Origin of the sequence: Xanthomonas euvesicatoria pv. euvesicatoria (assembly GCF_020880415.1) — a bacterium.
Lineage (GTDB): Bacteria > Pseudomonadota > Gammaproteobacteria > Xanthomonadales > Xanthomonadaceae > Xanthomonas > Xanthomonas euvesicatoria.
In genome coordinates, this window is record NZ_JAJIUJ010000017.1 from 1 (window position 1) to 43,352 (window position 43,352).

Below are 43,352 nucleotides of genomic sequence, written 5' to 3' on the forward strand. Positions count from 1 at the left end.
AGGCGCACCGGCACCCATTGCCGCTGTTCCAGCAGCGCACGTGCGCCGTGCACGCTGTCGGCACTGATGACGCCGTGCCGGTTGCGCCCATGCAGATCGAGCACGGTGTAATCAAATTGCGGCATGCGCGTCGTCCTGTTGGCGGGTCACACGCAGCGCTTCTTCCAGCGTAGTCAGGCCTTGCAGCACGGCAGCGCGTGCGGCATCGCCCAGCCGCGGCGCGCGTGCGAAGGCGACTGCAGCCAGCGCGTCTTCGTCGGCGTTGTCGCCGATCAAACGGCGCATCGCATCGTCTACCGCAATCGCTTCGTAGATGCCCACGCGGCCGGCGTAGCCGCTGTGGTGGCAAGCGTTGCAGCCCACGGCGGTGTAGATCACTGCATCGGCCGGCGCATCCAGCAGTTGACGCGTGCCGGTATCGATCGAACGCTCGCTACGGCATTGCGGGCACAAGCGCCGCACCAGCCGCTGCGCCAGGATCAGTCGCAGACTGGAAGCCAGCAAGAACGGCTCGATCCCCATATCGCGCAACCGCGTGACCGCGCCCACCGCATCGTTGGTGTGCACGGTGGAGAGCACTAGATGGCCGGTGAGGCTGGCCTGTACCGCAATCTGCGCGGTCTCGGTATCGCGGATCTCGCCGATCATCACCACGTCCGGGTCCTGGCGCAGGATCGCGCGCAGGCCGGCGGCGAAGGTCATGCCGACACGTGCGTTGACCTGGGTCTGGCCGACGCCATCGATGGCGTATTCCACCGGATCTTCCACGGTGAGGATGTTGCGCGAGCCATCGTTGAGCAGGCGCAGCGCCGCGTACAAGGTCGTGGTCTTGCCCGAACCGGTGGGCCCGGTGACCAGCACGATGCCATTGGGCACCTGCAATGCGCGCTGCACGGTGTGCATCACCGCAGGTGGCATGCCCAGCTGCGCCAGCGACAGCGTGCCCTGCTCCTTATCCAGGATACGCAACACCACACGCTCGCTGCCGCGCGTGGGCAACGTGGACACACGCACGTCCAGTGCCTTGGCCCCCATCACCAGCGACACGCGCCCATCCTGTGGGATGCGTTTTTCGGCGATATCCAGCCGCGCCATCACCTTGACGCGCGACACCAGCAGCGGTGCGATGCGTCCGGGCAGCGTGGCTGCCTCGCGCATCACGCCATCCACGCGCAGGCGCACGCGCAGGCGCGACTCGTAGGATTCCAGATGCACGTCGGATGCACCCAGCCGCGCGGCCTCGGCGATGATGCCGTTGATCAAACGAATGATCGGCGCATCGTCCTGGCTGTCGAGCAGATCGGCGGTGGGAATGTCGTCGATCAACGAATCCAGGCTGCCATGCAGATCCAGCGCTTCCACCTGCACACCTTGCTCCAGCCCGGCATCGGCGTAGATCTCCGATACATGCCGGTCGAACACCGACGGCGCCAGCGTGCGCACCTGCAGTGGCATGCCCAACGCGCGGCGCAACTCGATCAGGGCCTGCACATCGCCACCTTCGCGCAAACCGATCTGCGCGGTGGTGTCGCTGCCAAGCAGCACTACGCCGTGACGCTTGGCGAATGCATAGGAAATGCTGGCGCGGGCGCTGCTCATGGCATCAACGCTGCACGGGACGTGCGCCGGGCGCAGGTATTGTTGCCGGTGCCGGCGCAACCGACGATGGACCGGCCGGCAGCTGCGGCGGCTGCGCACGCAAGTAGTCGCGCACCAGCGCATCCAGCGCCGCTTCCGGATCGCCATCGGCCAGCTGACGCTCGCGCAGGTAGTTGTAGCGTGGCGCGGTCATGCGCTGGGCATCGGCTGCATCGCGAATGATGGTAGGGCGAATGAACACCATCAGATTGGTCTTGTCGCGGTTGCGCGACTTGTGCCGGAACAACGCGCCCAGGCCGGGTACATCGCCAAGTAGCGGCACTTTCTCCACGGTCTGGCGGTCGTTCTGATCGAGCAGGCCGCCAAGCGCCACGATGGCACCGTTCTCCACCACCACGCGCGTTTCGATCTGGCGCTTGTTGAACACCAGCTCCGAGGATTGCGCGCTGACCGGCCCGGCAATGGCCGAGACTTCCTGCTTGATCGCCAGCGTGATGCCGCCGGCCGTGTTGATCTGCGGGCGCACTTCCAGCTCCACGCCCACGTCCTGGCGCTGGATGGTGCGGAATGGGTTGTCGTTGGCCGCACCGAGCACTTCGCCGGTGGTGATCGGCACTTCCTGGCCTACCAGGATGCGCGCCTGCTCGTTGTCCAGGGTCATGATCGACGGCGTGGACAACAGGTTGGAGCCGGTGTCGCTCTTGACTGCGTCGATGATCATGCCGAACACCGCATCGTTGCTTTGCCCGGCCAGGCCGATCAGGCCACCGCTCAGGCCCAGCAGCGATTGCGCAGCCACGTTGCGTGCCTGTTCCAGCACCGAATCGTCGTCGGCATTGCCGCTGCGCGTGCCAGCCGCCGCCGCAGCCAGCGGCACGATGCCTGGCGAGGCGCCGCTGTATTGCGTGGCGATCAGCGGCACCGTGCCGTTGCGGCCAGCCAGCAGCAGCTGCACGCCCAGGCGCTTGGCGGCGGTGTCTGAGATCTCCACCACGATCGCTTCGACCAATACCTGCTCGCGATGCACATCCAGCTGCCGGATCACATCCATCAAGGCGCGCTGGGTTTCCGGGTCGGCATTGATGATCAACGCATTGGAGCCCGGGTAGCGCACGATCACCGGGCGCTTGCCTGCCGCCGGCGCGATCACCTGCGTCTGCGCCGCGCCGCTCGCCGCAGCCACGTCCATCGCAGTGGAACGTGTGTCCTGCCCGGCCTGCGCCTCGTTGCCGGGCGTCTGCCCGACCAGCTGCTGCAGCACCGGCAGCAATTGCTCGGCACTGGCGTGCTGCAGGCGCACCACGCTCACGTCGCCGCGGCGCTCGGCGCGCCCGTCCAGATCGACTGCGGTGCGTACCACGCGCTGCACCAGTGCCGGGTCGCCACGCACGATCAAGGAATTGCTGCTTTCCACCGGTAACACCGACAACACATTGCTGCGCTCGCCGCCTTGCCCGAACAGCGAGGACAGGGTGCGCGCCAGTTCCTGCGCCGAGCTGTTGCGCAGCGTCACCGTATCGATGGCCGCACGGTCGGTGTCGATCTGCGCCACCAACATACGAATGCGTCGCAAGTTGTCGGCGTAGTCGGCAATCAACAGGCTGTTGCCTTGCGGCATCGCCATGATCACGCCACCGCGCCCGATCAGCGGCTTGAGGATTTCTGCCGCGCTGCGTGCGTCCACGCGCTGCAGGGTGAAGACCTGCGTTGCAAATCCCAGGTTGCCGTTGGCAGCGCTACCCGGCTGCTGCGCGGCGGTGTCGTCGGGAATGATGCGATAGGTCGATGGCCCGCTGGACACCGCAATCAATCCATTGGCGCGCAACACGGCCAGCAGCATGCCCAGCAGATCGGCTTCGGACATCGCCTGCGCGCGCGCCACGTTGACCGAGCCCTGCACGCGCGTGTCCACGATGAAGGTAATGCCGGTGGCACGCGACACGTCCTGGATGAAGGCGCGCAGGTCCACGTCCTGCAGGCGCACGGCCGGCGCATCGGCAGCGTGCAGCACGGTCATCGGCAGCGCGAGCAACAACGTGGCCGAGAGCAACCAGAGCGGGCGAACAGCAGTCATTGCGGGCGCTTCAAGGTCATGGTGTGGGTCTGGCCGTCGCGGCGGTAGGTCAGCGTGGCGCTCTGGCCATCGCGCAATTCGTCCTGCAGCTCGCGTAGATGTTCTGCATCGAGCGTGCGGCCGTTGATCTGGGTCAGCACATCGCCCGGCGCCAGACCGGCCTGACGCAGCAGTGCGCCATCGCCGCGCGGCATGATGGTGAAACCGCCACCATCGGCGCTGGCGCGCAAGCCGGCACTGGCGAGCAGCTGCTGCGCATCGACGGCGGTGGCTGCGCTCGCGGCTGCTGCCGTGGTGACATTCGATTGCACGGCTGCCGGAGCAACGGTCGGTGGGGTCGCGCTCGTTGCTGCAGGCCGGAGCGATGCACCCGCAGCAGATGCCTCGCCCAATGCAATGCGACGCACACTGCCGCCAGCGCGCAGCAGCACATGATCGGCCGCGATCGCCTGCACCACCACGCCGGGCGCAACCGTGTCGCCTACGCGGTAGACGCCTTGCCGGCCATCGCTACCGCTGAGATAGGCCGCCGCCTGGGTGCCGCCAGCACGCACGCCGTGCAGCACCGTGCCATCGCGATTGATGTCGGAGGCGCTGCGATAGAACACATCGCGACGCAATGCGGACACGTCGAGAGTAGTGACGCGACCGCGCTGCGCAGTGCCCAACGGCCCGATCGGCGTGAGCACCAGCCATAGCAGACGCACACCTTGCAGCACCAGCAACGCAACCACGCCGCACGTCACCGCCATGCGAACGCCCGGCGCCAGCAACAAGGAATTCAACGAGGGCCAGGCGCGCTGCAAAGCGGACATCCGTCTCAGGATTTCGATTGGATGACAGAATGCGGCGGCAATGTGTCAGTTCGAAGAAATCGATGACACAGACCGACACACGGCGCCACACGACTAAACGTAAACGCCCGCCATGCAACGCATAGCGGGCGCTTGCGAGACTGGCACTGCACCTCAGATCAGAAGCGCGCTGTCACACTGATGTCATAGCTGATGCCAGGCTGGTAGGTGTACAGGTCCACCCGGTTGCTCCCCACCCTCTGGTACTCCTGGTACTTGGTCTTGAGCAGGTTACGCGCGGCAAAATTCACCGACACCGTCTCGCCGGACCACGTCAGGCCCTGCTTGATCACCAGATCCAGCGAGGTGCCCGGCTTGTCGATGTAATCCGGCTGCCCGGGGCGACCACGCGCGGACACCCGCTCGCCCACGTAGTTGGCGATCAACGTCGCCTGGCTGTGCGTGCGCTCGCTTTCCACCCCGATCTGCAGGTTGGCAATGTCGTCGGACTGGCCCTGTAATGCCGAACCATCGCGAATGAACAAGGTCGCCTGCACCGGTGCGCTGAAGCCGAACGGCTGCACCGTATCGCCATCGCTGGCACTTACCTCGGACGTGGTGCGGGTGTAATTGCCGGACACGAACATGCGCTTGTCGCCCCACCAATCGGCAGCGATCGGCAACTCCAGATATTTCTTGGCTTCCAGCTCCACGCCGTACAGGGTGGCCTTGGGCGCATTGATGAAGCTCTGCACGATGCCGCCGCCGGGGGCGTCGTTGACGATGGCTTCGATCGGCTTGTCGATGTTCTTGTAGAACGCGCCGACGGTGACGTACTGGCCCGGTTCGAAGAACCATTCGTAGCGTGCGTCCAGATTGACCAGCTCGCTGTCGACCAAAAACGGGTTGCCGAAGAACTGGCGGTCGATGTCCGGGTCCAGATACTGCTGTGGCGCCATTTCGCGAAACTGCGGGCGTGCGATGGTCTTGGAAGCGCCAAAGCGCAGCTGCTGGTTCTCGGCAAAATTCCAGGTGACCGTGGCCGACGGCAGCGCATAGCTGTTGTGCAACGGTGCCACGCCGTCCTGGCGCGTGCCGCTGAAGATGTCGTATGGGTGCACCGCCTGGGTGGCGTCTTCGTAACGCACGCCCGCCGTGGCGCGCAGCGTCGGCACGATCTCGCCCTCTGCCTGCAGATACGCCGCCTTGACCTTCAAGGTCGCGTCGTAGGCAGCCGCACCGAAACTGCCGGTGGTTTCGCGCAGACGCAGCAGATCGTTGCTGAGGTTGTAATCGGAGAACAGATAATCCACGCGCTGGTACTGGTTCAGGAACGGCAGCGGCCCGTCCAGCGCCAGGAAACGGAATTCGCGGCTCCACGCGCTGCGGTCGTTGTCCAGATAGGCCAGCCCGCCCTTGACGGTGAGGTCGTGCTCCATCGGCAAGCGCCAGGTGACATCCACGCCACCGCTGGCCACCTTGTCGTCGACCTTGCTGAAACGCGTGTAGTTCTGCACGCGTGAGGCATCGTGCGCCCAGTAGCCGTCCAGCCGCTCGTAACGAATCCCGGTTTCGTAAGGCACATCGCGGCTGGCGTTGGCCACTGCAGCGCGCCATTCGATCTTCAGATCGTCGTATTCGCCGAAGGCGTGCGTGCCGCGCAGTTGGTTGTTGATCAACTGCCGCGCGTACCACTCGGTGTTGTCGTCGCGCACGTCGAAACCTGCCAGTTCGTCGCGACCGGCACGGCTGCGCGCCACCTTCAAGGTGTCGTGCACGTAGAGCGTGGTCCAGCCGATGGTATGCCGGCCATATTCCCACCCCAGCCCCAGCATGCCGTTGCTGCGCACGTTGTTGCGGGTGGTGGCGAAGTCGTAGTTGGAATTGAACTCGACGCTGTCGCCGACGAAGATGCCGTCCTGCTGCTTGCCGGTGCGGGTGCGCCATTCGTTGTCGTAGCTGGCCACCGCGATGATGCCCAGCCTGGCCTCGCCCACATCCATGCTGTAGCCGGCGCTGCCGCCGACATTGACGTCCGGAGCGATGCTGTCCTTTTCCTGCAGCACATACAGGTTGGCATCGTTCAAGCTGCGCCCGATGCGACGGATGTCCTCGCGCGAAAAGCTGCCCAGATCGACCCGACGACCGGTCCTGATCGCGTCGCGCAAGGCGGCAGGCTGCTTGCGGGTGCCATCATCAACGCCCCACTCGTCATCGTCTGAGCCGTAATAGGTCAGGCCTTTTTCGCCGGTGCTGACGCTGTTGGCGCCGCCACCCACGGTCAACGACAGGAACGGCGTGTCGGGGATCTCCATCGATTGCAGATCGATCACGCCGCCGCCGAATTCGCCCGGATAATCGGCCGAATAGGTCTTTTGCACGGTCACGCTGGCCAGCACATCGCTGGGGAACAGGTCCAGCGGCACCACGCGCTGCGTCGGCTCGGGGCTGGGCAGTGGCGAACCGTTGAACAACGCAGACGAATAGCGCTCGCCCAGGCCGCGCACATACACGTACTTGCCGCGCGACAAGCTCAGCCCGGTGACACGCGTCAGTGCCACCGCGGCGCTGCTGTCGCCGGTGCGCTCCATGTCTTCGCGCGTCACGAACGAGGCCACTTCGGAGGTTTGCAGCATCGGCTCGGGAATGTAGTCGCCACGCACCACGACCTGGTCGAGTTGCTTGGGCACACTGGTACTGGCCGCGCTGGACGTACTGCTGCCGGCGTCGGCGTCGCTGGTGGTCGACTGCGCCATGGCGGCGCCGGACATCAGCAAGGTGGAAATGGAAAGAGACAGGCCCGTCCACGAGAGACGGGCAACAGCAGAGGTTCGCATCGTGGGAGCCCTGGCAACAGAAAGATGAAGCTGGACGCATCGCACGGCGACCGATGCCGCCGTGCGATGCCATGCCTCAGCAGGGACGGTCGGCGGTCAGCCCGCAGGTCCAGCCCTGCCACCACGTATCGTTGGCATCGCGCACGCCACCGATGTAGTTCACCTGCTGGAAGAAGCTGCTCACCCCGTTCAGGCCCTGGAACGCCGGTACTGCCGATTCATTGGCGCCATTGACGAAGGTGTTCTGCAAGGTGGACACGCCGTTGGCGACATTGTTGGTGCCGGCTGCGAACTGGCTGGCCGCACGCGCGTCGCTGCCGAAGGCCGTCGGGCAGGCGAAGAACACCGAGTTGAAGGTGCCGAGCGTGTCGGTATCGGCCAAGTTGAAGCACACCAGGCCATCACCGGTGCCGCCGGCTGGGCGCGTGACCACCGAGTTGTAGAACGCGGCCTGGGTGCCCTGGTTGAGCATGATCGCCGCACCGGCGCGCGCGTTGCCCACGTAGGTGAAGTTGGCCACTTTCGGGCGCGAATACGGCTGGCGGCGCAGGCTGCTCCACTCGTTCATGCGGTCGCCGCCGCCGGCGCGCTGCACCACGATGCCGAACTGCAGTGCACCGCTCCAGCCAGCATCGGTATCCAGCGAATCGTCGTCGGCACCGGTGATGACCAGGTGGCTGCCGTTGACCGTCCCGCCGAACCATTCGATGCCGTCGTCGGAGCTGTTGTGGATCTGCACATAATCCAGCTTGGTGCCGCTTCCCACGCCCGCCAGGGTGATGCCCTGCAATTCGTTGTTGGGCGAAATTTCGAAGCCCGAATACATCACGCGCAGGTAGCGCATCGACCCGCTGTTGTCGGTAGCGTTGTTGCCGCCATAGAACGCGTTGGTCCCCTCGACCTGCGCCTGACATTCCGGCGTCCCCGACACCGTGGTGCCCGGGCAGTTGTTGATCGCCGCGCGCCCCAGCACCACGATACCGCCCCACAGGCCGATGGTATTGGCACTGACCGTGCTCTCCAGCGCCTGACGTGCGGTGAAGACGATCGGCGCAGTCGCACTGCCTTCGGCAAAGATCTGCGAACCGCGATTGACCACGATGTAGTCGCTACCGGCCGACCCGAACAGGGTCACGCCCGGCTCGATGGTCAAGACACCCTGCGTGCTGCCGGCGGCCGGTGCGGTGGCGTTGCCGCCGCGGTCGGTGCCGACATTGACGCGGCCGCTGATCGAGTAAACGGTGCCCGCGCGCGCCGGCACCACCAGGTTGCCATTGATGGTTTCCGGCAACTGGCAGGCGCGTAGCGTGTTGTTGGCGATGGTGCCGACGTTGGAAAAACCGCTCGGGCAATCGGCGGCCGGGCCGCTCGGTGCGGGTGCCGGCGTTGGTGCAGGCGTGGGCGCCGGCGTCGGTGTGGGGGCCGGTGCCGGCGGGAATGCGCCTTCACCTGGCGAGGCGACACGGTCGGCTCCGCCACCACAGGCCGACAGCGCCAGTGCGGTACCAAAGGTCATGAGAAGTGTCTTGCTGCTGTTGCGAACGGCCATGCGGCTGATCTCCAGGTCAAAGGTCGGTATGAAGAGGAGTCGTCAAGAATTGGTGGCGTTCCGCGCACTGCAGTGGCGAGCACGTTCAAGATCCCCGTCACTTTTATAGAGGGCATCTGTTTCATTTGTCTTACCACGACACAATTGACATACCAATGCCACATGCCGACATGCACTGTAGAGCGATGACACACACCGATATCCCGACCCCGCTGGCCGACTGGATCGTGGCGCAAGCCGTGGCCGGCCATCCGCCCGAGCAAGCGCTACAGCCGCTACTGGATCAGGGCTGGAACGAACAGGACGCCATCGATGCGGTCGAGGCACTGGTCCGTGCGCACATCCAGCAACACGCGCAAGCGAACGGCTTGCCGATGCCGGTGCGCGTGCCCGCGTTGCAACAAGACGCCGATGCCTCGCTGCTTGCGTTGGGCGACCGCGATGTGCGCGTGTTGGTCAGCCTGTTGCTGCCGCGCGTGGTGGTACTCGGCGGTTTTCTTTCCGACGAGGAATGCGATGCATTGATCGCCTTGGCCCGGCCGCGCCTGGCGCGCTCGCGCACCGTGGACAATGCAAACGGAGAGCATGTGGTGCATGCAGCGCGCACCAGCGACAGCATGTGTCTGCGCCTTGGCCAGGATGCGCTGTGCCAACGTATCGAAGCGCGCATCGCGCGCCTGCTCGACTGGCCGGTCGATCACGGCGAAGGGTTGCAGGTGCTGCGCTACGCCACCGGTGCGGAATACCGGCCGCATTACGATTACTTCGATCCGGACGCAGCCGGCACCCCGGTGTTGGTGCAGGCCGGCGGGCAACGCGTCGCCTCGCTGGTGATGTACCTCAACACGCCAGAACGCGGCGGTGCGACGCGTTTTCCTGATGCGCATCTGGATGTCGCTGCGGTCAAGGGCAATGCAGTGTTTTTCAGCTACGACCGCCCGCACCCGATGACACGCAGCCTGCACGCCGGTGCGCCGGTATTGGCCGGCGACAAGTGGGTAGCCACCAAGTGGCTGCGCGAGCGCGCAGTGCGCATGCCCGGATAAGCACCGCAACACCGCGCCGGCGGGATCGACCTCGTCCGCCGCCAGCGCGGAGCGACACGGCACCTGCATCGCCTGCATGCTGTGGCTGTTGGATGCAGCGCTATTGGCTGTTGGCTGTTGGCTGTTGGCTGTTGGCTGTTGGCTGTTGGCTGTTGGCTGTTCCCCACGCCGCGAGCGGCACATCGCCAACACGCAAGCGGCCATCAGGCGTTGCAACACGATCACTTGCTGACCGTCCCCAAAGGCGGCAGCAGCGCGACGCGAATTGAATTTGTCAGAACATGTTATAACATGTCATTATTGACACGATTCCATTGGCCCGCAGGTATTGCCCGCTTCATGAAGACCCATCCCCTCGTGGCGACTGTCGCCGCTCTGCTGTTTGCTGCCGACGCACGCGCGCAGTCCTCCGATTCGGCGCTGACGCTCGGCAAGGTCGACGTCCATCAGCATCACGAAGGCCAGCTCAGTGCGCATCAGGTGCTGACGTCGGTGGATGTCCTGGGCGCCGACCAGATCGAGGACAAGAACGTGTCCTACAGCTGGGAATTGCTGGGGCAGATGCCAGGCATGCAGTTGACCGAAACCCGACAGGGCGCCGAATCGGGCAAGGTCAGCTTCCGCGCCTTCAACGGCGAGGGCTATCTCAATGCCATCAAGACCCTGATCGACGGCATTCCCAGCAACGTCAACAGCGGCAACCAGCGCTTCGTCGACATGCTGTTTCCGCTGGAAATCAGCTACATCGAGGTGGTGCGTGGCACCAACGATCCGCGCTATGGGCTGCACAACATCGGCGGCAACATCAACTTCGGCACCCGCCAGGGCGGCAGCTACACCGATGCCCGCGTGGCCTACGGCAGTTACGCCAGCCGCGATGCGCAGATCGCGATAGGGCGCGAACGCGACGGATTCGCGCAGAACTACTTCATCGGCGCACAGGCATCGAATGGCTATCGTGCGCACGATCGCTCCAGCAAGCATGTGCTGGGCGGCAAATGGTTCTACGGCAGTCTCGACGACGGCATGCGCATCGGCCTGACGGCACGCGCGTACCGCACCCAGGCCGACGAGCCGGGCTTCATGACCGCAGCAGAGTTGCAGGCGGATCGTCGCAACTCGGACCGCCGCAACCGCAACGATGGCGACGACCGCGACATGCAGCAGCTCGGCGTGCATCTGGACCTGAAACTGACCGACACCCTGTTCCTGGGCAGCAAGCTTTACTACAACCGCTACGAGGACGACCGCCGGGTGACCTTCAGCGACCTGCCCACCGGCAATGCCCCGCGCCAGCGTCGGCGCTGGAACGAAACGCAGGTGGGCATGCTCAACACCCTGACCTGGCGCGCCAACGACCTGCTGACCTTGGAAGGCGGCATCAACTACGAACATCAGGACAATGCGTACCGGCGCGAACGCTTCAACTATGCCGAGCCCACCGACTTTGCCGCAGTGCCAGCGCGCATCCAGAACGACGACCGCTATACCTTCGACAATTGGGGCGCCTACGTACAGGCCATCTATCAGCCGGTCGAGGCCCTGAAGCTGGTGCCGGCCTATCGCGTGGACCGCTTCGACGGCGACACACAGCTACCGGGTGCGGTGCGCGCACCGCTGCAGCGTTACGGCAGCATCGGGCAACCCAAACTCAGCGTGATCTACGCCCTGACGCCCAGCACCAACGTGTACGCCAACTGGGGCCGTACCTTCCAGGTGTTGACCGGCTCCACCGCCCCGGCCTATCTCACCCCAGGGCAAGCCGGCATCCGCCCTTCCACCAACACCGGCGTCGAGCTGGGCATGAAATTCAGCCCATTTGCAGGCAGCCAGGCGCGTATCGCCGTCTGGCAACAGGATGCGGAAAACGAGGTGTCGAACATGCCGGCCACCGGCACCACCGTCACCTTGGGCAAGACGCGTCGCCGCGGCGTGGATGCGCAGATCAGCGCACAGCTGGGCGATCGATGGACGCTCTGGGCATCGCATGCCTACCAGGAAGCCAGGATCACGCGCGACGACCGTGCCGCCGCGCTTTCGCTGCAAGGCAACGAAGTCATCGCCACGCCCCGCTACATCAGCAACATCGGCGTGGACTACCGCGCGACCGAGGCGCTGCAACTGGGCCTGCAGGGACGCGCCCAGGGCAACTACTACCTCGAAGAGCGCAACGTGGCGGGCAAGTACGGCGGCTTTGCAACGCTCGACCTCACCGCGCGCTATACGATCAACCCGAACTGGAGCGTGGACGTGCAGGTCCGCAATGCCACCGGTCGCGAGTATGCCTACGTGTGGTACGACAGCTTCTTCTGGGCACAGGCACAGCCCATGTTCTCGCCAGCGGCCGGACGGCAGCTGTATCTCGGGCTGAGAATGAAGCTGTAACGGCCGCGGCAGCGGTGGCGAGGTGCGAACCACGGGTCCGCGATGCAGCGTAGCGGCTGCACAAGCCGTCATCGCCAAGCCGGCACCTGGCGCCCCGCCGCGGCTTCGGCACGCTGCTTGGCGCAAGCGGTCCTGGCGTACGATGCTTCAGATCGCTGCGGATATACGCTGCCAGGTTGATCAGGATCGCGTCGCCGCCTGGCTCCGTTTACGGCAGCGGGCAGGCGCCTGGCCTGCCGAGCATCGTTCAGTCACCGTCGCCGCTGTCCAAACAGGCGCCGATCGATCCGCAACATCACACATCGCAACGGCGTCCATGCCAGACAGAGCCCGGCGAGAATGCCCAAGGTATCGGCCAATGCATCGTACAAGTCGGCGCTGCGATTGGTGGTCAGCGCGCCTTGCGCGATTTCGATGCCGATGCCCAGCAACACCAATCCGAACGCAGCGAACGCCAGCGCGCGCCAGGTCGCAAACAACTGCACCGCTCCCCAGCACAACAACGCGAACGTGATGAAGTGCTCGGCCTTGTCGCTGTTGGACGGCAACTCCGGAAACTCCGGCGGCGGCCCCAGGCACACGGCAATGACCACGACGATTGCGGCGATCCACACGCCCACCCACAACCGCGGCCGGTGAAACGGCCGGAGTGCCGAACTCACAACCGCCATGTGAGATCGCCGGACAGGAATGCCGGGGCAAAATCGACATCGCGCGAGAAGCCCATCACCTGGAAGCGCTCGCCCATCTCGCTGGGCAGCGTCAGCCGCTTGATCTGTTCGCGCAGACGCATGCGCCCCACTTCATCCGTGCGCGTATCGGCCTGCGCCAACAATGCGTCCAGCCCATTGCCGAGCAGGAAGCTTGCTTGCGTGCAATACCCGGCCAGCTCGAAACCTGCGCCGGTGCCTGCCTCGGCCAACGCGGTGAAGTCCACCGATGCGGTCAGATCCTGCAGGCCCGGCCAACGGTAGAGATCTTCGTGCATGCGATGCCGGTAAAACGCACGCAACGTGCCGTCCTCGCGCTGCGCACGATAGAACTCGCCGCGCGGGTAACCGTAGTCGACGAACAACATCGCGCCACGCTTCAAACCGCCGGCTACCGCCTGGATCCAGTACGGCAACTGCGGCAGCAACTCGGAGCGATAGCCATCGGCGAACGGCTGCTCCAGATAACGCTCCAGGTGACGCACGGCCGCGCTCAGCAACGCATCGGCCGGTTGCTCGCCGCGCGCGAAGTGCTGCTGGGCATCCAGCACCACGGTTTCTTCATACACCTGCCCATCGCGCAGTGCGAAACGCGGCGTGGGCAAGGCGTCGATGACTTCGTTGGCAAACAGCACGCCATCCCAATCGTCCTGGAACGGCGCATCCAGCCATTCCACCAGATCGAACACCGGCGGAATCAGGCTGCGCCCCAACCGCTCGCGCTGACGTTCGCGCAGGTCGGCGCTGGGCTCCAGGATCGCGTAGCGCTCGGGCAACGCGTCCAGTTCCAGCAGCCGCTTGAGCGTGACTTCGGCAAACGCGCCGCTGCCGCCGCCCACTTCCAGCACCCGCGCTTGCGGCCCGAGCTGTTGCAATACCGGCGCCAACGCGCCGGAGACGGTGGCCGCAAACAACGGCCCCAATTCCGGGGCGGTGACGAAATCGCCGGCCTCGCCGAACTTGCTGGCGCCGGCGCTGTAGTAGCCCAGGCCAGGCGCATACAGCGCCAGCTCCATGAAGCGCGAGAACGGGATCGCACCGCCGGCGGCCTGGATTTCGGCGCGCACATGCGCAGCCAGCCGGTCACTGTGGGCCAGCGCGTCCGGATCGGGTGTGGGAAGGTCGGCGTGCATGCGGGCACCGGTTGCGGGGACAATGCACAGGATAGCCGAGCCCTCCGCAACGCCGAGCGAGTACGCCATGACAGACAGTTCCAAGGTGGTGTTGATCACCGGTGCCGCCCGCCGCATCGGCGCGCAGATCGCCACCACGCTGCACGCTGCCGGCTACCGCGTTGCACTGCACGCACACCGTTCCGCCGAGGTGCTCGACGCACGCGTGGCCGAACTGTGCGCCCAGCGTGCCGGCAGCGCACATGCCTTGCACGCCGATCTGCGGTTGCCCGACGCACCTGCGCAGTTGGTGGCCGACTGCGTCGCCGCCTTCGGTCGCCTGGATGGGGTGGTCAACAACGCCTCGGCGTTCTACTCCACCGCCATTGGCGAGGCCACTGCAGCGCAATGGGACGAGTTGTTTGCGGTCAATGCACGCGCGCCGTTCTTCATCGCGCAAGCGGCCGCCGCACAGTTGCGCCAGCGCCGCGGGGCCATCGTCAACCTCACCGATCTGCACGCGCAGCAGCCGATGCGCAACCACCCGCTGTACGGCGCCTCCAAGAGCGCGCTGGAAATGCTGACCCGTTCGCTGGCGCTGGAACTGGCGCCGCACGTGCGTGTCAACGCGGTCGCGCCTGGCGCCATCCTGTGGCCGGAAGAAGGCAAGTCCGCCGATGCCAAGCAGGCGTTGCTCGCGCGTACGCCGCTGGCGCGCATCGGCACGCCGGAGGAAATTGCCGAAGCGGTGCGCTGGTTGCTGGACGAGGCCAGCTTCGTCACCGGCCATACCCTGCACGTCGATGGCGGCCGCCAGCTCAGCTGAACGACGCTTCCGGGGCCTGCGCACTTTCGCTGCGCAGGGACGCCCCCGTGTCATGCACGTGCGCCCGGTTGCCACCTCGCCGAATGCGGCATTGCCAGACGGTTGCACACGTCCTTGCGCTACGTGCGCGCGTGCTCGGCCGCGCTCAACCACGCTGCCAGAACAGCACTATTGCGTGACGCTCAACTGCGGCGCAGCGGCATCCAGCTCCACCGTGGCAAACGCGCTGCCGTACTGCGGGTGCGCCTGCCACAGGGCTGCCAACGTCTGCCCGCTCAGCGGGTCGACGAAGTCCGGCGCGATGTCGGCCAGCGGTTTGAGCACGAATGCGTGCTTGAGCTCGGGCCGCGGGATGCGCAAATGCCCGGGGCCTTCGACGATACGGTCGCCAAAGAACACCACGTCCAGATCCAGGGTGCGGTCGCTGAAACGCGGGCCGCTGCGATCGCGCCCATGCGCATCTTCCAGTGCATGCAGCCAGTGATCCAGCGCGTCCAGCTCCAGATCGGTCTGCAAGACCACCGCGTTGTTGACGAAGTCCGGCCCTTCGAAGCCCACCGCAGGCGTGCGGTACGCGGGTGACACGACGATCTGGCCAAAGCGCGCGCGCAGTGCGGCGACAGCCAGGCGCAGGTAGTGGGTCGGCTGGACGTTGCTGCCGAGGCTGAGAAGCACGGTGGTCATACGTTATTCGCGCATGCGGCCGGCACGGACGTCAACTGTTGCAATCGCGTTGCACCCATCGACGCATGCGCCGGGTGCGCGCAAACGTGGTGTCAGGCCACTTCCAGCGCATGCGAAACGGCGCGGAACACCCGGCGCATTTCCAGCGGCTTGCGCAGCACATGCACCGGCAGATCCGACGGGAAATGCGCACGCTGCAACGGCGCACCGACATCTTCCAGCACGATCGCCGGGCCCTGGTAGCCCAGCTCCTGCATGCTCAGCAGCACGCTCACGGCCGAGAGCAGGATGATGTCGCTGTCGATGATCACCAGGTCCGGCATCGCGTGCTGCTGCACCAGCTGCAGCGCCGCGGCGCCATCACTGGCCAGCTGCGGCTGATAGCCCTGGCTGGAGAGCGCATTGCCCAGCAGCGATAGGCGCGTTGCCTCGCCATCCACCAGCAAAATGCGCTGCCCATGGCCAAGCGGAAGCGGCAGTTCGGCTTCGGTCACCGCCGCCGACACCGCACGCATCGGCACGATCATGTCAAAGCGCGTCCCTTCGCCCAGTCGGCTATCGACCACGATGCTGCCGCCATAGCTTTCGATGATGCGCTTGCACGAAATCAGTCCCAACCCGGTGCCATCGGCCTTGGTGGTGAAGAAAGGACTGAACAGGCGCGCGCGGGTTTCATCGCTCATGCCCACGCCGGTGTCGGCCACGCTCATGCGCACGCGCGAGGCATCGTAGCGATCGGCTGCCAGGATCAGTCTGCCGCCCTCGGGCATCGCCTGGATCGCGTTCAAGCCAAGGTTGAGCAGGCATTGCTGCAATTCGGTGTAGTTGGCCTCGATGGTCAGATCCGCAGCGATGGTGTCCATCTGCAGGCGTACCCCATCGGGCAGGCTGCTCTTGAGCAGCATCTGCACGGCCTGGAACAGGTTGGCGATGGACACCTGCTCGCGCGGCTTGTTGGAACCGCGCACGAACGACAGCATCGACTCGGCCATCTCATGCCCGCGCCGGCCGCATTCGGCCACCACGTTGGCCAGCTGACGCAGCTGCGGGTCGTCGGTGCGCCCGGCCAGCAGGTCGGGCACGATCAACAACGGTTGCAGGATATTGCGCAGGTCGTGGCTCAGACCGGCCGCCAGCATCGCTAGGCTTTCCAGGCGCTGCGCGCGCATCAGTTCGCTTTCCACGCGCTGGCGTTCCAGATCCGCGCGTGCTTCGCGGATCGCGCGTATCACCGCGCTCGGCAAGCGCGTCGGGTTGTGCTTGATGATGTAGTCGTTGGCACCATCCTGCAGCGCCTTGACCGCGGTCTCCTCACCCATGGTGCCGGAGACGAAGATGAAGGGCGTGGCGCCGTTCTGGCGCACCAGGCGCAGCGCCTGATGGCCGGAAAAGCCCGGCATGCTCAGGTCCGACAGCACGATGTCCGGCTGGAAGTCATCCAGCGCGGCGCGCAGCGACGGCTCGCTGTCCACGCGCTCGAATGCCGCATCCAGTCCGGCCTCAAGCAACTGATCGGACAACAGCTCGGCGTCTTCCGGTGAATCTTCCACCAGAAGGATCTTCAGCTGCTCCAGGTTGCCCCCCTCATGCGGCATGGTTCAGTCCAGCTCCGGTGCCTGGTTGATGACCGCCCAGAAGGTACCGAGCGTCTTGACTGCGTTGAAGAACTGATCCACGTCCACCGGCTTGACCACATAGGCATTCACGCCCAGGTCCCAGCTGCGGGCCAGATCGCTTTCTTCGCGCGAGGACGACAGGATCACCACCGGCAGGCGCTTGAGCGTTTCGTCGCTGCGCACCTGCTTGAGCACTTCCAGCCCGTCCAGGCGCGGCATCTTGATGTCCAGCAGCAGCACGGCCGGCAGGCCTTCCTCGCGGTCGGCGAACATGCCACGGCGCAACAGGTAGTCCATGGCTTCCACGCCGTCTTCGACGTGCACGATGGGATTGGCGAGGCGGGCTTCGCGCAAGGCGTCGACCGCCATCTCCGCATCGGCCGGGCTGTCTTCTGCCAGAAGAATGGTACGGATGGCGGTCATGCAATGAACTCTTGGTTGGGCGCTTCAAGCGCAGGAGGTAACACGAAATAAAACGTGGCGCCCTCGTCGACGACGCCTTCGGCCCACACCCGGCCGCCGTGACGCGTCAACACGCGCCGCACGCTGGCCAGGCCGATGCCGGTACCAGCGTATTCGCTGGCCTTGTGCAAACGTTGGAACACACCGAACAATTTTCCGCTGTATTCCATATCGAAACCGGCGCCGTTGTCGCGCACGCTGAACTGGTGGCCGCCGTCGGACATCGGCGTATAGCTGACCTCGATTTTGGCCACCTCGCGCTTGGCGCTGTACTTGACCGCATTGCCGAGCAGGTTCATCCACAGCTGGCGCATCATGTTTTCGTCGGCAACCAGCACCGGCAGCGGCGCGATATGCCATTCCACCCGGTGGCCGGTGTTCTCGCTCTGCACGTTGGAATCCAGGATCGCACGCGTTTCGGCCACCAGCGATTGCATGTCCACCGCCTGCAGGCGCAGCGCACCGCGGCCCAGGCGCGAATACACCAGCAGATCGTCGATCAGCGAGGCCATGCGCCGCGCCGAGCTGCTGATCACTTCCATGTAATGGCGCGACTTCTCGTCGGCCGCATCGCCCAGATGGCGCGCCAGCTTGTCGGAGAACCCGGCCACGTGCCGCAGCGGTGCGCGCAGATCGTGCGAGACCGAGTAGCTGAAGGCTTCCAGCTCGCGATTGACTTCCGAGACCTGCTCCACCTTGCCTTCCATCTGCCGGTTGAGCTCCTGGATACGCAACTGCGCGGCCTTCTGCAGGCTGATGTCGCTCACCGTCATCAGCACCACGTCTTCGTCGGTGCTGTCGGGCAGCGGCATGCGGCGTGCATTGATCAACATGGTGCGCAGCACGCCGTCGGCGGCGCGCTGCTCGTGTTCGAAATCCCACAACTCGCGTCCACGCAACAACACGTCCGCCAGCCGTTGATGGATCTGCGCATCGCGCCAGACGCCATCGCCCACCTCTTCCAGCGGCATCAATTCGTTGCCGCGCTCTTCCAGGCCATACAGGTCGGCGAAGGCCGGGTTATGCAGCACGATGCGCTGGCTGGCATCCAGCAGCACGATCGGCTCGCGCACGGTTTGCAGCACCGAGCTGGCGCGCCCGTTGGCGCGCAGGTATTCCTGCTCGGCCGCCAGCCGGCGGCGGATCTGCCGCTGCAGCAGCCAGGTCACCGTGCCCAGCAACAGCAACTGCACCGCCAGCGCCGCCCAGCTCAGCACCGCGTAATGCATGCGCTCGGTTGCGGCGCGCGCATTGCGCAGCGCCAGCAACCGGCCTTCGGCGCTCTGCAGGTCGTCGATCAGCACACGGATCGGGTTGTTCAGGGTCATGTCGTTGATCAGCGCGCGTATCTGCTCCGGCGCGGTGGTCACCGCAATGCGCTCGGCCAACAGCAGACGCCGTTCGATGGTGCTCTGGATACGCCCGATGCGTACCAGCTGCGCGGGGTTGTCCTTGGTCAGTTCGATCAGTCGCTGCACGGCGGCCAGCGATTCGCGCCGGCCGCGGCGCATACGCTCGTTCAGCGCCTCGCGCTCCACGCCATGCGAGCGCATCAGCGCCGCCGATTCGGTATCGCGCATCGCCGCCTCCAGGCGCTGCGCGGTCTCCTGCACTTCCTGGCTATGCGACACCCAGGACGCGGCCTGGTTGGCGTTGCGGGCCATCTGCTGCAGCAACAAGGAGGGCACCACCACAATCAGGAACACGGCGGCCGCCAACAGAGGCAGGCGCCAGCGATCCCACTTGTCTGCTTGGACCGTTGTTTGCATTGCTGGACCGAATTGCACTCGCTGCAGGGCCAAGGGCTGACCGGCATTGTCTCCGATCACGCAGCTTGCCAGATTAATGATTCAGAGAAATCAGGTCAGTCTGTGACATAGCTGAATGGGCATAGCATACGTGCAGCATGCGTGAAAATGGCGCGAGCGCCCTGCCAGCTGTCGGCTTGCCGGCCGGTTCATCAAAAACAAAAAAGGCGCACTCCGTGGAGTGCGCCTGGTGCTCGGGTCGCCGCCTCGCCTCGGCGGCCCGGCATTCGCAGCAGCTGCGCTTACTTCTTCGCAGCGGTGACCTTCAGGCCGGTCGACTTGACGCTCTTGACGCCCTCGATGCCCTTGGCAACGGCAACGGCCTTGTCATGCTCGGCCTGGGTGGCAACCGCGCCGGTCAGGGTCACGATGCCGTTCTTGGTCTCGACCTTCACGTCGGTACCCGAGACATTGTCGGTCGCCAGCAGGTCGGCCTTGACCTTGGTGGTGATCCAGGTGTCGGTGACCGGCTTCTTGGACTCGTTCATGCCGGCAGCGTGGTCCTTGTGGTCGGCATGTTCCTGCGGTGCCGCAAATGCCTGCGACGCGCCGAGGGTCAGACCGAGCGACAGCGACAGAGCCAGCAGCTTGCGTGCATGCGTCATGTTCTTCATACCAAGCACCTCCTGTTGAATGTGGGCGCAGCTTGCGGTGGCGCTCGTCGAGCAGACGTGACCGTTGCATGCAGAGGTTGTGAACCCTGCGCACACGGGCAGGTGCAATACCATGCGGGCTCCCTCCGTCGTTGCGATGAACCGTTTTCAATGCCTAAACTGTTCAATCTGGCCGTCGTCGGCTATGGCTATGTCGGCCGCACCTTTCATGCACCGCTGATCGCAAGCACCCCCGGCCTGCAGTTGCACAGCGTGGTGTCGTCCAAGCCGCAACAGCCACAGGCCGACTTTCCCGGCGTCACCGTGGTGGCCGATCTGGACAGTGCGCTGGCCGATCCGGCACTGGATGCCGTGGTGCTGGCCACCCCGAACCACACCCATGCATCCTTCGCGCTGAAAGCCCTGGCCGCCGGCAAGCATGTGCTGGTGGACAAGCCGTTTGCATTGGATGCGGCGCAAGCGCAGCAGATGGTCGATGCCGCCGATGCGGCGGGATGCATCATCAGCGTGTTCCAGAATCGCCGCTGGGATGCGGACTTTCTCACCGTGCGCCGGCTGATCGAAGAAGGCCAGCTGGGCGAGGTGGTGGAATTTCATTCGCACTTCGACCGCTATCGCCCGCAGGTGCGCGACCGTTGGCGCGAGAGCGACAGCCCCGGTGCCGGACTGTGGTACGACCTGGGCCCGCATCTGCTCGATCAGGCAATGCAGTTGTTCGGTATGCCGCAGGGCATTGGCGCGGATCTGCAACGTCAGCGCGACCAGGCGCGCAGCGTGGATTATTTCCACGTCACCCTGCACTACCCTCGGCTGCGCGTGATTCTGCACGCGGGGTCGCTGGTGGCCGATGGCCGCCTGCGCTTCGCCGTGCATGGCACGCGCGGCAGTTATCTCAAGCACGGCCTGGATACGCAGGAAGACCAGCTGCGCGCCGGCCGTCGCCCCGGCACGGTCGGCTGGGGCGTGGACCCGTTACCGGGCACGCTCACCCGCGTCGATGACGAAGGCCGCGTCCACACCCATCAGCCCGACAACCTGCCGGGCGACTATCGGCAGTGCTACGCCGCCTTTCGCGACGCGCTGGCAGGCACCGGCACAGCGCCGGTCAGCAGCAGCGATGCGGTGCAACTGATGCGGTTGGTGGACCTTGCGCAACGCAGCGCTGCGGACGGCCGAGTGCAGTGGCTGGATGCCGCGCGCGGTTGATCACGCTGCAACGGTTCTGCACTTCCAACAGCGCGCGCCGCAGTCCCGGCGCGCACCGTGGTTGCATCCAAGTCCTTACGCGTCCTTGCTACCGATGGTCGGCGCTGCCGGGGTGGTGGTCATCACCGCGTGGCCGCCGAATTGGTTGCGCATCGCTGCGAGCAGTTTGTCGGTAAACGAATCCTTGTCGCGCGAGCGCAGCCGTTCCATCAGCGACAACGTGATGACCGGTGCCGAGACTTCCAGATCGATCGCTTCGGCAACCGTCCAGCGGCCCTCGCCCGAATCGGCCACGAACGGCGCGATGCCGGCCATGGTCGGGTTATGCGTCAACGCATCGGCCGTGAGGTCCAGCAACCACGAACGCACCACGCTGCCATCGCGCCAGATTTCGGCAACCTGGTGCAGATCCAGCGCAAAATCGGCCTTGTGCTGCATCAGCGCGAAGCCTTCCGCATAGGCCTGCATCATTCCGTATTCGATGCCATTGTGGACCATCTTGGTGAAGTGGCCTGCACCGCTCGGGCCAACCCGCCCCCAGCCCTTGTCCGGCGCCGGCGCGAGCGTTGCCAGGATCGGATGCAACGCCGTCACCGCCGCTTCGTCGCCACCCACCATCAAGCTATAGCCTTCCTGCAGACCCCAGATGCCGCCGCTGGTGCCGCAATCGACAAAGGCAATGCCGCTGTCCTGCAGCAACGCCGCGCGCCGCTGCGAATCCTTGTAATACGAATTGCCGCCATCGATGACGATGTCGCCGGCCTGCAGCAGGGGCAGCAGCTGCGCCAGCGTGTCATCGACGATCTTGCCGGCCGGGACCATCAGCCACACCACGCGCGGGCTCGGCAGTGCCGACACCAGGGCTGCCAGCGCATCGGCGGTGACGATGCCCTTGGCTTGCGCGCTGGTGCGCGCGTTCGCGCCCGGATCGTAGCCATGCACGCGATGCCCGCCATTGACCAGGCGCTCGGCCATGTTGGCGCCCATGCGGCCCAGTCCCACCATACCCAGTTCCATAATCGCTCCTCATGATCTGATCAGTGCAGGGTGCCACGCTCGGCGTACGCTGGCGTGGCGGAATTCTCAATGGATTGTTCCGCGACGGTGGCGGCGCTGCACTGCTGCAGCTGCCAGTCGATCCACCGCCAGTACAAGGTGTTGCGCAGATTGTGCAAGGTCAGGTCGATGGCATACGGCGTGCGCGGGTTACGGTCGAGCAGGCGTGCCACGTGGTAGCCGATCGGCTTGGTGCCCTTGGGGTGCACATAAACCCAAAAGCCTTGGTAGAACGGGTCGTCCAGCAGCGCCTGCAGCTGCTGCAGCTGGGTCTGCTGCTGCGGGTCGAGCGTGGCGCGCAGGGCTGCATCACGCTCGTAAAGCAGGCGCTCGAAGCGGCGCTTGCCTGGCCCGCGCAACTGTTTGGCCAGCTCCCAGATCTGCCGGTTGCGCGCGTCGTAGTACGCAAAGCCACCGTGCTGCGCCAGCGCCTGCGCGGCTGCATCGCTGACATCCACCACCACGAAATTCTCGGCCTGATTGTGGATGTCATCCAGATATGACTTATCGAACACATGCGCGATGAAGCCTGGTGCGCCTACGAACGCCTGCCGCCCGAGCCGTGAGGTTTTTACTGCCTTGCCGTCGGCAAAGAAGTCGCCGGCATGCGCACCGAGCAGGATGCTGTCGGTGTCGTGCAAGGTCAGGAACGTGCCGATCGACAATTCGCCAGGCGTAAATACGTCATCGAACCCGGCATCGCCGAACAATTCGCGCTGGGTGGCGAGCTGAGCTACTTGTCGACCCACGCCGCACTCGGAACGCACCTGGCCGCGGTAGAACGCATCCAGCGCCCGCGCATTGCTGCCGCGCGGTTGATACCCGCGACCGAAACTGCGAAAACCGCTCCAGCCCTGCGCCGCTGCGCCCCGCCAGCCGAATCCGACCCAACCCAGCTGCAGCGCCGAGAAGCGGTAGCGCGGGTTGTTCTGCAATTGCGTGACCGCGCGGCGGGTGGCCGCACCGAGTTCGAACGCGTAGGCGCAGTGCGTGGCTGCATCGTCCAGCACAGCGGTGAGCGCCGCGCCGCGCTGGTGCGTGTTCCAATCGGCTGGAAGCGTCAGCTGCAGATCGCCGGCTGCCTGCGCCTGTGCAAGCGTGCCACGCGTGCACGGCTCGCCGCGCTGTAGTACCGGCGCGCTCACCGCGGCGCGATGGATCGTCCAGCCCAACCGGCGCAGCAATGCTTCCACACACTCTGCGCTGGCTGCACGTGCGGTCTGGCTCGGTGCAGCATCGGCGACCTGCAGCAGCTGCCCCGCCAGCAAACCGCTTGCACATGCCAGCGCGGCAAGCCGGCGCAGGCGCGCATACCGCGGAGGCATCGGCGCCGATGGTGCGCGCGATGACGAACTGCCATGCGCGTGGACAACACTCATCGATGGCATACGCAATGAATCGTCGGCACGACGCCACTCTCAAACGTAGCAAGCCCCGGCATGGCCGGGGCTTGCAGGACTCAACTCAGACCAATCGCAGCACCGAACTTCAGCGACGTTCGCAGACGCGCTCGACTTGGCGGTTGCCGTTGGCCTGCTGGCGGTTGCCCTGGATGGTGCGGCCTGCCGCACCACCCGCCACGGCACCTGCCACGGTCGCCAGCTTCTTGCCGTTACCGCCGCCAACCTGGTTGCCCAACAGGCCACCGATTGCAGCGCCGGCCAGCGTACCGCCGATGCGGTTCGGGTCGGTCGAGTTCTTTTGCACTTCGACATTGCGGCAGCGCACGCGGGTGCCGTCATTGAACCTGCGACCTTCGTCCGCTTCCGTATAGCGCTGCTGATGCGCGTAGTTTTGAGCCTGTGCGAAAGTGCTCGTCGCCATCAGGCCGATCAGGGACATACCCAGCAGGGAGGTGCGCATTTTCATCGTTGTTCTCCACGTTTCTCGCCCGCTCGGCGAGGCATGGGCGCACTCTGGCCGCTGGGTCGAGAACACAACGTGAAGCGCGCAGTCGCTATTCAGGCTTTGGAGCGGAGCGTGAACCGCGCCGTCACGGCTGCGTGGCAGGCTCGGTTTGCGGCACCTTCGCCGGTGCCGGTGGGGGGTCTTGCGCTTCGACGGGCAACGGCGCAACTGGAGGCTGTGCAACCGTGGTAGGAGCCGCAGCAGGAGCTGCCGACGTCGTGGAGGTTGCGGCAGGCGCGGCCGGAGCCGCAGCTGCCGGCGCTGGTGTGGCTGCAGGTGCAGGCGGTGCACTCACCGCAGCAGGTGCCGCTTCGGTGACCTTGGGAAGATACGAATTCAGGCGTTCGAAAAAGCGCTTGTAGAAAGCCGCATCCTGCACCGTGGTGCTGGATACGCGCACCAGCGAATCGCCGCTGCTGCCGACCGGCAACGATAACGAGCCCAGCACGCCGACGCCCACGCTGGCCGAGGTGGAGCTCTTTTTCAGTGCGTAACGGTCCTGCAACGCACTGACGAACACCTGCGCCTTACCGCCGTCCTGGCTGGCGCAGGAAATGCGCAGATTGAGTTGTTCGCTCTGGTCTGCTTCCTTGAGCTGGAAGTTCTTGCTGCCTTCCACCGCGGCGGCATCTGCGCGCGTGACGGCGTAGCCCTGACTCAACAGCACACGCCGCGCCGCCTCGCAGGCTTGCGGCGAACTGGCCGCCACGCTGCGCGAATAGGTGTCATCGGAATTGAACGACTCGCACATCAGCATCGTGTCGCCCTTGCTGCCGCCGCAGCCAGCCAGGGTTGCCAGCGCGCCAAGCAGTGCGCCGCGCGCGATCAGGGAAGAACAAGACATAGGGAGATTCCGGCATCCAAAACCGGCACAGAGCATAGCGGCAACCCATGTGCGCGCGGCGTCGCGCTGCCGGGTCAGGGCAACAGCGGTTCATCCACTGGCAATTGCAGGTCGACCTGCAGGCGGCGGCCATCGGCGCCGATGCGCTCGGCACGCAGGTAGTGGTGCGCACGCACCACCGCCACTGCCACCGGCGCCCGGCACGGTTCGCCCCACAGGCTCAACGCGAAGCCCTGCTGCTGCAGCCAGAGGGTGAGGCGGTCCCACAGCGCTTGTTCGCCACGCAGCATCAGGTCCAGATCGGCCGGGCCTTCGGGCACCGAGGTCGGCGACGCCAGCCAGCGCGCGTAGCTGCCATGCACCACGATCGGCAGGCCCTGTGCCTGCACCGCCTGCAGCAATTGCGCAGCCTGCTGCAGATCCAGCCGGGCACGACAATGCTGAAAAATCAATGCGTATTCGTGGCTGCGATCGCTCTGTGTCTTGGCATGCGCCAGCGCTGCGGCCGGACGCCGATAGCACAGCACCCGCTCCTCGCGCAGGGTGAACAGGCTGGCCAGGATGCGGCCCAGATCCCAGGCCTGCGGAATCACGCGGCCGCCGACCACCACGTTCTGCACCATCGCCACACCCACGCCGTCGGGCCGCATCTGCTTGCGCAGCGCATGGAAGACCGCGCGCATGCCGGTCAGATAGCTGGCGTAATCGCTGCTCGCATAAAGCTGCCCGGGCAGCACGTCGCCATGCCAGTGGCAGCCGAAATACGGCACGTTGGTCAGACACAGGTCGATCGGCCCTGCCGGGGCAGTATCGGCCAGGCTGCCGACCACCACCGGCGCCGCCACCGCATGCCGCGCCAGACGCATGCGTGCCAACTGCGCGCGTGCCGGATCGATTTCCATGCCATGCGCGTTGCGGCCTTCCAGCGCGGCCGCCAGCAAGGTGCTGCCAAAGCCGCAGAACGGGTCGAACACCTGCTCGCCCGGCCGGCTGAAATGGCGCACAAACGGGCGCATCTGATTGACCCAGCCACAATCGCGCCCGCTCAGCGGGTCGGCCGCGCGCAGATCGTCGGGCAGCGCCCAGGCAGCATCGTCCGGGGCCGGCGTCCACCAGCTGCGCTGATCGAACTCATCCATCGGTGGGCTCCCACAGCACATCGGCATCCGGATCCCAGCCCGCACAGAGACGGCCGTTGGCGAAGAACACCAGCTTGTACAGATCGCCGGTCGCGTGGCGCGCATGCATCGCGGCGTAGTCGGCGCTTTCGAAGACCATCTGCAAGCCCGTCTGATCGCGCAGCCGCACATTCCAGAAGTAATAGCCTTCGGTCAGGCCATCGGGTTGCCAGCGCGACCACCAGGGCTGCTGCATGCACTCCTCCAGCAGTGTGTCCACGCCCACGCGGTGCTCGCCGATGTAGCGCAGCGTGCCGTTGCTGCGATAGGCATCGTCCAACCGCGACAATTCCCGAAAAATCACCTGGCTGGCGCCGCAGCTGCGTGCCCACGCGATGTACTGCGCAATGGCGTCGGCATTGTCCACGCCACCGCGCTGCACGATGCAGACCAGTCGCAGCGGCAGCCGTGCTGCCAGCCGCCGTGCCGTCTGCACGAAAGTCGCCACATCGGCGATCGGCTCGTCGGGGCGGAAACGCATGATCGCGTCGTTGCGCTCCTGCAACCGATGGTGACGCGACAGCTCGACCCACGACAGCCCAAACGCGACCAGCGCCTCGATCAAGCGCGCACCGTGCGCACGCGCCAGCCCGGCGCCATTGCTGTAGAGCATGCGCTGCTCGACGCGCGGGCCGTTGGGCGTGGTTGCCAGGGTCTGCAGCAAGGTCTGCAACCACGCTGCATCGTCGGTCATTTCCAGACCGGACAGCGAATACGACAACGGCACATCGCGCAGCAGCTGCAAGACAGCGCTCAACTGCTGGAAATACGCAGGCCCGGGTCGCAATGTCGCTGCCGCACGACCGCCGCCGTGCTGCCGCAGATTTTCCGAACAGAACCCGCAGCGCGCCGAACACGGCCGCACCGAGGCATACGGGGTAAAGGTGATCGGCAACGCTGCGCGATAGCTGCGCGCGCCGATGCGCAGCGCATGCCAGCGGCTGGCCTCGTCCTGCAGCGGCACGCGCCGCTGCAGGTGGGGTGCTGCGGCGCGCAGGCGCGCCGACAGCGCCGAAGCAGGCAACAAGGAGATGTCGTCGATGGAAGCGTGCATGGCGAACCCTGCGCGCCGCGCGTCAGCGACGTGCGGCGTTGGCACGCGCGCGCACCTGCTCCAGCGTCCACTCCTGTTGCGACACGCCGTTTTCCCACACCGTCACCAGCGCGTCTTCGCTGTCGGGGTAGGCGTCCATCTCATCGAGCAAGGCGCTGCGGTAGCTGCCATCGTTGCGGTTGCGCAGCAAGGTCAGGCGGCCGCGCTTGCTCTGCTTGCCTTGGTCGGTGATCGGGTCCTTGTAGACATCGACCCACTGCCCGTCCACGCGCACCGCCGAGCACTTCAACGCAAACTTCTGCGTGTCGCGGTCCACCTTCTGCAGCAACGCACCGCCCATACCGAAGGCGACATTGTCGGCGGCGTAGCCGGCGGCGGTGATGCGCTCCAAAATCGCGCGTAGCGAGGTGGGATTGATGCCATCGCCCTGGATCACCCGCACATGGTTGAGCACCTTGTAGCCCTTGCCATTGACCTGATGGCCGAACGCTTCGTCCAGCAACAGCAGGCACTGCTCGACCACATCCACCGGGTCGCCCGAATCCGGACGAATCACCACCGTTGCGCCGGAGGCGATCACTTCCTCGCGCAAGGTGGTACCCCAATGCTCGGCAATGGCGCGGTAGATGTCGTAGCTGTCCGACACCACCGCCACGATCGAACCCGGACGCGCGAACTGCTTCAGCATGTTGCGATACGCATCCACCTCGCGCTCGCGGCCCCAGCTGGTGATGGTGCTGTGCTCGGCAGCGGGAATCGAATACCCGGCCACCGGCGTGTGGTAATGCGCACGCGCCAGCAGCAATGCCGACAAGGTGTCGGTACCCAGAAAGTTCACCAGATGCGCGGCACCGCCCAACGCGGCCGAGCCAAGACTGGACACGCCGCGCGCGCCAAAATCGTGCAGCTTGAAAGGCAACTGCCCTTCCGGATCGTCGCTGGTGCGCTCCAGGTAGTCGCGCACGATCTGCTTCACCTGCCAGCTCACCGTGGCCACCGTCACCGGGTACCACACGCGCAGCAACAAGGTTTCCAGATACGACGGCACCCAGAATGCCTTGGCGTCGGTGGACTCGATGGTCATCAGCACGTTGTGCGTTGGCACCACCGCTCCCTCGGGCACCGCGCGGATGCGGATCGGCAACTGACCGCCAAGCCGGTCGACGATATCGCGCCAGCCGGCTTCGTTGAACGGCTCGCCATGCGCAGCCAGCAACGCTTTTGCATCGTCGATGTCGGCGTGCGTCACCGGCCGGTTGATCGCTTCCTTCAGGATCGACTGCAGGCCGAAGAACACGGTCTGCTCGTAAAGCCCGCCGCGCGATTCGACATAGAAAAACGACGCGTCGGTGCCGGGCGGATATTGCAGCCAGTGGCTGGCCTTGTAGCTATCGGTGTTGAGCAGCAGGTTATCGAGGTAATGCATGACGGAAGCTCCTTCGCGTCGAATGAACCGGCGGTCTGTCCGCCGGCGGGAGGTCACGGTTCAAGCGGTCACGGCATGTGCGGCCCTGGTGGTATCGCGGCAGCACGTCGTCGTTGCGCGCGTCAGCCACGGCCCAGGAAGAATTCAAGAATATGCAGGTGGTCTTCGTACAGGCGCGGGCCCATCGCCATCACTTCGGCGATCGGAATCCAGCGCGCCTTGTCGGCATCGTCGCCGCCGCGCACCGCAGGCAACTCGCCGGCCGGAAACTCGAAATGGAACGCATGGGTAATGGTGCGTCCGCGCTGACTGCGTTCGGGATGATCGAAGACCTGCTTGCCACGCAACGAGCCCTTGAGCACCGGCACCGGCAGCTTGAGCCGGGTTTCCTCGCGCAGCTCGCGCAGGCAGCAGTCCAGCAGTCCTTCCTCCTGGCCGACGAAACCGCCGGGCAATGCCCACAAGCCCTTGCCCGGTTCGGCGCGACGCCGCACCAGCAGCACGTGGCCCGAATGCACCACCACCGCATCGGTGGTCACGAACGTCGGCGGATATGGCGCGTCTTTCCACGCAGCACGGTATTGCTCGATGAAGCGGTATTCGGCCACCAGCTGCGCGTAGCTGGGGGAATTGCGCCGGAACGCTTCCAGCATGTCGTAGACAGGCGCCGGCACATTGCCGCGCAGCATCAACAGGCCGCCGTGAAAACCGATGTCGCCGGCTTCGAACAGGTAGCGGCGCAATTCGGTGGCAGACAGCGTTGCGGTGTGTTGCACATCTTCCAGCGGCCACTGCGGAAACTCACGCAGGTAATAACTGCTGGCATCCTTGTCCATGCCGATCAGGCCGATGTTCGCATCCAGCGAGCCGCCATCGGCTTGCACCGCTTCGGCAACCTGCCGCTGCACTTCGGCAATCCACAGGCTTTCGTTGTAGAGATGGTCGCGTAGCGGGCGCACGATCAGCCGCGCAGTTTCGTCCGGCAACGCGGATTCGATCATCACCGCACGTTCGGCGACGGTCCAAGGATTGCGAATGGTGCGCGGCGTGTCGGCCGAGCCGATCAGCACGATGAGCTTTTTCGCCTTGCCCAGCGCATGGCGGGCGACGGCGGCGTGGCCGTTATGAAAGGGCTCGAAACGCCCGATGAACACAAGATAATCGTACGGTGTTGCCATGAGAATCCCTCACGGTTGAGTGGTGGGCTGGCGGTCTGTCCGCCTGCCTAGTGCAAATGCTACGCCGATGCACGATGGCGTCAAGCGGCCACTTGCCTCTGCATCGGTGGTCGTCGCCGTGACGCAGCGGTCATCATCTCTGGCTAGACTCGGCGCTCTTGTTCTTCAAGGAATTTCCCTGCATGCCACGCTCCATCGCGCAGGTGCTGCGCCGCCTTCTCGCAATCGGTGCACTGTTGTGTATCGCCTTACCCGCGCTGGCTGTCACGCCGGCCGCGCCACTGCGGGTCATGTCGTTCAACGTGCGCGTGCCGGCCGATACCGATGGCGACAAACGCTGGCAGGTGCGTCGCGCTGCCATGGTCGCGTTGATCAAACAGACGCATCCGGACGTGTTCGGCACGCAGGAACTGGTGAGCGAACAGGCTGCCTTTCTGGCCGAACAGTTGCCCGACTACCGCTGGTTCGGCCAGGGCCGGCGCGGCGATGACAGCGACGAGCACATGGGCGTGTTCTACGACGCGCGTGTACTGCAGGTGGTGGAGTCGGGCAACTTCTGGCTGTCCGACACGCCCGAACGCGCCGGCAGCATTACCTGGGGCAATGTGCTGCCACGCATGGCCACCTGGGCGCTGTTCGAGCGACGCAGCGACAAAAGCCGCTTTTATCTGTTCAACACGCACTTTCCGTATCGCGATGAGGACGAGCCCGCCCGCGAGCGCAGCGCGCGCCTGATCCTGTCGCGCATCGCGCAGTTGCCCGCCACTGTCCCGGTGGTGCTGACCGGCGACTTCAACAGCGATCCGGACAAAATCACCTACCCCACGCTGACCGCGGTACTTCGCGATGCACGTGCACAGGCCAGCAAGCGCAGCGGGCCGGAAAACACCTTCCAGGACTTCACCACGCACCCGACCCGGCGCATCGACTGGATCCTGTATCGCGGATTGCGTCCTACACGCTTCGCAACCCTGGACGATCGTCCCGGCGGCATTCTGCCGTCGGACCATTACCCGGTGATGGCCGAGTTCGACTGGCCACGCTGAGGATAAGAGCGCGCAAGAGCCAGCGGCCGGCAGCCGGCGCGCGCGCCGGCGGTGGCACGGTCCAGCCGATGCACGCAGCGCTGCGGTGATCAAGCCGGGTGAATGCCGGCGTTCGCGGCGCTGGCCTGTAGCCATTCCAGCAAGGCCTGCAGGGTGGCCGAGGGGGCGTCGCGCCAGATGATGGACAGCTCGCGCCGCGCCCAGGTTTCCTCCAGCGGTACCGCCGCCAGCTGCTGCCTGACACTGGAGCAAGCCAGCGCCGCGTGCGGCACGATGGCCACACCCACGCCGCGTGCCAGCATGCGGCACAGCGTTTCGATGCCCGGCACGCGTGCGCGGATGCGCAGCTGCACGCCGGCACGGGCCAGATGCGTCCGCAGGTGGCGCTGCAAGGCGTTGTCGGCCGATAACGCCAGCAACTGCATCGGCGCGATATCGGCCAGGCGCAGGCTGTCGGCGCCGGCAAGCCGATGGCCGGCGGCCACCGCGACTACCAGGCGATCCTGCCGAAACGGGCGCCGTTGCAGGCCGGTGAAGTCGGCATGCCCGGCCACCACGGCCAGGTCGGCACGTTCGTCGCGCACTGCATCGGCCGCCTCCTCGCTGCCCCATTCGGCCAGGGTCAGGTCCACCCGCGGATGGGCCAGCAGAAAATCCGCGACGCACTCGGGCAGCCATTCGGAGAGTGCGGCGGTGTTCGCGGCCAGCCGCAGGGTGACCTGTCCACCGAGCCCGTAATCGCCAAGCTCGCTGCGCATCGCCTGTTCCTGCCGTGCCAGCACCCGTGCATGACGCAGCAGGACCTGGCCGGCGGCGGTGAGCGTCACGCCCCGCCGGCCACGCTCGAACAGGGCCGCGCCGACCTGCAGCTCCAGCGCGCGAATACGCGCACTGGTGGCCGCCAGCGATAGCGCCACGCGGTCGGCGCCGGCGGTGATGCTGCCGGTATCGGCCACCGCAACAAAGATCCGCAAGTCGGTGAATTCCACCTGCATCTGCACCTCCAGCCTTCGGTGTGGCCGAAGTCTGCCTCAAACAAAGACAGCTTGCCGGGCACCGCCCCCGCGCCGATGCTGCTCCCCATGAATGAAGACGTCTCGCAGCTGATCATGGTTGTCGCGGTATTCCTGTTGGCTGGCGCGGTCAAAGGCGTGGCCGGCATGGGGCTGCCAACGGTGGCAATGGGGTTGCTGGGGCTGTGGCTTCCGCCCAGCCAGGCCGCCGCGCTGCTGGTGCTGCCTTCGTTGGTGACGAATCTGCAACAGGCCTGGGGGCCAGCTGCGACCGAGCTGTTGCGGCGTCTGTGGCCGGTGCTGGCCATGGTGGTGGCGGGCACCTGGTTGAGCGCCGGGTTGATGATTGGCGGTCATCCGCGTTACCTGCGCGGCGCACTTGGGGTCCTGCTGGTTGCCTATGCCCTGTTGGGGCTTGCCCGCCGGCAATGGACCCTGCCGCCACGTCACGAGCGCTGGGGCAGCCCGCTGATCGGCCTGGTCGGTGGCCTGCTCAGTGGCGCCACCGGCGTGCTGGTCCTCCCGGTAGTGCCGTACCTCTCTGCACTGGGCCTGCCACGCGAGGTGTTGATCCGCGCACTGGCCGCGTGCTTCGGTACGGCAACGCTTGCGCTGGCCATCGCACTGGTCTGGCACGGTGGCGTGCCGCTCTCGGCCGGCCTCCCATCGCTGCTGGCGTTGCTGCCCACCGCGCTGGGAGTGTGGGCCGGTACGAAGCTGCGACGCCGCATCTCTCCCGAGGCATTCCGCCGGATATTTTTCGGCACCTTGCTGCTGCTCGGCCTGCAGGCCTGCTGGCAGGCCATCGCCTAAGACGCTGCCAGCGGCAACACTACTGTCCAAATGAAAACGCCACCGGCAAGCGGTGGCGCCCATGCATTGAATCGGCAGTCTGGCTCAGTCTGCCCAACGTCCCGGTGCGGTCGACTTCGGCAGCACCTGCGCCGACAACGGCTTGTCCTGCGACAGCAAGCCCAGCGCATCGGCCAGGATGGCCGCCGACTCATGCAGCAGCGGATCCGGACGCTTTTCGGCGGCCTTTTCGCGTGCAGTGTCCTTGACGATGTCGCGCTCGTTACCGGTCAGGCCGTCGTCGCTGTCTTCGGCAAGCGGATCCAGCGGCAGGCCGAGTTGCTTGCGAATCTGCTGGCGATCCTTGCGTTGCTGATCCTGCTTCTGTCGCTCGGCAACGCGCTCGGCCTCATTCAACGAAATGTACTTCTTGGCCTTTTCATCGCGGAACTGCTTGACGTCTTCTTCCCACCACTGGAATTCCTTGTCGGTGGCGATGCGCGCAGTGTGCAGAGCCTGCAACTTGGGCAGCAGCGGTGCGAAGTTGCCGTACTGGGTATGCGGCGCAGCGGCGATACGCGTCCACGGCAATGCATTGTCGTAGGTGCTCTCACCGAACTCGCTGGCATCCACGCTGGCCGGGAAGGCGATATCCGGCACCACACCCTTGTGCTGGGTGCTCGAGCCGCTGACGCGGAAGAACTGCGCGATCGTCAACTTGACCTGCCCATACCGCTGCCCTTCTGCAGCAGGCCAGCGATCCAGGTCGACGATGTTCTGCACGGTGCCCTTGCCGAAGCTGGTTTCGCCGATCACCAGACCACGACCGTAGTCCTGGATGGCACCGGCAAAGATCTCCGATGCCGACGCCGAGCCGCGGTTGATCAAGACAGCCAGCGGACCGTCCCAGGCGACCTTGGGGTCGCTGTCACCGTTGACGGTGACGCGGCCGCCGGATTCGCGGACCTGCACGACCGGCCCCTGCTCGATGAACAAGCCGGTCAGTTCGATCGCCTCGTCGAGCGACCCACCGCCGTTGTTGCGCAGGTCCAGCACCACGCCATCGACCTTGTCGGTCTTGAAGCCGGCCAGCAGCTTGGCGACGTCGCGCGTGGCCGAGGCGTAGTCGGTTGCGTTACGGCGACGGCCTTCGAAATCCTGGTAGAAGCCCGGCAGCTTGATGATGCCGATGCGGCGCTGCGGCTCGCTGCCGGTGGCCGGCAAGGTGATGGTTTCGCCCTTGGCAGCCTGCTCGGCCAGACGCACCTTCTGACGGGTCAGGGTCACCGTGCGGTGCTTGCCGTCGATGCCCGACTCGGCCGGGATGTACTCCAGGCGCACCTGGGTATCCTTGCTGCCGCGAATCTTGGCCACCACGTCATCGATGCGCCAGCCGATCACATCTTCGATCGCGCCATTCTTGGACTGCCCAACGCCGACGATGCGATCGCCCGGCTTGAGCGTGCCGTCCACCGCCGCCGGACCGCCCGGGATCACCTCGCGGATCACCACCATGTCGTCCTGCTTCTGCAGCTGCGCGCCAATGCCTTCCAGCGACAGTGACATCTGCTGGTTGAACGTTTCGGCAGTGCGCGGGGTGAAGTAATCGGTATGCGGGTCGACGGCATTGGTATAGGCGTTGACGAAGAACTGGAACACATCTTCGCCCTTGAGCTGCTTGACCGAATCGGCCAGTGCCACATACCGCTTGTCCAGCGTCTTGCGAATGTCGTCGGGCTTCTTGCCGGCCAGTTTCAGGCGCAGCCAATCGTTCATCACCGACTGGCGCCACAGCACGTCCAACTGCTTATCGTCTGCAGCCCACGGCACGTCCTTGCGGTCGTACTCGAACTTGTCGTTCCCGCTGAAATCGAAGTCCTGCTTGAGCAGGTCGCGCGCGTACTTGACCCGTTGATCGACGCGCTTCTTGTAGACCGAGAACACCTGGAACGCCGGCTCCAGGTTGCCGCCGCGCAACGCGTCGCCCACGCCGGCCTGGAGCGGCGCGAAGCTGTCGATATCGGCCTGGGTGAAGAACTGTTTGCCGCCATCCAGCGTTTCCAGGTAGCGCTTGAACACGTCCTTGGACATCGCCTCGTCCAGCGTGCGCGGCCGGTAGGCATAGCGGCTGTCGGAGAGCAGGCCGTAGACGAGTTTGGTGGCCGTCGCCTGGTCGGGCGTGGCAGCGGCGGGCAGCGCAGTATCGGCGCGCGCAAGCAAGGCCATCGGAGTGGTCAACACCAGCGCCAGCAGGCCGGCCTTCATGCACGAAGAAACGTTGTAGGTCATCGAATGGCTCTCGGCACGAGGCCGACGAAAGAAGGGCGGTGAACGGATCAGACAGCATGACAGTGCCGAAAGTTGCTGGCGTTGTCATCCGCTGGCTGAATCAGCCTAGCGCCGGGCCTGTAGCGGATTGTGAACGAGACCGTACCTTGCGGCTGCGCGCCGCATGGGCCAGAGACGACACAGCCCCGCGCGATGCACGGGGCTGTCGTTGATTGGCATCGCGATATGGCCGGCCGTAGCGCGTCGCCACTGGTCGATCAGCGGCCTACCGACAACACGCAGGACCGGCCTGCATCGAACGCACCCGCACCGCGGGGCTGGTTCCGACATCGATCGCACACGGCCGCGGCAGTCGCCCGATTGCCTGTTACCGACTCAGGCGGCTGTTACCGACTCAGGCGGCGACGCCAGCGCCTGCAGCCTGCCGATCGGCGTGGTACGACGAACGCACCATCGGGCCGGAGGCGACATGACTGAAGCCCAGCGCATTGCCGTAGTCTTCCAGCGCCTTGTATTCCTCCGGCGTCCAGTAACGCATCACCGGATGATGGTGCGGCGTGGGCTGCAGATACTGGCCGATGGTGATCATGTCCACATCGTGCGCGCGCAGGTCGCGTAGCGTGGCCTGCACCTGCTCCATCGTTTCGCCCAGGCCCAGCATGATGCCGGACTTGGTGGCGATGGACGGATGCTGCGCCTTGAAGCGCTGCAACAGCGTCAGCGACCATTGGTAGTCCGCGCCGGGGCGCACGTTCGGGTACAGGTCCGGCACGGTTTCGATATTGTGGTTGAACACGTCCGGCGGGCTCAGCGCCAGGATCTCCAGCGCGCGGTCCATGCGGCCCTTGCCGCGGAAATCCGGAGTCAGGATTTCGATACGCGTGTTGGGCGAACTGGCCCGGATGGCCGAAATGCAGTCGACGAAATGCTGGGCGCCACCGTCGCGCAGGTCGTCGCGGTCCACGCTGGTTACCACCACGTACTTCAGGCCCATGTCGGCCACGGTGGCGGCCAGGCTGGCCGGCTCGCTCGCGTCGGGCGGCTTGGGCCGGCCATGCGCCACGTCGCAGAACGAGCAGCGCCGCGTGCAGACCTCGCCCAGGATCATGAAGGTCGCGGTGCCGTGGCTGAAGCATTCGTGGATGTTCGGGCAGCTGGCTTCTTCGCACACCGTGACCAGGCGGTTTTCGCGCAACTTGGCCTTGAGGTTCTGTACCGCATTGCCGGAGGGAATCCGCACCCGGATCCACGACGGTTTCCGCAGCACCGGCGCGTCGACGAACTGCACCGGCGAGCGGTTGATCTTGTCGCCACCGATCTGCTTGACGCCGGTCTGCAGCGGCGCAGGCGCGGCGGTGTCGCCGGAGACGACCTGCAAGGGAATGGAACGGGCGATAGGCTGGGTCATGACGATACGGGGCGCTCAGGCCGGAAGCGAAAGGTCGGGCAATGCGGAAGTGGGCTGCAGCACGAGGCCGAACTGGCGCGCCAGCTGGTCGAGCAGCACCGCCTTGACGGCGTCCATCCCGGAGGGGCCGCCCAAGTCTAGCACCGAGGTCACCTGCAGACCCTGGTAGCCACACGGGTTGATGCGGTGGAACGGTTCCAGGTCCATCGCCACGTTGAACGACAACCCGTGGAAGGTGCAGCCACGCCGCACGCGAATCCCGAGCGCGGCGATCTTGGCCCCGCCCACGTACACGCCAGGAGCACCGTCGCGGCGCTCGGCCACGATGTTCCACTCCTCCAGCGTATCGATCAGCGCCTGCTCGATCTTGCACACGTAATCGCGCACACCGATCTTCAGCCGGCGCAGATCCAGCAACGGGTAAACGACCAATTGGCCCGGGCCGTGATAGGTGACCTGCCCGCCGCGATCGACCTGCAGCACCGGAATCTCGCCCGGGGCCAGCACATGCTCGGGTTTGCCGGCCTGGCCCAACGTAAACACCGGCGCATGCTCGACCACCCAGACCTCATCGGCCGTGTGTTCGCCACGCGCATCGGTGAAACGCTGCATTGCACGCCACACAGGCGCGTAATTCTGCTGGCCGAGGTCGCGTAATTGCGCAGGCAGGCCAGCCGTAGAGCTGCTCACGGGCTCGGCCGCTACAGCGTCCACTTCACTTCCGGATGATCGCGCAGCGCCTGATGTGCGGCCTCGAACTGCTCGCGGCTTTCGGCACGGAAGCCAATCTTGACCGAGACATACTTTCCGCTGGAAGAATGCTTCCAGCTCACGCTCTCCTGCAGCAGCTCCACGCCGGTGGCAGCAAGCAGGCGCGGAAGCTCGGTTTCCAGGCCGCGCTCGGCCGTGCCCATGGCGCTGAGCTCGAAGGTGCCGGGAAATTGAAAACCGTGATCGGGGTTGTCGGTGCTGATATCCATCCGCCCATTATCGGGCCGACGATGGGCAAACCCAAGCTTCTGCAGCCGATCGCCGCGCCTGGCTGGTCTGTAGCGCCGACATGCGATCGGCACCGAACTTTCCAAAAACGTGACGCAGCCACGCTGATGAACCGAACGCAGCCATGGGTAGCTGGCAACGCGGTCGCGAGCCGAAGCGGCAGAGGCTGCAGTCGCGGCCACGCACTTCACACGGCGCAACAGAAGACGCAGGCATTTTTCCGATTCCAGCTCTCCTCCCCAGGTCCTCCATGCTCCGACCGCACGCGTTGTCTGCTGCCTTGCTGCTTTCTCTTTCCGGGCTGTCGTTGCCGGCCCTGGCGGCGGATCAGTGCGATTCCAGCCGTCTTGGGCGCACGCCGCCTGCGGTGAACTTCCGTGTCGATAACGACTTGTTCGGCGGCGAGGATCAGGACCAGGGGTATTCCAACGGCGCGGTACTGACATTGGTGTCGCCGAACCTGGTCGATTACACCGACGATCCGTGCCTGCCGCGGACTGCGCGGTGGGTCAACAGCTATCTGGAGCGGCTGCACCCGGGCGAGTTCGACCAGCAGAACATGGTGTTCTCCATCGGCCAGGCGATCTTCACCCCGACCGATTACACCCGCCGCGACGTCATCCCGGACGACCGCCCCTATGCCGGCATCCTGCTGGCGAGCTTCGGCTACAACGCGCGTAACGATGCGCACCTGCGCACCACGCAGTTGCAGGTCGGCGTTGTCGGCCCGTGGGCGCTTGCGAAGGAAGCGCAGGATGCGATCCACGATGCGCTCGGGGACGAGAAATTCCAGGGCTGGGACAACCAACTGCACAACGAACCGCTGATCAACCTGGTGCACGAGCGCATGCATCGCTGGCCGGCCGATGCCAGCGGCAATGCCGGTGGGTTCGGCTGGGATTTCATTTCGCATTGGGGCGGCGCGGTCGGCAACATGGCCACGCACTTGAATGCAGGCGGCGAAGCGCGCTTCGGCTGGAAGCTGCCGGACGACTTCGGCAGCACCCCGACCCGCCCCGCGGGCGAAAACACCGCCCCCAGCCGGCTCGGGCGCGCCAGCGGCTGGTCCGGCCACCTGTTCGTCACCACCGACGCGCGCTGGGTGATCCGCGACATCACCCTGGACGGCAACACCTTCCGCAACAGCCATAGCGTGGACAAGCGCCCGTTCGTCGGCGATGTGGGCTACGGCCTGGCAGTGATGTACGGCCGCTGGAAATTCGCCCTCGCCCGCTACCACCGTACCCGCGAATTCGACACCCAGCGCGAAACGCCGGTGTATGGCAGTTTTACGATCAGTCGAATGCTTTGAAGGCAGGGATTGGGGATTCGCAAGAGCGGGCCAGCAATGCGTTTTGTTCGCTGCCGGCCTGGATGTTTGATCGTGGTTACCGGGCCTTGGGATTTGGGAGCAGGGATTTGTAAGAGCAGCGCGGGGCTTCGCCGCTGCCCTCGCTTTCGAATCCCGAATGCCGACTCCCCAATCCCGCAAACAAAAAAGCCGGCAAACGCCGGCTTTTTTGTTTGGATCACTCCGATTCCCACCACATCCAGAACGCATCCCACAGGCGCTTGAAGAATCCGCCCTCTTCGACCGCGTTGATGGCGACCAGCGGGGCCTGGGCGATGACCTTGCCGTCCAGGCTGACCTTCACGGTGCCAACCTGCTGCCCCTGCTTGATCGGTGCCTGCAGGTTCTTGGGCACTTCCATGCTGGGCTTGAGGTCGTTGTAGCGGCCACGCTGCAGGCTGACCAGCAGCGGCTGTGCCACGCCGAGCTGCACTTCATCCTGCTGACCCTTCCAGACCTTCTGCTTGGTGACGACCTTGCCGGGCGCATACAGGCTGTGGGTTTCGAAGAAGCGGAAGCCCCAGTTGAGCAGCGCCAGGCTATCGGTGGCGCGCTGTTCTTCGGAGCTGTCGCCCATCACCACCGCGATCAGGCGCTGATCGCCGCGCTTGGCCGAGCTCAGCAGGCAGTAGCCGGCTTCGGAGGTGTGGCCGGTCTTGATGCCGTCCACCGCCGGGTCGCGCCACAGCAGCCGGTTACGGTTGCTCTGCTTGATGGTGCCGACCTGGAATTCCTTGATCTTGTTGTAGGCGTAGGTCTCCGGGTAATCGCGCACCATCGCGCGGCCCAGCAGGGCCAGATCGTAGGCGGTGGAGTGATGCCCTTCGGCGCTCAGTCCGTGCGCGTTGACGAAGTACGAATCCTTCATGCCGATCTTGGCGGCGTAGCTGTTCATCAGCGAGGCGAAGGCTTCTTCGCTGCCGGCCACGTGCTCGGCCAGCGCGATGGCGGCATCGTTGCCGGACTGGATCGCCATGCCCTTTTCCATGTCTTCCAGACGCGCCGTCTGGTTGACCGGGAAGCCGCTGTAGCTGCCGTCGGTGCCCGCGCCGCCTTCGCGCCAGGCGCGTTCGCTCATCATGACCTGGTCGTCGCGCTTGACCTTGCCGTTCTTGATCTCGGCGGCGACCACGTAGGAGGTCATCACCTTAGTGATGCTGGCCGGCGCCAGCTGCTGGTGGATGTTTTCACCGGCCAGCACCTGCCCGGTGGCGTAGTCCATCAGGATCCAGGACTTGGACACGGCCGGTGCGGGCGCCGGCGGCACCGGCAAGGCGGCCGGGGCGGCAGCCACGGCAGGAGTCGGCTGCGGCGCAGGTGTCTGGGCGCAGACCAGGCCGAAGGCGAACGTGGCCACGGCAGCGGCGGCGAAGCGGAATTTCATTGAAGAACGACTCCTGACGGGCCCGAAAGCCGGGCAATGCGAAATTGTAAGGCGCCGCGGCGATCAGGGCGACGCGTTGCGCGATGCGTGCGCTTGCGCAGTTCAGCGATGGCAGCCAGGCGCACGACGCTTGCGGTGCCCGAGGCGAACTGCCGGAGGCGGCGACACGCACACGTGCGGCATTGCTTGCAGCGCATTCGACGGGCGACGCCGGTGCGCAGGCGTGAGCTGGAGGCAGACGACGCGAGGCTCCGACGTACGCGACGTGCATATCGAAGCCGACCTTGGTCGCATCCGCCTCGCAGATGCGCAATGCAGATGCGCAATGTTTACCCGCCGATCGGGAGTGCTCAGCCGTTCCCGATAACGCCACTGCAGCCAGCGCGCAAGCGACGGATGCGCTCACGCTCGATCGGCGTCGCAGTGGCCCACCCAGCCGCGTTAATTGGCCACGATCTGCGGGCGACCGAACCCGAGGCCGGCGATGCGCTGGGCAATCTCCGATGCATTTGCATGGTCGCGTGCATTCACGCGTAGCCGCCACAGCGTGCGCCCGCCACTGACGATGTCGCTGACGCTGGCGCCGGCAATCCCCGCCGAAGCCAGTTGCGACAGTGCGCGATTGGCGTTTTCGCGGCTGGCGAAACTGGCGACCTGCAGCAGGATGTCGCCGAGCGCAGCTTCGGCCACGCTGGGCGCCTTGGCGGGCGCTGGGTCGGCCTTGAGCGGGCGCGAGGCAGTGCTTTCGGATGGCTTGACCGCCGCAACCGCCACTGGCGGCGCCGCGGCGGGCACGGCGGCAGACGCTGACGCGGCCGGTCGCGGGGCCGCAGCGGCCGGCTTGCCGGTGGCCACACGCACGCCCTGCGCCTTCATCCAGGCATCGAAGTTGTCGGCATTGCCGGGTTGGCGCGAATCGGCGACGCGGTAGCGCCAACGCTCGCCGGCCGCAGTGACCGGTGCACCGGCAGTGGGTGCAGCGGCAGTTGTGGCAACCGCGGTGGCGGTACCGGTGGCGACCGCACGCGGCGGCACGGTGCGGGTGGGCAAGCGCTGCACCAGGCCATCGATCTGGCTGGCGCCGGCAGCCGGCCGCGCCGCGGCAACGGCGGTATTCACCGGTGTCTGGCCACTGCGGCGCTTGGCGAGCAGATTGCCGTTGTCGGCTTCGGTCAGGCCGCGGACTTCGACATTGCCGGTGCCCTTGCCGGTGATGCCCAACTTCACCGCCGCGGCGTAGCTCAGATCGATCACCCGGCCGTCGTGGAAGGGGCCGCGGTCGTTGACGCGCACCACCACCGACTGGCCGGTGTCGGTGTTGGTCACCAGCGCAAAGCTGGGCAGCGGCAAGGTCTTGTGCGCGGCGGTGAAGGCGTACATGTCGTACACCTCCTTGTTGGAGGTCAGCCGGCCATGGAACTTGTTGCCGTAGTACGAGGCGGTGCCGCGTTCGACATAGTCGCCGGGGTTGTCCATCACCACATAGCGCTTGCCCAGCACTTCGTACGGCGAACGATTGCCCACCGCCGAGCGCGGCTCGTTGGTCACCAGCGGCTCGGGGATGCAGGCCACATTGGGCACATGATCGGGCGTGGAGTCTTTCACGCCGGGCTTGTACAAGCCGCCGGCGGTGTAGTCGCCGCGCGTGGACGGATCTTCCTTGGCGGGCGCATACGGCGAGGTGGACGGGCAACCGGTGGCGACATACGCCGGGCCCTTGCCTTCGACCTTCACACCCTTGATCGCGCCGCTGCCGGTGCCGCCGGCGGTCTTCTTCGGTGCGCTGCTACAGGCCGCCAGGCCGAGCATCAGCGCCATCGGGATCAGCCACTTGGGGCCTGCAATGTTGTTCATGCCGGGGGTAACTCCTTGCCGGCGATGGCCTCGGACAGCTGGAACACGGCCATCGCATACATCTTGGAAATGTTGTAGCGGGTGATCGCGTAAAAGTTCTGGAAGCCCAGCCAGTACTGCTTGCCGTTGGCGTCGTCCAGGCTGATCGGGGTGGCGGTGCTGCCGGCCACCACCGGTGCGCTCGGGTGATAGCCGCGCGCCGACAGGTCGGACAGCGTGTACACCGGCGACCAGTCGGTGGGATTGAATTCTTCGTGCCCGGCGGCCAGCGTGGCCGGTACCGCGACCTGCCCGCCACGCACCCAGCCGCCCTTCTTGACGAAGTAATTGGCGATCGAGGCGAACACGTCGTTGTAGTCGGTGAACAGATTGCGCTTGCCGTCGGCATCGCCATCCACGCCGAACTGGCGATAGCTGGACGGCATGAACTGGCCCATGCCCATTGCGCCGGCATAGCTGCCGATCAGGGTGCTGACGTCGAGTTGCTCTTCCTTGCCGAGCGCGAACAACTGGGCGAGTTCATCGCGGAAAAACAGTTCGCGGCGCACCTCGCGTTCGAGCTTGGCCGGGTCGCCGCTGCGCGGATAGCGGAACGCCAGCGTGTACAGCGCGTCCAGCACGCGGTATTTGCCGGCGTTGCTGCCGTAGCTGGTTTCCACCCCGATGATGGCCACGATCACCTGCGCCGGCACACCGGTGGCGGCTTCGACCTTGCTCAGCTCGGCGCGGTGTTCGGCGAGAAACTTGCGGCCGCCATCGATGCGCGCCTGGGTGATGAACATCGGCCGGTATTCGTTCCACGGCTTGACCCGTTCGGCCGGGCGCGACATCGCAGTGACAATGGCGTCCTTGAATTGCGCCTGCGCCAGCACCGCTTCGATCTGCGCGGCATCGATGCCGTACCTGGCCGAGGTGTCGCGCACGAAGTTGGCGCGGGCGATCTCGAACGGCACCGGAGTCAGGTCGACTGGCGGAAGCGCGGGCGCCTCGGCGGCGGCGCTGGCCGGCGGTGCTGATGCCGATGGCGCAAGCGGCGGCTTGGCCGGCGGCGCGCTGGCAGCCGGTGGCGGCGACGGAGGACTGGGCTGGGTCGCGCAGGCGACAAGGCCGAGGGTGAGCAGGCAGGTCAGGGTGCGTCGAATCATCGGCCGAGGGTAACAGACATCAGATGAACTTCTGGCAATAAGGCCATGAAACGCAAAGACTTTGGATCAAGTCAAGGGGTGTTGCAGCAAATGCGGGGATTCGGG

The 43,352-nt window shown here is 65.5% G+C and carries 35 protein-coding genes and 1 pseudogene; 7 read left to right on the forward strand and 29 right to left on the reverse strand.

Annotation, left to right across the window (positions count from 1 at the left end):
* From LN450_RS02075 to LN450_RS02100, 6 genes and pseudogenes are all read right to left on the reverse strand, one after another.
* Positions 1-125, reverse strand: a pseudogene (locus LN450_RS02075) (type II secretion system protein GspF); the annotation flags it as partial.
* Positions 112-1,599 carry a type II secretion system ATPase GspE gene (gene gspE, locus LN450_RS02080; RefSeq protein WP_011346367.1) on the reverse strand — a complete coding sequence of 496 codons (1,488 nt, stop codon included), beginning with the start codon at positions 1,597-1,599 and terminating at the stop codon, positions 112-114. The pseudogene LN450_RS02075 and the gene gspE, both read right to left, overlap by 14 nt.
* Before the next feature lie 4 nt (positions 1,600-1,603).
* Positions 1,604-3,673 carry a type II secretion system secretin GspD gene (gene gspD / locus LN450_RS02085; RefSeq protein ID WP_011346366.1) on the reverse strand — a complete coding sequence of 690 codons (2,070 nt, stop codon included), beginning with the start codon at positions 3,671-3,673 and terminating at the stop codon, positions 1,604-1,606.
* Positions 3,670-4,488, reverse strand: coding sequence for a type II secretion system protein N (locus tag LN450_RS02090; protein ID WP_011346365.1), 819 nt, complete (start codon positions 4,486-4,488; stop codon positions 3,670-3,672). The genes gspD and LN450_RS02090 overlap by 4 nt, the downstream gene beginning before the upstream one ends.
* Before the next feature lie 158 nt (positions 4,489-4,646).
* A complete protein-coding gene (locus LN450_RS02095; RefSeq protein WP_011346364.1) occupies positions 4,647-7,304 on the reverse strand; it encodes a TonB-dependent receptor domain-containing protein in 2,658 nt (885 codons plus the stop codon).
* Between the two features lie 76 nt (positions 7,305-7,380).
* Positions 7,381-8,853, reverse strand: a complete 1,473-nt coding sequence (locus LN450_RS02100) for a hypothetical protein (RefSeq protein ID WP_011346363.1) — start codon at positions 8,851-8,853, stop codon at positions 7,381-7,383.
* 185 nt (positions 8,854-9,038) lie between these two features.
* Here LN450_RS02100 and LN450_RS02105 point away from each other — a divergent pair, with 185 nt between their 5' ends.
* Together LN450_RS02105 and LN450_RS02110 are read left to right on the forward strand one after the other, a co-directional pair.
* Positions 9,039-9,899, forward strand: a complete 861-nt coding sequence (locus LN450_RS02105) for a 2OG-Fe(II) oxygenase (protein WP_031421015.1) — start codon at positions 9,039-9,041, stop codon at positions 9,897-9,899.
* A gap of 339 nt (positions 9,900-10,238) precedes the next feature.
* Entirely contained in the window at positions 10,239-12,284 is a 2,046-nt protein-coding gene (locus LN450_RS02110) for a TonB-dependent receptor (RefSeq protein ID WP_011346361.1), read from the forward strand.
* A gap of 251 nt (positions 12,285-12,535) precedes the next feature.
* Here LN450_RS02110 and LN450_RS02115 read toward each other — a convergent pair whose 3' ends face one another.
* A complete protein-coding gene (locus LN450_RS02115; protein WP_011346360.1) occupies positions 12,536-12,955 on the reverse strand; it encodes a VanZ family protein in 420 nt (139 codons plus the stop codon).
* Positions 12,943-14,196 carry a class I SAM-dependent methyltransferase gene (locus tag LN450_RS02120; protein ID WP_031421011.1) on the reverse strand — a complete coding sequence of 418 codons (1,254 nt, stop codon included), beginning with the start codon at positions 14,194-14,196 and terminating at the stop codon, positions 12,943-12,945. Before LN450_RS02120 ends, LN450_RS02115 begins: the two co-directional genes overlap by 13 nt.
* Between LN450_RS02120 and LN450_RS02125 the strand changes: the two genes are divergently transcribed.
* Positions 14,195-14,932 carry a pteridine reductase gene (locus tag LN450_RS02125; protein WP_011346358.1) on the forward strand — a complete coding sequence of 246 codons (738 nt, stop codon included), beginning with the start codon at positions 14,195-14,197 and terminating at the stop codon, positions 14,930-14,932. The genes LN450_RS02120 and LN450_RS02125 overlap by 2 nt on opposite strands.
* 168 nt (positions 14,933-15,100) lie before the next feature.
* On the opposite strand, the gene folK is transcribed toward LN450_RS02125, so the two are convergent.
* The 5 genes from folK to LN450_RS02150 form a co-directional block, all read right to left on the reverse strand.
* Positions 15,101-15,616 carry a 2-amino-4-hydroxy-6-hydroxymethyldihydropteridine diphosphokinase gene (gene folK / locus LN450_RS02130; RefSeq protein ID WP_011346357.1) on the reverse strand — a complete coding sequence of 172 codons (516 nt, stop codon included), beginning with the start codon at positions 15,614-15,616 and terminating at the stop codon, positions 15,101-15,103.
* A 92-nt stretch (positions 15,617-15,708) separates the two neighbouring features.
* Positions 15,709-17,211 carry an ATP-binding response regulator gene (locus tag LN450_RS02135; protein WP_011346356.1) on the reverse strand — a complete coding sequence of 501 codons (1,503 nt, stop codon included), beginning with the start codon at positions 17,209-17,211 and terminating at the stop codon, positions 15,709-15,711.
* Between the two features lie 3 nt (positions 17,212-17,214).
* A complete protein-coding gene (locus tag LN450_RS02140) occupies positions 17,215-17,655 on the reverse strand; it encodes a response regulator (RefSeq protein ID WP_003482689.1) in 441 nt (146 codons plus the stop codon).
* On the reverse strand, positions 17,652-19,463 hold the full coding sequence (locus tag LN450_RS02145) for a sensor histidine kinase (RefSeq protein WP_011346355.1): 1,812 nt from the start codon (positions 19,461-19,463) through the stop codon (positions 17,652-17,654). Before LN450_RS02145 ends, LN450_RS02140 begins: the two co-directional genes overlap by 4 nt.
* Positions 19,464-19,744: 281 nt before the next feature.
* Positions 19,745-20,116 (reverse strand): BON domain-containing protein, encoded by a 372-nt coding sequence (locus tag LN450_RS02150; RefSeq protein ID WP_008572114.1) that lies wholly within the window; start codon positions 20,114-20,116, stop codon positions 19,745-19,747.
* 150 nt (positions 20,117-20,266) lie between these two features.
* On the opposite strand from LN450_RS02150, the gene LN450_RS02155 reads away from it, so the two are divergent.
* Positions 20,267-21,322, forward strand: coding sequence for an oxidoreductase (locus tag LN450_RS02155; RefSeq protein WP_011346353.1), 1,056 nt, complete (start codon positions 20,267-20,269; stop codon positions 21,320-21,322).
* A gap of 75 nt (positions 21,323-21,397) precedes the next feature.
* Here the strand turns inward: LN450_RS02155 and gnd are convergent, their stop codons facing one another.
* The 8 genes from gnd to LN450_RS02195 form a co-directional block, all read right to left on the reverse strand.
* Complete coding sequence (gene gnd, locus LN450_RS02160) at positions 21,398-22,339, reverse strand: phosphogluconate dehydrogenase (NAD(+)-dependent, decarboxylating) (protein WP_011346352.1); 942 nt, start codon at positions 22,337-22,339, stop codon at positions 21,398-21,400.
* Between the two features lie 20 nt (positions 22,340-22,359).
* The gene (locus LN450_RS02165; RefSeq protein WP_041855028.1) at positions 22,360-23,703 is read right to left on the reverse strand and encodes a hypothetical protein; all 1,344 of its coding nucleotides are present in this window, start codon (positions 23,701-23,703) and stop codon (positions 22,360-22,362) included.
* A 163-nt stretch (positions 23,704-23,866) separates the two neighbouring features.
* Positions 23,867-24,247 carry a glycine zipper 2TM domain-containing protein gene (locus tag LN450_RS02170; RefSeq protein ID WP_008572108.1) on the reverse strand — a complete coding sequence of 127 codons (381 nt, stop codon included), beginning with the start codon at positions 24,245-24,247 and terminating at the stop codon, positions 23,867-23,869.
* A 124-nt stretch (positions 24,248-24,371) separates the two neighbouring features.
* Complete coding sequence (locus LN450_RS02175; RefSeq protein ID WP_041855027.1) at positions 24,372-25,130, reverse strand: DUF2242 domain-containing protein; 759 nt, start codon at positions 25,128-25,130, stop codon at positions 24,372-24,374.
* A 74-nt stretch (positions 25,131-25,204) separates the two neighbouring features.
* Positions 25,205-26,269: a DNA methyltransferase gene (locus tag LN450_RS02180; RefSeq protein ID WP_011346349.1), complete on the reverse strand. Its 1,065-nt coding sequence runs from the start codon at positions 26,267-26,269 to the stop codon at positions 25,205-25,207.
* Positions 26,262-27,362: a hypothetical protein gene (locus LN450_RS02185; RefSeq protein WP_011346348.1), complete on the reverse strand. Its 1,101-nt coding sequence runs from the start codon at positions 27,360-27,362 to the stop codon at positions 26,262-26,264. The genes LN450_RS02180 and LN450_RS02185 overlap by 8 nt, the downstream gene beginning before the upstream one ends.
* 22 nt (positions 27,363-27,384) lie before the next feature.
* Positions 27,385-28,788 (reverse strand): nicotinate phosphoribosyltransferase, encoded by a 1,404-nt coding sequence (locus LN450_RS02190; protein WP_011346347.1) that lies wholly within the window; start codon positions 28,786-28,788, stop codon positions 27,385-27,387.
* A 122-nt stretch (positions 28,789-28,910) separates the two neighbouring features.
* A complete protein-coding gene (locus LN450_RS02195; RefSeq protein WP_008577907.1) occupies positions 28,911-29,966 on the reverse strand; it encodes a bifunctional nicotinamide-nucleotide adenylyltransferase/Nudix hydroxylase in 1,056 nt (351 codons plus the stop codon).
* Between the two features lie 182 nt (positions 29,967-30,148).
* On the opposite strand from LN450_RS02195, the gene LN450_RS02200 reads away from it, so the two are divergent.
* Positions 30,149-31,012, forward strand: coding sequence for an endonuclease/exonuclease/phosphatase family protein (locus tag LN450_RS02200; protein WP_011346346.1), 864 nt, complete (start codon positions 30,149-30,151; stop codon positions 31,010-31,012).
* Positions 31,013-31,101: 89 nt separating this feature from the next.
* Here LN450_RS02200 and LN450_RS02205 read toward each other — a convergent pair whose 3' ends face one another.
* Positions 31,102-32,007 (reverse strand): LysR family transcriptional regulator, encoded by a 906-nt coding sequence (locus LN450_RS02205; protein ID WP_008577903.1) that lies wholly within the window; start codon positions 32,005-32,007, stop codon positions 31,102-31,104.
* Positions 32,008-32,094: 87 nt separating this feature from the next.
* Here LN450_RS02205 and LN450_RS02210 point away from each other — a divergent pair, with 87 nt between their 5' ends.
* A complete protein-coding gene (locus LN450_RS02210) occupies positions 32,095-32,838 on the forward strand; it encodes a sulfite exporter TauE/SafE family protein (protein WP_039419256.1) in 744 nt (247 codons plus the stop codon).
* An 84-nt stretch (positions 32,839-32,922) separates the two neighbouring features.
* On the opposite strand, the gene LN450_RS02215 is transcribed toward LN450_RS02210, so the two are convergent.
* From LN450_RS02215 to LN450_RS02230, 4 genes are all read right to left on the reverse strand, one after another.
* Entirely contained in the window at positions 32,923-35,082 is a 2,160-nt protein-coding gene (locus tag LN450_RS02215; RefSeq protein WP_170808580.1) for a carboxy terminal-processing peptidase, read from the reverse strand.
* 418 nt (positions 35,083-35,500) lie between these two features.
* A complete protein-coding gene (gene lipA / locus LN450_RS02220; RefSeq protein ID WP_008577899.1) occupies positions 35,501-36,514 on the reverse strand; it encodes a lipoyl synthase in 1,014 nt (337 codons plus the stop codon).
* 15 nt (positions 36,515-36,529) lie between these two features.
* A complete protein-coding gene (lipB, locus tag LN450_RS02225) occupies positions 36,530-37,228 on the reverse strand; it encodes a lipoyl(octanoyl) transferase LipB (protein WP_011346343.1) in 699 nt (232 codons plus the stop codon).
* The gene (locus LN450_RS02230) at positions 37,216-37,494 is read right to left on the reverse strand and encodes a YbeD family protein (protein WP_008577897.1); all 279 of its coding nucleotides are present in this window, start codon (positions 37,492-37,494) and stop codon (positions 37,216-37,218) included. The genes lipB and LN450_RS02230 overlap by 13 nt, the downstream gene beginning before the upstream one ends.
* Before the next feature lie 269 nt (positions 37,495-37,763).
* Between LN450_RS02230 and LN450_RS02235 the strand changes: the two genes are divergently transcribed.
* Positions 37,764-38,825 (forward strand): lipid A deacylase LpxR family protein, encoded by a 1,062-nt coding sequence (locus LN450_RS02235; RefSeq protein ID WP_011346341.1) that lies wholly within the window; start codon positions 37,764-37,766, stop codon positions 38,823-38,825.
* 217 nt (positions 38,826-39,042) lie between these two features.
* Here the strand turns inward: LN450_RS02235 and LN450_RS02240 are convergent, their stop codons facing one another.
* The 3 genes from LN450_RS02240 to mltB all read right to left on the reverse strand — a co-directional run bounded on the left by LN450_RS02240 (position 39,043) and on the right by mltB (position 43,247).
* The gene (locus tag LN450_RS02240; protein WP_003482723.1) at positions 39,043-40,248 is read right to left on the reverse strand and encodes a D-alanyl-D-alanine carboxypeptidase family protein; all 1,206 of its coding nucleotides are present in this window, start codon (positions 40,246-40,248) and stop codon (positions 39,043-39,045) included.
* Positions 40,249-40,689: 441 nt separating this feature from the next.
* Positions 40,690-42,102, reverse strand: coding sequence for a septal ring lytic transglycosylase RlpA family protein (locus tag LN450_RS02245; RefSeq protein ID WP_011346340.1), 1,413 nt, complete (start codon positions 42,100-42,102; stop codon positions 40,690-40,692).
* Positions 42,099-43,247 (reverse strand): lytic murein transglycosylase B, encoded by a 1,149-nt coding sequence (mltB, locus tag LN450_RS02250; RefSeq protein WP_011346339.1) that lies wholly within the window; start codon positions 43,245-43,247, stop codon positions 42,099-42,101. The genes LN450_RS02245 and mltB overlap by 4 nt, the downstream gene beginning before the upstream one ends.
* Positions 43,248-43,352 lie beyond the last annotated feature (105 nt).

Bases quoted from the DNA above. Each gene is read 5' to 3' on its own strand.
- gspE (WP_011346367.1), bottom strand. From the start codon at position 1,599: ATGAGCAGCGCCCGCGCCAGCATTTCCTATGCATTCGCCAAGCGTCAC.
- gspD (WP_011346366.1), bottom strand. From the start codon at position 3,673: ATGACTGCTGTTCGCCCGCTCTGGTTGCTCTCGGCCACGTTGTTGCTC.
- LN450_RS02090 (WP_011346365.1), bottom strand. From the start codon at position 4,488: ATGTCCGCTTTGCAGCGCGCCTGGCCCTCGTTGAATTCCTTGTTGCTG.
- LN450_RS02095 (WP_011346364.1), bottom strand. From the start codon at position 7,304: ATGCGAACCTCTGCTGTTGCCCGTCTCTCGTGGACGGGCCTGTCTCTT.
- LN450_RS02100 (WP_011346363.1), bottom strand. From the start codon at position 8,853: ATGGCCGTTCGCAACAGCAGCAAGACACTTCTCATGACCTTTGGTACC.
- LN450_RS02105 (WP_031421015.1), top strand. From the start codon at position 9,039: ATGACACACACCGATATCCCGACCCCGCTGGCCGACTGGATCGTGGCG.
- LN450_RS02110 (WP_011346361.1), top strand. From the start codon at position 10,239: ATGAAGACCCATCCCCTCGTGGCGACTGTCGCCGCTCTGCTGTTTGCT.
- LN450_RS02115 (WP_011346360.1), bottom strand. From the start codon at position 12,955: ATGGCGGTTGTGAGTTCGGCACTCCGGCCGTTTCACCGGCCGCGGTTG.
- LN450_RS02125 (WP_011346358.1), top strand. From the start codon at position 14,195: ATGACAGACAGTTCCAAGGTGGTGTTGATCACCGGTGCCGCCCGCCGC.
- LN450_RS02120 (WP_031421011.1), bottom strand. From the start codon at position 14,196: ATGGCGTACTCGCTCGGCGTTGCGGAGGGCTCGGCTATCCTGTGCATT.
- folK (WP_011346357.1), bottom strand. From the start codon at position 15,616: ATGACCACCGTGCTTCTCAGCCTCGGCAGCAACGTCCAGCCGACCCAC.
- LN450_RS02135 (WP_011346356.1), bottom strand. From the start codon at position 17,211: ATGCCGCATGAGGGGGGCAACCTGGAGCAGCTGAAGATCCTTCTGGTG.
- LN450_RS02140 (WP_003482689.1), bottom strand. From the start codon at position 17,655: ATGACCGCCATCCGTACCATTCTTCTGGCAGAAGACAGCCCGGCCGAT.
- LN450_RS02145 (WP_011346355.1), bottom strand. From the start codon at position 19,463: ATGCAAACAACGGTCCAAGCAGACAAGTGGGATCGCTGGCGCCTGCCT.
- LN450_RS02150 (WP_008572114.1), bottom strand. From the start codon at position 20,116: ATGAAGAACATGACGCATGCACGCAAGCTGCTGGCTCTGTCGCTGTCG.
- LN450_RS02155 (WP_011346353.1), top strand. From the start codon at position 20,267: ATGCCTAAACTGTTCAATCTGGCCGTCGTCGGCTATGGCTATGTCGGC.
- gnd (WP_011346352.1), bottom strand. From the start codon at position 22,339: ATGGAACTGGGTATGGTGGGACTGGGCCGCATGGGCGCCAACATGGCC.
- LN450_RS02165 (WP_041855028.1), bottom strand. From the start codon at position 23,703: ATGCCTCCGCGGTATGCGCGCCTGCGCCGGCTTGCCGCGCTGGCATGT.
- LN450_RS02170 (WP_008572108.1), bottom strand. From the start codon at position 24,247: ATGAAAATGCGCACCTCCCTGCTGGGTATGTCCCTGATCGGCCTGATG.
- LN450_RS02175 (WP_041855027.1), bottom strand. From the start codon at position 25,130: ATGTCTTGTTCTTCCCTGATCGCGCGCGGCGCACTGCTTGGCGCGCTG.
- LN450_RS02180 (WP_011346349.1), bottom strand. From the start codon at position 26,269: ATGGATGAGTTCGATCAGCGCAGCTGGTGGACGCCGGCCCCGGACGAT.
- LN450_RS02185 (WP_011346348.1), bottom strand. From the start codon at position 27,362: ATGCACGCTTCCATCGACGACATCTCCTTGTTGCCTGCTTCGGCGCTG.
- LN450_RS02190 (WP_011346347.1), bottom strand. From the start codon at position 28,788: ATGCATTACCTCGATAACCTGCTGCTCAACACCGATAGCTACAAGGCC.
- LN450_RS02195 (WP_008577907.1), bottom strand. From the start codon at position 29,966: ATGGCAACACCGTACGATTATCTTGTGTTCATCGGGCGTTTCGAGCCC.
- LN450_RS02200 (WP_011346346.1), top strand. From the start codon at position 30,149: ATGCCACGCTCCATCGCGCAGGTGCTGCGCCGCCTTCTCGCAATCGGT.
- LN450_RS02205 (WP_008577903.1), bottom strand. From the start codon at position 32,007: ATGCAGGTGGAATTCACCGACTTGCGGATCTTTGTTGCGGTGGCCGAT.
- LN450_RS02210 (WP_039419256.1), top strand. From the start codon at position 32,095: ATGAATGAAGACGTCTCGCAGCTGATCATGGTTGTCGCGGTATTCCTG.
- LN450_RS02215 (WP_170808580.1), bottom strand. From the start codon at position 35,082: ATGAAGGCCGGCCTGCTGGCGCTGGTGTTGACCACTCCGATGGCCTTG.
- lipA (WP_008577899.1), bottom strand. From the start codon at position 36,514: ATGACCCAGCCTATCGCCCGTTCCATTCCCTTGCAGGTCGTCTCCGGC.
- LN450_RS02230 (WP_008577897.1), bottom strand. From the start codon at position 37,494: ATGGATATCAGCACCGACAACCCCGATCACGGTTTTCAATTTCCCGGC.
- LN450_RS02235 (WP_011346341.1), top strand. From the start codon at position 37,764: ATGCTCCGACCGCACGCGTTGTCTGCTGCCTTGCTGCTTTCTCTTTCC.
- LN450_RS02240 (WP_003482723.1), bottom strand. From the start codon at position 40,248: ATGAAATTCCGCTTCGCCGCCGCTGCCGTGGCCACGTTCGCCTTCGGC.
- LN450_RS02245 (WP_011346340.1), bottom strand. From the start codon at position 42,102: ATGAACAACATTGCAGGCCCCAAGTGGCTGATCCCGATGGCGCTGATG.
- mltB (WP_011346339.1), bottom strand. From the start codon at position 43,247: ATGATTCGACGCACCCTGACCTGCCTGCTCACCCTCGGCCTTGTCGCC.